The following is a 57671-nucleotide window of genomic DNA, read 5'->3' as shown; positions in this document are numbered from 1 at the left end:
CAGAGCAAGACATATGGCTGTGTTCGTCGGTGGGAGGCGATTGGGACTGGCTGAGGCGGCTACAACAACCACGATATTGGAGGCAACCACACACCCCTACTACCCACGGGAAAACACCCAACGATGGAAGACACCTCACCACACAACGCCAACCACGGGAGACCATGGATATGGAGCTAACACCGAAAATCATACGGGACCTGACGTTCGGTTACACCTCCATGGTTGAAGAGCGCAGGGTGTGCGGAGCGACAGCGACGCTGCTGACCTTCCAGTTCAACCACCTCAGCGGCTCAACATCGACCGTCAACAAGAAGATGCAGGAAACGGTGGAGAAGGTTTATTCGCAGATTTTGACACGCTGTTTTAAGAAGCCCAGGAATGTGCCGACGATCAAAATGCCGTTTTGGATTTGTACGCCCGACTATCCCATTTTTAAGCACCACAAAGACAACTTCCGCACCATCGTGAACAATGATGGGCGGCATATCCACGTTATCGCGGTAATGCCTCCCGACACACGCATGACGCAGACGCTCGACGACCATTTTCATCACGAGCAGTTTCGATATTCAGGATATCACCCTCGCCCACTTTGGTGCCTGGACTCGCAACCGATAACCCACGATCTTTCATTCGTCGTCGACTACGGTCGCAAGGGCATCAAGACCCCTCGTGTGGGGTTCGATGGGCAGTTCATTCTTCCGCGTACTCACTCGGAAATGGAGTCGGTCCAAGCCGACAAGGCCGACCGGGAATTCCTCAACGACCTCAACTTCAAGAAACAGATAGCCCGCCTGGATTGTTGGCACAATCCAGGCGGGCTTTCGTTACAATTTTGAGGCGGGTAGCCGTTCGATCCGGCACCCTTACCCACTGCATTATTCATAACTGGACTTCTCTTCGCGGACGATGCCGCGCGCCCGATCCCCCGGATGATTGGCGCGTAAAGGGCTGAAGCGAGGCGGCAACAAGCCCCTCGCGTAACCCCAACCATCCCGGAGAGAAATCATGAAAAAGGATGCCTCAGCGTCCCGGCGGAGCCATGCGCTAGCCACTCGCAACCCGGCAGACGAGGCCCGTTCAGGCAAGCGACTGGATAAGGCCGCAGTCGCGGGCACCGGCCCCAAACTGACCTCTATCGAATTGTGTGCTGGAGCGGGCGGGCAGGCCCTCGGCATAGCCCGGGCGGGTTTCGATCACCTAGCGCTCGTGGAATTCGACGCTTCCTGCTGCTCGACGTTGCGGGCGAACCGGCCGCTGTGGAATGTCTATCACCGCGACATCGCTAAGTTTGACGGGAGCCGCTACCGGAATCGGGTCGATTTGCTTGCAGCCGGCCTGCCCTGCCTGCCGTTCACCGTCGCGGGCAAGCAGGAGGGCGAACTCGACGAGCGCGACATGTTTCCTGAAGCATTGCGCCTGATCGAGGAGATACGCCCGAAGGCCATCATGATCGAGAACGTCGCGGGCTTCCTGGCGCCGCGTTTCGAGGCCTATCGCCAGCAGTTGCGGAGCCAGCTTGGCAGGCTTGGCTACGACGTAGTCTGGCGCCAGTTCAACGCGTCGGACTTCGGCATATCGCAGGCTCGCCAGAGGGTATTCGTCGTGGCGATGCTGAAGAGGTATTCAGCAGCCTTTGTGTGGCCGGAGCCCGCTGCCAACGCACCTCCTTCCGTTGGCGAAGCGTTGTACGATCTGATGGCTGAGAAGGGCTGGGCGGGTGCCAAGGCTTGGCGCTCAGCAGCAGCCGGGCTTGCCCCGACTATCGTTGGCGGCTCGAAGAAGCACGGCGGGCCGGATCTTGGCCCTACGCGCACCCGGCAAGCATGGGCGAAGCTCGGGGTTAATGGCAAGTCCGTTGCCGATGCCGCCCCGGATAAGGCGTTTGCGGGCATGCCCCGGTTAACAGTCGCCATGGTCGCTCGCCTGCAAGGCTTTCCTGATGCCTGGAAGTTCAGCGGTGGCAAGACTGCTGCCTATCGCCAAGTCGGCAACGCATTGCCACCGCAGCTGGCGCAGGCCGTGGCGAAGAGCATCCGCAAGGCACTCATGGCCAAACAACCTCTATAGCGTCCACCGGCACCGGTATTCCAATCCGGAGATTGGCCTGCTGAATGCCAATTGCAGCCTGTCCTGTTGGTATGAGCGGCCTCACTACCCGCCTTGGGTGACGGGCCTCGTCAGACAAACAACCTGACTTGAAACCAATCGAGCTTACTCGCGCCGGAACCCAGTCCCCGGCCGGTCAAACGGCTTTGCCTATCGCCTAACTAACAACCAATAGTGGAGATGATCATGATCAACCGGAAGTCAACAAATGTACGCGACATCACCGACTCAATCAAACTGCACGACTGGATCGTGGAACAAGCCGTCAAAAGCGCTGTCACGGATTATGAATTCATAGTCATCCACGAGTTTCTGGACCAAGTGATTACCGAAATTGTTGCCAGCAGTTATCTGCCCGCGCGAGCTGTGCCGGCCAACGATATAGATAATATTCTAGATCTCCTTTTGGATAGCGACGCAAGCGACTGGCTTGTGGAATTTGTTCGTGACACGCTCATAGCCATCATCTTTCTCGACAAAGGGCTGATGCTTCATCAGGTAGTTGAGCGACTCGCAAAAGCAGCTGGGCTTCAGTCCGACATCACGTTCACTGGGGCCGGGAACGAAGTCAGGATCAAGTCCTCAAGCGATCTCATTGAGACTCACGGAGTGCTGATAGACGTAGTTGTTCCTCATCAGCTACGAGTGCGTAGCGTGCTGCGACCCCGGCCCCCGAGATACCGATGGGAGTTCTTGCCGGCCGTTACAAAGCCCAAGAAGACTGCTCGTACGCCACGTCGGCCGGCAAATCCCGAACATCGAAGCTAACTGCACGACACCGGCATTGGGCTTCACAGGCGCCTTTTGGCCGGTCCTAGCAAAACCAACCCATCAACTGTGGAGCAAGATCGTGACCGTAACGAAGTCAAAGCCGACCGGAAGAAAAACGATACCAATCACAGATCCCCGCGATTTAATCTGGTGGTTGGCGGCCGCTGCGAAGGCGAGCGAACCTCAGGTAGAAATGCCCAAGGGAATGATCCGGCTCTTCGACATTGTCGTTACAGAATTCGTCGAAGAAGGCGTTTTGGAAGTGCCTTGGGACTGGAGTGAATGGTTCAGCGATCAGCTTTATTCCCTGTACGAACTTGAAACCGAGACCTGTTCGGCGCGGGTCAGCTGGTTGGCCACCAACTGCTATGCGGAACTCATCAATCGCGGCCACGCGGTCTACGCCGATTACTTCATCAAGGCGTTGGCAGCAGGCGTCCTTAGCAAAAGTTTCGGTGCCGGCGCCACCATGGAATTCACTGTTGTGGGTCCTATCACCAAGGTTCGGAGCACGAGCGCATTCCACAGCATTTATGGCTTCAAGGTCAGGGTGGACGTTGGGAATTGCGCGCCTGAAGTCAATCCGCACGGGGCCACGATCACTTCTCGGTGGTTGAAAGACCTCTAGCCAGTGGCATGGCGGCCTATGCGCACCTATGATGCCTAGATCAAAATCGGTTCTGTTCTAACGATGCGATACGATCTTCAACGACGGACATTGTAGAGATCGACGTGCGACCTAGGCGCGGTGGGAGGTCGTGAATCCGACACGCACCTCGCAGGCCGGTCGCCAGACCTCAAAACAGTCAAATTATTGATCTAATTGACAAATAACTTGACAGAGGTATTAATTCCTATTACAATCGGCGGTGTGAGGATGGCCAGTTTTGCCGTCGAAAACGCTGAAAAGGTGGGGTTTTGGCAAACTTCGAGGTAGGGCTTCGAACCCGGCTATTGCCGCTTTCGGCTTCAGGCCGACGCCACCGAACATCATCTGAACTCAGCCAAGGGCCCCATCTCGGGGCCTTTTTCTTTTAGGAGACCTGAATGACCAACGCAGCAGTTTCTACAGGCACTGTAAGCGCCATACCTGCCCTCATCGTTCTCGGACTGGACGATGGCGGCAAAGCCCACGCCTCATGGTTCGGTGAAACCGAAACTGAACTTGCCGAGAAGGCCGCGGGTATGATGGGCATGGCCGCACTTCCGGCCTCAACCGACGAGCTACGTGATCTGGCGGGCAAGCTGCCGCAGGGCAGGGTGTTTGCCAGCGGCAAGGCCTTCGTCCCCTTCGTGAAGGCAACGGTGTTCGACAAGATCGCTACGCACCTGCCGAGTTCCTACAAGTGGCCAATCAGAGCCGACAAGCCTGCGGTCGAGAAACCGAAGCCCGGCAAAAAGGCTTCCGGCACCGGCGCACAGGAGAGTGGGCCGAAGCGCCCTGAACTATCGCGGCCGACCGATTGGACGAAGATAGAGGTGGGAAGCTTGGTCCTGGCCACTGAGGGTGCTTACCAAGGTTGGTTCGAGGCGCAGGTGGTGAGGATCAGCACTGACGGGGTCTACAGCCTGCGCTGGCGCGATTGGCTCGACGTACCAGTGTTCACGCGCAAACTCATCCACATCGCGCTGCTGCATCCGGAGCATACTGACTGACGCTCTCCCGAGCTGGGCGTGTGGCCAAAGGCTGCCGCCCAACCCCTCACCAAAACTCACAGCAGGAAAAATGGTCGCGACACGGGCCAGGACGAGAAGGATTCGCACATGAGTTTGGAATGCAGCTTTGCCGAGACGTGCGCGCTTGGAAACCGGCAGCAGCGCATCGCGCAGTTGAACGATTGCTTGCGCAAGAGCGCACAGGGTGGACGGATTGTGATGACAGCTGGGATTGCGGCCCTGAGTGCTGCCGACATCGCCGACATCGTCGCGGCGGTTGCTGCCTTCGACGCCTTCAATGACGACAATGACCCCCACGGCGAACACGACTGCGCTGTGCTGGAAGCCGGTGGCAAAACGGTGATCTTCAAGATCGACTACTATGACCGGTCAATGACCTTTGGCTCGGATGATCCTGCCGACCCCGCCATCACGACCCGCGTTCTCACCGTCATGTTGGCGGAGGAATACTGATGGCCGGGGGCTTGTCTCGCCGTGCATTGCTGGTGGCTCTGCCGGTCGCGTTTGCCGCGCCTTTCTTCACTTCGCTCGCGAGTGCCGAGCCAGCGACGACCGGTGCCTTACTGGATGCGTCCACCGATGACGTGTCGGTCGCCCTGATGCAAACAATCTGCGCTCACTGCGTTGCCTATTCAGAAGTCAGGCGTCTGACCCGCGAGTTGGGCGCCAAGCTTCCATCGGCCAAGTTTGAAGCACTCGGTCACGCGCTCCAGGCCGAACGAGCCTTGCGACAGATCCTCTTCGACCTCCCCATGCGGAATGAGGCCGAGCGCTATGACAAGGCCATATATCTATCGGGCTTATTCAGGAGTGAACCCTGGTGTGATCGATGATATCGCCGGGATCCCCGCTTCGGGCGTTCGGGAACGTAGCAGCGGCATCGTTCCCTCTGGCATGTTGGCGATACTATTTGCCCGGCTTCCGTCCCGCGTTCAACGGCTTTGGCCATTCGCAACCGTGACAACTGCCGGATGGGTTCGCAAGGGCCTACGGCCCCACATGGCGCGCGGCTGACGGCAAGGTTGTGGTTGGCGCAGTAATGCACGGCAGCATTGCATTGACCGAACTGGTCACAACCTTGACCCGACTTGCCGCTTCGATAGTTGTTTTGCGGGCCGTATAGGGGTCGCCAGCGCGTGCCAGGCGGTTCGGGTGCACGAGGGGGGCGGCGCGGGGCGGTGGCCCGCCGCCGGGGGGGGCGGGGGGCGGGGCGTGCTCGCCTGAGGTGCAGGTTGGGCCTAAGCGAACGGCAGCTTTGCGCCTCATATCGGCCGTACAGACTAGCTTCGCCAATTCCTGAAAGCAGACATTGCGGGCACGAGGTGGAGTTGCGCCATGCTCGCGCCAACGGCATGTTGCGAAGATCGCGCAGCGCCGGTGTTGGAACTGAGACTCCCGTTCGGTTCGGACTTACGCCACACGATCGCTCCGGAGTAAATAAGCGGCTGAGGACCGACATCTCTCCCGCCGCCAGTCAGGCGTCAGGGAGCCAGCGCAATGAGCGGTTGTCCTTTCTCGACGATATAAGTCGCAAGCTCGCCGGGTCCGCGCTGGCATTTCTTGCGGTGTGGACAACGCCCGCAGGGACGAACAGGACGTCGCCCGCGCGCAACGTCGTCCACGGCCGCGCCATCAAGAACAAGGAGGCGCTGGCCAACCCCGAGGCGCTGGAGCTGTTCAGGAATCTGCCGCAACTGGCGGACTAGAAATGTTAACGACCCTTATCCGCTTGAGCTCAGATATCGCGTTCTACAGACGATCGTCTGCTCCCTTGAATCCGGTCGGAGAGCCTAGGGCTGCGACGGCCCGCTCAGGCCGCGGCGGCAGGCTTTACCAGGTCATTCTCGGCGCCAATCATCACCACCAGGACATGGCACTGCTCGTCGAACGGATTGCTCCAGGCGTGGATCGCACCGCACTGGATCAGCGTGTCACCCGCGTTCAGCTGGATGCTCGCGCCGTCGTCCAGCTCGCACATGCAACTGCCCTTGACGATATAGACCGTGTCTATCGTGGCGGTGCGATGCATGCTGTCCTGCGAGGCAAGTTCTGCCTTGGTCTGGGGTTCCATCAGCGTGTGCATATAGCGGAGGCCGCCGATCGGAGGGAAAAACCAGCCGACATTTGGGCGCTCGCCGGCGTCGGGAAAGTGCGGGTTTTCCGCCGCCCACACGTCATAGACGGCCCAGTCAGCCCTGTTCGGTGTCGGATTGGCCGGCAACTGTACGTCGCTGGCGATTATCGCGCGGCCATCCTTGTTGTGTGCCGTCACGACGCGTCTCATGGCCATATTGTTTCTCCAGTTCGTTGTTAGATGTTTGATGCCGGATGGCGCTTGAACGCGACGATAGAGGCGAGGGCGAGCCAACTGGCGATGACCGTTAGTTGCATCTAAACATGGCTGCACAGGCCAACAAGTAGGATGGATTATCGATGGATAGTATGGAAATGCAGACCACTGCAGGGTTGGCATCCGCGCAGGTCGAACACAAGAATCGAGACATGCGCCGCGCTCTGGCGATGATCTCCGGAAAATGGAAACTGGAGATCATGTCCATACTTGGCCAGCGCGCACACCGATTTGGCGAGTTGAAGCGTGCGGTCCCCGGCATCACGCAGCACATGCTGACGCAGCGGCTGCGTGAACTTGAGAATGATGGCTTGGTCTCGCGAACGATTTTTGCCGAGATTCCGCCACGCGTGGAATACGCGCGAACCGAGCTCGTCGTCGAGGTATGCCCCTACATGGATGGGCTTCTCGAATGGTATTTGGCGAAGGCTGCTCCCACAGCCAACGCTGATTGCCCAACTTTGCCAGTTCGCAGTGCGCCGTCAGATCAATAGGAAAGCGAGACCGCATGTTTACATTGCTGACCGTGATCCGGAAGAAACCGGGGATCACGACCGAAGAGTTCAGGCATTTCATGGAATTTGATTATGGACCGACCTACTCCGGGATGCCGGAAACTCGCGAATACGTTCAGTACCACCTGTCCGATATGATGAGCGATGGAGCCGAACCTGCGATCGATGCCATCGTTAAGATCAGCTTCGATTCCCCGGAAGAGATGGCGAAAGCGCTACAGGCCGAAAGCTACAAAAAGGCGAGCAAGCTGCGGGAAGGGTTCATGCAAGAGACGTCGGTCGGGATTCATTCAGCCGTCGTCGACAAAATAGTCAAACTGGTATGATAACGACCGACCGCACCGCGCGACCTTCGCGGCCGTTCCAAACGCAGTTCGGACAAGGCCTGGTTTTCCGGCCTAGGCTGACCGACGCATGAACCTATTGGCAGAACGGCTTCAGCCTGCCGCCGACCGCGGCCATGTTGTCGAGGTTGCCCGCGCCGGCATCACCATCCCAGTTTTTTGCCAATCTGAATGCCGTCACGCCCTTCGGCAGCAGCAGGACATAGTTCTCGCCCCAACCGTCCATGATTGGATAGTAGAATGAGCAGTCGCTTGACTTGTAATGGGCACGCCAAAACGCCTTCCGGTAGAAGGGTTTCTGATCGACGCCCGTCGGTAGGCCGACTGGATCGGTCGCCGGGTTGATGTCGGCCAGCATTTCGGCGTTGAGCAATTGCTTGTCGCCAAATTTGCCGCCGTTCTGATAAAGCCGTGCAATCTTGATGAGATCGCTAATCGTCGGATAGTAGCCGTAAGCCATGAGCGGCTGATCGCCTTTCGGATTTGGCTCGATGGTTTTGTTTGTCGGCGCGTAGTGGATGCCGATCGGCCCATAGACCTCCCTCACTATGTAGGTCCAAACATTGGCATCAGGCCCCTCTTTCTTTTTTAGGTAGTTCGTCAGCCCGACGCCGAGTAGGAAAAAGTCTTCGTCGCGATACCGCGCAACCTTTTCCGGTCCCCAGGAATAGGGTTTTGCGCTCTTGATGAGATTGCCAACCTTTTGCTTGGCGGTCGGAGCCTCGTACCAGCCATAGTAGTCGTCGGCATAAGGGTCGAACATGTTGATCGGCTCGGCCTTGTCGGTCCCGTAACCCATACCGGTTGCCATGTTCAAAGCATCGCCAAAGGTAACGTCCTGCCATCCAGCGACGCCTTTCGCCTCATCGACATAGTCGGCGATCTTGGTCGTGAAGATGTCCGGGCCGTATTTCTGTGCGATGCTCAACATCGCCACTGCGGTGGCGGCAGACTTGGTAACGGACCACACGCCGAAGCGCTGATGTTCGCAATAAGGCAGCTCACCCGCCGGCGTCGGGCACGATTTCAGGTAAAACCTGTCGTCGATCATCAAACCGTCGAGCACGATTTCGTTCGGCCGAATGGCGCTGTCGAAACCTTCGAGCTTATCTTTTCCGACCTTGGCCTCGAGGTCCGACCAAGACGCAATGGTTTCTTCGTCGGCCTGCGCCGCCTTGAATGTGTCGATCACCGCCTGCGCATTTGGAATTTTGGCCGGCGCGTACTCCGCGGTCAGGCTGCCGGCGGCAGTGAAATAATCTTCTATGTAGAACGGCGAGGTCTGCTGAAGGATCTGATACCGAATATGGCTGAGCTTCCCGGCTTTATAGACGAACGTCGCCACACCGTTGTGGGTCTCCCCTTCGATCGAGTTTACCAGCGAGAACGGAAAGGACGCTCGTGACCAGCCGTCATCACTGGGCTCCGACCATATCTTTCCCGGCTGGACGATGATGTCCCAGAAGCTATGACCGCCGGGAAGCGTACCGTTCCTGATCACATCCTGCGTTGACGGGATCAGATCGTCGCCATCGGCTACAAACGACAACGACACGGCTGGAAATATCTGCGGGTTCTTGCCAAGGACATTGTCCTTTTTGAACTTTGCCGGTTCCGTGAGCATAGGTGCTTCCGAAACCTTCAGCGTCCCCTCGAATGTCTCGTGTGCTTTTGCTGCGTCCGGCGGAGCCAGGAAGGACTTGTTGTCGACAAGCGCCGCCGAACTCACAGGATTGTCGATTTCCGCTGCTGACAGCCGGGCGCCTTGTCCCGCTGCCATCACGGTGGCGGCGCTTAGGCATACGGACGATATCAAGATTGAGAGGAGCGGCCGTGACATCGTTTACCTCGAATGTTCGTTGCGAGCATGCCAGGAGGCTAACTTAGCGCGATCCGGAAATCCATAAAACCCAAGTCGATTATCGACCACTAGACGGTCGCGGGACGATTCGGAACAACACGGGAAGATTTTGATTGGCCCACGGAAAACTCAATAGAATCAAAAAATACGTCCTCCGGGCCTGCCAACACGTATACCTGCTTCCCAAGACCATGAATCTTAGAGGCGGTGCGCCTAACCAGAACCGAATGTATTCATTTCACGGACCAATCGACGGCTTTGCGCCTCATCTCGGTCATTCCATCAGCTATCGCGGTCCACCAAAAGCCGACATCGGTCCAAGCGCTAACGGCTACTTGCGCCAATAGCGGACTTCTGCCTTTCGCTGTTGCGGACCTGTGATAGGGCGCTAGGCCTGTCAGTGCGCGTTCCGTGACCCGCTGCTTGATGGCCTTCGTCGTCCTCATCCGGTGTCCGCCAGCAAGCGTAGACCGCCTCGTTGTTGATCACGATGCGGTGGTCTACCTCATGAAGCCGGGAAAGGGTGTCAAGCTTCGTCCCCTCGTCGCCGAAACGGTCCACCGCCTCACACACCTGCCGGAGGCAGCCCCCACTCCTTAAGCGCTCGAATCGCGAAAACCAGTAGAAGAAATCAAAGTGCAATCGCTCGGCTACTGTAGCCCCGCCACGCGCAGAGCGCCAAATAGGTGGTCGAACTCCGCCCGATCACGGTACTCGATGGCGGCGTGCAGGCTAGGCTCCCACTGCTCAAGTCTGCGGCCCGGGAAGCTCGGCCTCTCGCGTTCAGCTACGGCCAAGAATTCCGCGAGCATCGCGCGCGCCTCCGGCAGATGGCCGGCCGCGGCGTAGCTTGCCGCAAGCCAACATCGAACCTCGTTGTTGGGATTGTGTACCTGCTTCAGCGTGGCTATCGCCTCCTCGTAGCGCCGCGCCGTGAACAGGGCGATGCCGCGATACCAGACGATGTAGTTGAACTCGAATGGATTGTGGCGCCTGGCAATGTCGAATTGCTCAAGCGCAGCCTCGGTCTCGCCTACGGCAGTCAGGTAGAGGCCATAGATCCCGCGAGCATCGACATCGTTCGGGTTAAGAGCGATTGCCCGGCGGAGATGAGCGCACGCCTCATCATACTCGCGACGGTAAATGTGAATGTTGCCGAGTAGCCAACGTGCTCGGCAGTCAGCTTCATCGAGAAGGACGGCACGCCGCGCCAATGTGTATGCCATGGCGAGGGCCGACGCTTGGTCTTCGATCCAACCGCAGATATAGTCCATGCAATAGGTCCATCCGAGTTGGGCATGAGCCAGGGCGCTTGTGGGGTCCAGTTCGACAGCAGTCTTCGCCCAACGCCGGGCCTCTGCATTGTCGTCCTTGGTGTAACGCAGCAGGAGCGCCTCGCTGCGAAGTACATGGTCGTAAGCCGACAGGGCGTCGGGACTCAATCGGAGGGCGCGCTCTCGCCCGGCGGTCTCGATCTGATAACCCAACGTGGTGGCGATGGCGCTGATGATCTCATCTTGCACTGCCAAAATGTCGACCGCGTCGCGGTCGTAGTGTTCGGCCCATAAGTGGCTGCCGCTCGCCGTGTCAATCAATTGCGCACTGATTCTCACACGTTCGCCAACCCGGCGAACACTCCCTTCGGCCAGGTAGCGCACTCCCAGGTCTCGCCCCACTTGGGTGACGTCTCGCTCGCCAGCCCGATACTGGAACGAAGAGTTGCGGGCGATCACGAATAGGGTCCGAAAGCGTGACAGCTCGGTGATGATGTCCTCGGTGATGCCGTCGCTGAAATACTGCTGTTCGGGATCACCACTGAGATTAAGGAACGGCAAGACGGCGATCGACGGTTTGGTGACTGGCAGCGGAAGCTCGCGAGGGATAGGGAGGGCGACCTGCTCTGGTGGGTATGAAGGCGCCTTCCTTCGTCCGCGGATGTGATCAACCAGCGCGATTGTTGCAGGTTCGGGCTGCACGCCCAGTTCGCGGTGAATACGCTCACGAAGGACCTCGTAGAGCTTGAGTGCCTGCGCCGATTGGGCCCGATCGCTATGAACCTGCATGAGGGTGCGGTACGCGGCTTCGCTGAGCGGATCCAACAACAGTAGTTTCCGGGCCGCCTTGGCCGCGCCATCCGGATCGCCGGCAGCCAGCGCCTTGGCCATCAAGTTCGCGAGCGCATGCTCGAACAGCTGGCGCAGTCGTTGACGTTCGACCAGCAGCCAATCCTCAAACGCTGGATCGTGGATTGAAATGCCGTCGAGCAGGTCCCCTCGATATAGCGCCACCGCCTGCGTGAGCGATTCAATCGTGCCCTCTTGGACTTGCTGTTCGAAGGTCAAAGCGTCCACGCTGATCGTATCTCGGTTGAGCGCGACTGATCGCCGGTCTACTCGGAGCACTTCGTCGCCGGTCCTATTGAGGCATCGGCGCAGCCGCATGAGGGTCTGCTTCAGGCTGCCACGCGCCTGGTGGTCTCCTCGCTCGCTCCATAGCAAGCCTGCAAGCCGATCGCGGGAATGTGCGTCCCCCGGCGTCAATACGAGAATTGCCAGAAGCGCGCGATCTTTCTGACCCGGCAGATCCGCCACTTCGCCGGATGCCGATCGGACTTTGAATCCGCCAAGGAGCGTCAGCTTGAGGTCGGTCATGTCCAGGGCATCAGGTCAGGCACATTCGCCGCCTCAGCGCGTGCCCGAATGCAAACACTACGAGTTCACCTGGGGAAAAACAACAGAGGCTTGCGATCGCCTCTCCGGGCCGGATTCGGGCGGATGACCGAGTGGCGATCTGCCGGTAGCGCTGAAATCACGATGTCATGACGGTAGTTAGGACGATCCAATTACCGCCCCGAGCTATGTTCTAATCTCACATCAGAGGACTGAATCATGGCTCTCCTGAAGATCGAAGATCACGCTGGTCTCAGCCTTTTTCCAAGTCTCTCAGGAGCCAGGCGATGGGTCGTTACCTTCATCGCTACTATCGTTTCGACATACGCACTGGACGCGATTGCTACGGCTACAGGCATCCTTCTCGTCACGTCGCACATCCTACAGGGTCTCGACCACGTGGTCTTGCTTCTGTTCCTAGCCTGCACCTATGTCCTATGGGGTCTAGGACTGAGGGTGAACCTCAAGGCGAACTGGATGCTGCTCGAGGAGACCGGCACCAGCACGAACGTCCTCTCGAAGGCGGCATGCGATCTCGTCAAAGCCAGAACCAGGAGCGTGGGCGCACGCAAGATCGCGGCCGCGGTCGGTTATGTCGGTACCGAACTCGCGAAGGAGGCGCCATACTATGTCGGCGCTTTCGGCGTCGTCCTTCTCACCGACTCGGTCTCCGCGAACGAAGCCATAATTTTCTTGGGGGGAGCGAACTTGGGCGCCGCCGCGTATGAGTACGGCCTTGCTCGTGTCGTGCGAGTTGTTCTGCACCGTCAGGACGGCCCCGCCTATGCCTCCTTCGATACCGACTGGGTGCCGCGTGACTACCTGAGAGACTACTATAGTGTCATCGAGCCGGACGAACATAGAACCATAGAGTTTTTCGTCGACGCGATAAAGGAAGCGGAGCCGAATGAACCGATGCTATATTTTGGCGTGGGGCCCACCCTCCACCATGTGTTCTTGGCCGCCCGCACGGCCTCCGAGATTCACCTGGGCGACTACCTGCCGGCGAACTTGCAGGAGATCGAGCGTTGGATGAATCGCGACCCCGATGCCCACGACTGGCACCCTTTCGTCCGCTATACGCTCGAGTGTGAAGGCTTGGCCTCGCCCAGGGATGATGAAATCACTCAACGCGAGGAACTTGCGCGAGCTAGGATCACCCGGCTGCTCGAGGTTGATATCCGGCGCGTAGATCCTCTTGGCGAACAGAACACGCCGCAATACGGAACTGTGATCAGTGCCTACTGCGTGGACTCGTTGACCGAAGACCGCGACACATGGGAGACCTACATGGAGCGTATCGCTGGGCTGGTGCGTCCCGGCGGGACGCTTCTAACGGCCGCCCTGCGCCGCTCTCGCGGCTATCTCGTCGGCGACAAGAAGTTCCCGAGCGCCAATGTTGACGAGCACGATATGCGCGAGGTTTTGGAGCGCTACTTTTGCCGCGAAGACCTCACGATTGAGGTTTGCGAACTGGCCGAGGTCGAATCAAAGGGCTACTCGAGCGTCGTTCTTGCGCGAGCTCACCACCGAGGCTCGCGTAGCCCCCAAATGGCTCGTACCGGCGTCATCAATTCAGCGTTAACAGGATGACCAGTGACCCATCTATCGCCAGTCGCCGTTCATTCGAATGGCGATCTTCGCGCATCGTGAAACGACCAACGAGGAGCCGGACAGGTACGCGCCTCATCACGGCCGTTGCGGTTAGTTTTGCCGCTGCCTGAAAGCCGACATTGTCGGCAACTATTTCCCCGCGAAGTCACGGAACCAGTGCGATAACCTTCCCACTTGCCCGCAGTTGTTGTACGTACTTAGCTGACGGAACGTACCTGCGATTGAAGCTGCAAACCCAGCTTGCCTTGATCGATGGTCCAGACGTGACCGTCAAAAAAGGTCGAGTTGGGTCACAACCCTCGACGACGAACGGATCGGCAGGTCGCTGCAGGCAAGCGCGGCCTCGCGCACGGCTTCCGAAGCAGGAGCTTGTTTCCGGGTCGTTTTCGAACGATCCGGAGGAGGCGCCGAGGGGATGCCAACACCACATCTAGGCAGCGTCGCATCGGCGCCGTCAGGTGGTCTGCAGCAGCGCGAACAGTGGGCGGACGACACCAGTCAGGAGCTCACGCTCTGAGTTCGTCCGCGCCAACACGCGGATGCCTAGCGTCAGCGGCGCATATGGTCCGACGCGCAAGCTCTGCAAGGCCAGGCCAAGGACAATGGCGACCGCGCCGGATGTGGCGATCAGCGTCCCGACGGGAGCGTCGAAGACGTAGGCGATGATCGAGAGGCCCGCCGCCACATAGATGATGCCCACAATAAGGTCTTGCAGGAGGCGTCCCTCGCGGGGCTTTTGTTCAAGGATGAGGAAGACGCGGACCACGCCAATCAGCGACCATGCGGCATTGATCCACCAGATCACCTTGATGATGTCGAGGAATACGCGCTCCACCTCGGAGATGTCGGCCGGGCCGACCGCATACGGGATGATCCCGTGATAGAGCAGCAGCGCCGTAAGCGCCAAAAAGAATGCCAGCTGACCGACAAGGCGCAGCGTCGGCCGACCGCGAAGCAGGATGCGCGTAACCAGTGCGCCGATCGCCGCGAGCACGCCGGTCTGGACGATGGGATCCACGACGATGTTGGATAGATGTGCGTAGGTGACCATGGGATTGGGAGCAACGTATTGTTCAACGACAAGAGGACCCGATGTGAAAGCTCCGCTGTGCGGGCCTGCCTCGAGGTCGGCGATGGCGGCTGAGACTGCCGCCCGAAGGGGATTGGACGTCATGGTGCGGGCGGCGAAGACCTGCTTGTTGAAGAAGACGGTCACATGCGGCAGCCGCCCGCGCGCGAGGTCCCGCTCAAGATGTTCAGGAATGTATACGGAGGCGACAGCCTTGCCTGAGCGCACCTCGGCCTCCGCCTCGCAAAGTTTGCGGCAGCGCATCGTTACCCTGATCCCGGGCGCCGAACAGATTGCATCGACGAAGCCGCCGGACACTGCCGATCTGTCTTGATCCACCACCTCGACGGGAAGGTCGCGCACGATTGCCCTACTGAGCATGGCGCGCAGTGCTGACGGCAGATTTGCTGGTCTTCCTGCCGCGACCACAACCGACCACATCCGGCGAGCCTTCAAGTCCTACGGTTGAGTCGGGACCCAAACGGTCATGCCGGACTGGAGCGCCGCCAGGTTGTAGACATGCCGAGGGATGGGCACGGCGACCGAACGACCTGCAGAGACGTGGCGGGGGAAGAAGCGCTGCGCAAACTGTCTTCCGGTGATCATGAAGGCCTGGCTATCGTCATGGTTCTTTCCTCTAGCGTACGAGATGGCGAGAGAGGTTGCGGTGGGTTCAACCTTCCCGACGCTAGCGCTGCCGAGAGCATCGTTTGACCATGGGTCCGTGTTCGGTGCTTGTACAAAACACTGGGCATTTGTATGAATTTAATAATCGGCTCAATTGTTAAGAACTAAGGTCGACTTTTCATGAGCAATTGAATCAATGGAAGCCTCCACGGCTACCGCTGCAATTTGCAAAGCGATAATAGCGCATCCGTTTTGAGCGACCAGCGCTACACGTCGAATGCCGCCTATGGCCTCTCTCCACAGCGTCGGTTCGGAACCGCGCTATGAATTCCGCTGGCGCTTCGTGTGGCTTTGGTTCACATTGAACCGGCGAAGCAACGCGCGGTACACACGGTTGGGCGACCAAGAGGCAACCAACGAGTGAACCGGGAGCGCGGCAGGAGGGGATTTCCGATGGAAACACCACTAGCTGATCGCATAGCGGCCGATCCGAACTATCAGTTGCTGAAATCGAAGCGCGCGCGCTTCGGATGGACGCTGACCCTGGCAATGATGATCGTCTACTATGGTTTCATCCTCCTCATTGCCTTCAGAAAGGACCTGCTGGCGATAAGGATCGGCCACGGTGTGATGACCTGGGGAATTCCCGTTGGATTCGGCGTGATCGTCTTCACGATCGTGATCACGGCGATCTACGTCCAGCGTGCCAACAGCGAATACGATGAGCTGTCCGAAAAGGTGAAGCGGGACGCGCTGAAGTGAATACCACCCACACGATACTTTGGAAGTTCGTCTGCGTCGCTACCTTCTTCGCGCTCCCGACGGTGGTCCTCGCCGCCGGCGGCGATCTCGGTCCTGCAGAGAAGCAGCCCACGAACTGGACCGCGATCTCCATGTTTGCGGCGTTCGTCGTGGGTACGCTCTTCATAACGAAATGGGCGGCGTCCCGAACGAAGTCCGCCGCAGATTTCTACACCGCCGGCGGCGGCATCACCGGCTTCCAGAACGGGCTGGCGATCGCCGGTGACTATATGTCGGCGGCATCGTTCCTCGGAATCTCGGCGGCGGTGATGGCCTCCGGTTACGACGGACTGATCTATTCGATAGGGTTCCTGGTCGGCTGGCCGGTCATCACGTTCCTGATGGCTGAGCGACTGCGCAACCTCGGCAAATTCACCTTCGCGGACGTTGCGGCGTTCCGCTTCGCGCAGACGCCTGTGCGTATCTTCGCCGCCTCAGGCACGCTCGTCGTGGTGGCCTTCTATTTGATCGCGCAGATGGTGGGCGCGGGCCAACTGATCAAGCTTCTGTTCGGACTCGACTATTGGATGGCTGTGGTTATCGTCGGCGGGCTGATGATGGTCTACGTTCTGTTCGGAGGCATGACGGCGACGACCTGGGTGCAGATCATCAAGGCATGCCTGCTGCTCGGCGGTGCGACATTCATGGCCGTCATGGTGATGCTTCGGTACGGTTTCAGTCCAGAGGGACTGTTCAGTCACGCTGTCGAGATCAAGACGCAGCTCGCGACGGAGGCAGGCGCCGCGCCAGATATCGCGGCACAAAAAGGGTTCTCGATCATGGGGCCTGGCACATTTATCAAGGATCCGATTTCGGCGATTTCCTTCGGCATGGCGCTGATGTTCGGCACGGCCGGACTGCCGCACATCCTGATGCGCTTCTTCACGGTGCCGAGTGCCAAGGAGGCGCGCAAGTCCGTCATGTGGGCCACCGGATGGATAGGCTATTTCTACCTGCTGACCTTCATCATAGGCTTCGGGGCCATTACATTCGTCCTTACGGATCCGGCGTTTGTCGACAGCACGGGCGCATTGATCGGCGGCAACAACATGGCGGCCGTTCATTTGGCAAGGGCCGTTGGCGGAAACGTGTTCCTAGGCTTCATCTCGGCTGTGGCGTTCGCGACCATTCTCGCGGTTGTCGCGGGTCTCACCCTGTCGGGCGCGTCGGCCGTCTCGCACGATATCTACTCGACGGTCATTAAACGCGGCAAGGCGGACAGCGCCTCGGAACTGCGCGTGTCGCGCATCACGACAGTGTGCCTGGGCGTGCTGGCGGTCCTTCTCGGGATAGCGTTCGAGAAGCAAAACATCGCCTTCATGGTCTCCCTCGCTTTCGCGATCGCGGCCTCGGCCAACTTCCCCGTGCTGTTCATGTCTGTGCTGTGGAAGGACTGCACCACGCGGGGCGTTGTCATCGGAGGCTTCCTCGGACTGATCTCCTCGGTCGTGCTGACAGTCCTGTCTCCGTCCGTCTGGGAAGTCACGCTCGGGAATCCAGTGGGCTCCGCGCCGTTCCCGTACGCGTCTCCGGCGCTGTTCTCGATGACGATCGCGTTCGTCGGTATCTGGCTGTTCTCGGTGCTCGACAGCAGCGCTCGGGCGCGGATCGACCGTGCCGGCTTTGCGGCGCAGCAGATCCGCTCCGAAACGGGCATCGGTGCATCTCAGGCGTCCGGGCATTGAGCGACAGGCGACCTATGCCGCAACCGGATCTGCGTGCGGAGGTCCAGGAAGCGGCGGAAAGCGTGCCCCAAAAAGTCGGCCCGTTCGAGCCAGTACGGGCCGGTCCCGAGCATCGCGAACGCCGCGAGTTCGTTTCCTTGATGGCGTCGAGAGTGGGCGACGCGTACGTGCGCAAGCCCTTCTTCGTCGAGGGCGATATGGATATCGTCACATTGTGCTGCGAGCTCTCGCGACTTGGCCTGAGCGACGCGCTGGTTCGCGACGGCGATCGCCTTGGCGTTTTCACCACGACCAATCTGAGGGACGCGCTGCTTCGGCCGGAACCGCCGGCGGAGCTAGCGGTGCGAGAGGTCGCCACGTTCGAGCCGCGGTCAGTCTCGGTCGACGACGAACTTTACGATGCAATGATCCTGATGCTGCGCCATCGCATCCATCGCGTGGTCGTGCGCCGAGGAGACGCCGTGGTCGGCGTGCTCAGCCAGCTCGACCTGATGGCCTTCGTCGCCAGCCATTCGCACCTGATCGCGCTTCAGGCGGCGCAGGCGGCAGATGTGACGGAACTGAAGGCGGCGGCGCGGCAAATCGACAGCCTGATCAAAGTGCTCCAGGACGACGGTGTGCGCGTCGATGTCATCACTGGACTCGTGGGCGAGTTGAACCGGCAGGTGTTCCTTCGCCTCTGGGAACTGGTCGCGCCGGAGCCGCTGCGCGCGAACAGCTGCCTGATCGTCATGGGCAGCGAAGGACGCGGCGAGCAGATCATCAAGACCGACCAGGACAACGCGCTGCTGCTGCGCGACGGCTTCGTGTTCGAGGGGCTGGAAGGGGTCACCGAGGCCTTCACGGCCGCTTTGATCGACTTAGGCTATCCGACCTGTCCGGGCGGTATCATGCTGAGCCGCCCGCTGTGGGGCCGGCCGCTAGCCGGGTTTCGGGACTCGCTGCAACAATGGATCCATGGTGCCGATCCGCAGGGGACAATGAACTTGGCGATATTTCTCGATGCCGCAGCGGTGGCCGGCGATGCAGCGCTGCTCGAACAGGCGCGCGACCATGTCGACTACCTCCTGTCCGACAGCGACGCTTTCTACGCGCGCTTCGCGAGCGCCGTGGACCAGTTCGGCGATGACGGCAGCTGGTGGTGGCGGCTGCCGGGCTTGCGCGGACGGGCGGCGGCCGAGATCGACCTGAAGAAGCTCGGTATCTTCCCGCTGGTGCACGGGGTGCGGACGCTGGCGCTGCAATATCGCGTGCGCGCGCTCGGCACCGCCGCCCGGCTGCGCGCGCTGGTCGCGGACGGTCGCATCGACGAGGAGCTTGCCCGCGACCTGATCGACGCGATCCACTTCCTCATAGGCCTGAAGCTCGCGAGCAATCTTCGGCAGATGGCCGACGGGCGGACGCCAGACAACAGGATCCGCCTCACCGAGCTCGGCACGCTGGAGCGACAGGCGCTGAAGGATTCGCTCGCGATCGTGCGTCGTTTCAAGCAGTGGCTGGGCCGGCACTACCAGTTCGACTCGCTGTGAGATATCGTCACGCGAATTGGACGTTTTGCCGAGGCGGCGTGCCTTGGCAACCCAAGTTGCTAGGGCCTTTCCGATGAGTGGTCGTCACGCGAGCCCGTCCGACGGTGGCAAGGATCCCCCGCGCGGGCCGCGCTCACATCAGCTGCTCGCGCTCTGGGGTGCGGGGTTGGTCCTGTTTAACTTTCCGATGCTGATCGTCTGGGACCGTGATTTGACGGTGCTTGGTCTGCCGCTGCTACCGGTGGCGCTCTTCGGGATCTGGGCGGCGCTGATCGGGGTGCTGGCCTGGGCGAGTGAGCGCCCCGACACCCCCCGAGCCGTGAACATTGATAGACGTGTGTGAAAAAGCGATGGAGCGGCCATCCACACAACCCGCAACCTTGCCGCTGCCGCGTCCAGCACGCCCAAGCTCGTCCGACTGAGCGATGATCGCCGCTCCGTTGGTTCTCGGCGTTTCCTTCGGCTATCTGTTGCTGCTGTTCGCGATTGCCGCCTTCGGCGACCGGCGCGCGGCACGCGGTCGCTCGGTGATCGGCAACGCATGGGTCTACGCGTTGTCGTTGGCCGTCTACTGCACCGCATGGACCTATTTCGGCAGCGTGGGGCGTGCGGCGGCGTCCGGGGTCTGGTTCCTGCCGATTTACCTCGGGCCGATGCTCGCGATGCTGCTGGCCTGGATCGTCGTGCGCAAGATGATCCGCATCGCTCAGACATACCGGATCACTTCGATCGCCGACTTCGTCGCCAGCCGTTACGGCAAGAGCCCGTTGCTGGCTGCGCTGGTCACGTTGATCACTGTCGTCGGCATCGTTCCCTATATCGCGCTGCAGCTGAAGGCGGTATCCGCCGGCTATCGCCTACTCACCAACGGCATGGAGCCGCCCGTGGTCCCGACCATCGCCTGGTGGCAGGACGGCACTCTCTTTGTCGCGCTGGCGCTCGCGGCGTTCACGATCATGTTCGGCACGCGCCATCTGGACAGCGCCGAGCGGCACGAAGGCATGGTCGCGGCCATTGCCTTCGAGTCGGTCGTTAAGCTCGTCGCTTTTCTCGCCGTGGGCGCCTTCGTGACCTGGGGCCTGTTCGACGGCATTGCCGATATCTGGTCGCGGGCTCAGGCATTCCCGGAGCTTCGCGCACTGTTGCGGCTCGGCGGCGAGGGTGGCGACCCCTCGTTCGGCTACGCGCAGTGGTTTGCGCTGACGCTTCTCTCGATGCTTTCGGTGCTGCTGCTGCCGCGCCAGTTCCAGATGATGGTCGTCGAATGCGTCGATGAGCAGCACCTGCGGCGGGCAGCGTGGGTCTTTCCCGCCTACCTGCTGCTTATCAACGTCTTCGTACTGCCGATCGCGATCGGCGGGCAGGTCGTCTTCGGCCCGGGGCGGATGGACGCCGAGACCTTCGTGCTTTCGCTGCCGCTCACCCAAGGTGCGCCGGCGCTGGCGCTATTCGTGTATGTTGGCGGCCTGTCCGCGGCTACGGGGATGCTTATCGTCGAGACGATCGCCGTCTCGACGATGGTCTGCAACGACCTTGTCTTGCCGTCGCTGATGCGCCTACCCGGGTTCGGCGCCGGGGCGCGCGGCGACCTGACGCGGCTGCTGCTCAACATCCGTCGTGCCGCCATTCTCACGGTGCTCATGCTCGGCTACCTGTATTTCCACGTCGCCGGCGAGGCATATGCGCTAGTCAGCATCGGCCTGATAAGCTTTGCGGCCGTAGCTCAGTTCGCGCCGGCGTTGCTGGGCGGCATGTACTGGCGGGGCGGCACGCGATTGGGTGCGCTGGCCGGACTGCTTGGTGGCTTCGCCATCTGGGTCTACACGCTGATGCTGCCTTCGGTGGCCAGATCAGGCTGGATCCCGGCCGCATTCGTCGAAGAAGGCCCTTTCGGTATCGAATTGATCGCGCCCGAACGGCTTTTCGGCCTTGTCGGGCTCGACAATCTCACCCATTCGCTGTTCTGGAGTCTTCTTATCAACGGTGCACTCTATGTGGGACTCTCCCTGTGGCGTGCGCCTGAGGCCCGTGAGGCGAGCCAGGCCCTGCTATTCTGCGATGTGTTTGAGCGCGGGCGTTCGACCGGCGAGCCGGCGCCCATCTTCTGGCGCGGTCGCGCCCGACTCGAGGACCTGATGCTTCTTGCGAGCCGTCTGCTCGGTGCAACCCGTGCCAGGCAGCTGTTCGAGGACCATGCGAGCGAGACAGGCGTGACCGAGGTGCGGAACCTGACCGCGGACGCGCGCCTCGTTGATCGCGTCGAGCGGCAGCTCGCCGGCGCCGTGGGAAGCGCATCGGCCCGCGTCATGGTCGCCTCCGTCGTGCAGGAGGAGCCGCTCGCGATCGACGACGTGATCGATATCCTCGACGAGGCGTCGCGGCTGCGCGGCTATGCACGCGCCCTCGAGGACAAGTCGCGCTCGCTCGAACTGGCGACTACCGACCTTCGCGCCGCCAACGAGCAGCTGAAGAGCCTCGACCAATTGAAGGATGATTTCATGTCCTCGGTGACCCACGAACTCCGGACGCCCCTGACCTCGATCCGCGCCCTGTCCGAGCTGATGCTGGATGCGCCCGACATGGAGGGTGGTCAGCGCGACGAGTTCCTGCGGATCGTCGTCTCGGAGAGCGAGCGCCTGAGCCGTCTCGTCAACCAGGTCCTCGACATGGCCAAGATCGAATCCGGACATGCCGAGTGGGAGAACACCGACGTCGACATGCGGACGCTCGTCGCGACCGCCGTGCGCGCCACGTCCGAGCTGTTCCGCGAGCGCGGCGCGGTGGTCGCGCTGTCCTTGCCCAGCAAAGTGCCGCTGATCCACGCGGATCCCGACCGGCTGACGCAGGTCATGCAGAACCTGCTGTCCAACGCAGCGAAGTTCGTTCCGGCCGAAGGGGGCAAGGTCGACGTCGTGCTGCGCATCGACGGGGATGGTCTGGTCGTCGAGGTCCGCGACAACGGCCCCGGAGTACCGCCGAGCGAGCAGGCGGCGGTGTTCGAGAAGTTCCGCCAGGGAGGGGATGCCGAGACCCGCCCCGCGGGGACGGGGCTTGGCCTTCCGATCAGCCGTCAGATCGTCGATCATTTCGGTGGGCGCATGTGGCTGGAATCGGAACCGGACAGGGGCGCGTGCTTTGCGTTCCGGCTGCCGCTCCAACCGACGGAGGACAAGGAAACGCCATGAGCTTGAAGGTTCTGATTGCCGACGACGAGCCGAATATCGTCATCTCGCTCGAGTTCATGATGAAGCGGGAAGGCTATGAAGTCGTCGTGGCGCGCGACGGCCGGCAGGCGCTGGAAGCGATCCGCCGCGAGCGGCCGCAACTCGTGCTGCTCGATGCGACGATGCCCGGCATGTCGGGGTTCGATGTTTGCGAGGCTGTGCGCTCCGACGAGCAGGTCCGCGATACCAGGATCCTGATGCTGACCGCGAAGGGGCGCGACACCGACTTTGCGCGCGGGTTCGGTGTGGGCGCAGATGCTTACATGACCAAACCGTTTTCGACGCGCGACCTCATGCAGAAAGTCCGGGAAATGCTCGCATGAAGGTTGACCGGCACCTCGTGCTTGCAATGCTTGCGCCGGGCGCGGCCCTGGCCGTTTGGCTGGCGCTCGGTTGCATTCTGCTCCTGGCGACGCTCGACCCCGCGCAGCGCGCGGCCGTCGACGTCGCGCTCGGCCCGCTTGTGCCGTCCCACGGCATGCTGCCGGTGCTCTGGTGGCTGATCGCGTCCACGCTGGCGGCCTGGGTCGCCCACGGGCTCCACAAGGCGCATGTTGCCACTCCGGCACGGCTCGCGGACGCGACAAGAGTGCTGATCGGCGACGCCGAGGCGCCCGATCTCATTCCGCAGGGTGGTGCTGCGATCCGCGACCTGACCGGTGCGATCAATGCGCTTTCCGGCCAGCGCCGCGGCCTGCAGGAGGATATGGCGCGCCTGGTGGCCGAGGCGAGCCGCGACGTGGCGAAGCAGCGGGACCAACTCGCCGCGCTGATGGCCGAGCTGAACCAGAGCGTAGTGGTCTGTAACCTCGACGGCCGGATCCTGCTCTACAATGGTCGCGCGCGGCTGCTGTTCCGCCGGCTCTCTCTCGCACCGCAGGGCGCCGGGGGCGCTGAGCTGATCGGGCTCGGGCGTTCGATCTACAGCGTCATCGATCGCTTGCTGATCGCGCATGCGCTAGAGACGGTAGAACGGCGCATCGCCCGGGGTAGCGACGCCGCGACGGCGTCGGCGCGCTTCGTAACCGGCACGCCCGCCGGGCACCTCCTGCGCGTGAGCATGGCGCCGGTGCGCCCGGCGGCGGCCAACGGGCTGGAGCTCACCGGCTTCGTCCTGCTGCTCGACGACATCACCGACGAATATCTGGCCCATTCGCAGCGCGACCGGGAGCTGCTCGAGCTCACAGAGGCGAGCCGGGCGTCGTTCGCCAGCATGCAAGCCGCGCTCGACATGCTCGACTACCGCGACCTCGATGCGGAGGAGCGTGATCGCTTCCACAAGGTGGTGCGCGACGAGGTATCCGCGATGAGCACTCGGCTTAACGCACTCGCCGCGAGCACGTCACAGGATCTGATAACGCGCTGGCCACTGCAGGAAATGCTCGGGGTCGACCTGCTCGCCGCCGCCGCGCGGCGGATCGAAGCGGGTACGGGCCAGCCTGTGACGTCGGACGAGATCGACGGGACCTTGTGGCTCAGCGTCGACAGCTTCGCGCTGATTCAGGCGTTGGCGTTCCTCGCGGGCCGGCTCGTCGCGGCGTTCGACCGGCCCGAGTTGCGGCTTCGTCTCACCCGCGCCGGAGGCCGCGCCCACGTCGACATCATCTGGTCGGGCCAGGACGCTCGTTCCGAGATCCTTTTGGGCTGGCAGACGGGCGCGATGGAGATCGGCGACGAGCGCTCGCCGCTGTCAGTGCGCGATGTCGTAGATCGGCACGGCGGAGAGGTCTGGTTCGAGCGTGACCGCGTGCGGGGGCTGTGCTTCTTCCGGTTCCTGCTGCCATTGGCAACAGGCGAGCCGGTGAACTCCCCCCGGGAGGGCAGCCGACCTGAATACTACGACTTCGACTTATTCGCCGCTAGCGAGGGCAGCCGGGCTCTCGACGACCGGTTGCTCGGGGAAATCGCTTACACTGTCTTCGACACCGAGACCACCGGACTTGACCCCGTGCAGGGGGACGAAATCCTGCAGATCGGAGCGACCCGCATCGTCAACGGCAAGCTGCTCCATGGCGAGTGCTTGGTCCAACTGGTCGATCCGCAACGCAGCATTCCCGAGGCATCCATCCCGGTTCACGGCATCCGGCCGGAGATGGTCCGCGGCCAGCCAACGATCGCCGAGGCGCTGCCCGCGTTTCATGCCTTCGCTTCCGACACGGTGCTCGTAGGGCACAACGTGGCCTTCGACATGCGCTTCATTAAACTCAAGGAGGCTGTGAGTGGCGTGCGTTTCGACCAGCCCGTGCTTGATACCCTTCTGTTGTCGAGTGTCGTGCATCCGAACGAGGTCTTGCATAGCCTTGAGGCGATCGCGGCACGCCTGGGAGTGTCGGTTTCCGGCCGTCATACGGCTCTCGGCGACGCGCTAGCGACGGCCGAGGTGTTCCTTAAACTGCTACCCCTCTTGCGCCAGAAGAACATTTTTACGCTGGGACAGGCACGCGAGGCGGCGCAGGAATCCTACTACGCACGGCTTCGATATTGATGCCGGCGAGCCCGAGCGCACTCTGTGGAGGCAAAACGGTAGCTCTGGGAGCCATCGACGTTGCGATGCTCATGTTGCCCGGCAGGTAGTCGAATCTCCTGACGGATCAACTGGTCCGTGATATGATGAGCTGGGAGCCGCTCGCCATGCCCGAGCGGGTTCCCCGAACGCGGTCATGTGCCGCCGCCGATGGTCGAGCACCAGATTGACGTCGTGAAATCCTTTCTCATGGAGGACATCCATGGCGGGGGTGAGTCGCATTGGGCGCTTCGGCATGGACAAGTTCGGGGAGTAGTTTCGTTGGACGGAGCCGATACGGCGCTCTCGAAGAAGGGGAGACAATGATGAACAAACGGGAAGGGTATGAAGCGGCTATGATCGGGACGGAGGTCATGTCGCAGGTACACCTGCACAAGGTCCAGCCGGCGTGGAAGAAGAACGCGCTGATCGACAACGACACCTATCTGAAATGGTACGCCGACAGCGTAAAGAATCCGGACAAGTTCTGGGGCAAGCATGGCAAGCGCATCGCCTGGTTCAAGCCCTACAGCAAGGTCAAGAACACCTCGTTCACCGGCAAGGTCTCGATCAAGTGGTTCGAGGACGGCCTCACCAACGTTTCCTACAACTGCATCGACCGGCACCTTAAGAAGCGCGGCAACCAGACCGCCATCATCTGGGAAGGCGACAACCCTTACGACGACAAGAAGATCACCTACAACGAGCTCTACGAGCATGTCTGCCGCATGGCCAATGTGCTCAAGAAGCACGGCGTCAAGAAGGGCGACCGCGTCACCATCTACATGCCGATGATCCCGGAGACCGCCTATGCGATGCTTGCCTGCACGCGCATCGGCGCGATCCATTCCATCGTCTTCGGCGGCTTTTCGCCTGATGCGCTGGCCGGCCGCATCGTCGACTGCGAATCGACGTTCGTAATCACCGCCGACGAGGGCCTGCGCGGCGGCAAGGCGATCCCGCTCAAGGAAAACACCGACAAGGCGATCGACATCGCGTCGCGCCAGCACCACAAGGTCGAGACAGTGCTGGTGGTGCGCCGCACCGGCGGCAAGATCGCCTGGGCGAACGGCCGCGATTTTTGGCATCACGACGAAATCGCGTCGGTGAAAGCCGACTGCAAGCCCGAAAGCATGAAGGCGGAGGATCCGCTCTTCATCCTCTACACGTCGGGTTCGACCGGCAAGCCGAAGGGCGTGCTGCACACCACGGCCGGCTATCTCGTCTTCGCGTCGATGACCCATGAATATGTCTTCGACTACCACGACGACGACATCTACTGGTGCACCGCCGATGTCGGCTGGGTCACCGGCCACAGCTACATCGTCTATGGGCCGCTCGCCAATGGCGCCACCACGCTGATGTTCGAGGGCGTGCCGAACTACCCTTCGCCATCGCGCTTCTGGGAGGTCGTCGACAAACACAAGGTCAACATCTTCTACACCGCGCCCACCGCGATCCGCGCGTTGATGGGCGCCGGCGACAGCCATGTGACGAAAGCATCGAGGAAATCCTTGCGCGTGCTGGGCTCGGTCGGCGAGCCGATCAATCCCGAAGCCTGGGAATGGTATTTCAACGTCGTCGGCAACAAGAAATGCCCGATCGTCGACACCTGGTGGCAGACCGAGACCGGCGGCATCCTGATCACGCCGCTGCCCGGCGCCACCGACCTCAAGGCAGGTTCGGCGACGCGACCCTTCTTCGGCGTCAAGCCCGAATTGGTCGACAATGAAGGCAAGGTGATCGAGGGCGCGGCGGACGGCAATTTGTGCATTGTCGATTCCTGGCCGGGTCAGGCGCGAACGCTCTATGGCGACCAGGAGCGCTTCATCCAGACCTATTTTTCTACCTACAAGGGCAAATATTTCACCGGCGACGGCTGCCGCCGCGACGCCGACGGCTACTACTGGATCACCGGCCGCGTCGATGACGTAATCAATGTTTCGGGACACCGCATGGGAACGGCCGAGGTGGAATCCGCTCTGGTTTCCCACGACAAGGTGTCAGAGGCTGCCGTCGTCGGCTATCCGCACGACATCAAGGGTCAGGGCATCTATTGCTATGTCACGCTGATGGCGGGTGAGTTTGGCTCGGACGAGTTGCGCAAGGAGCTCGTCGCCCATGTGCGGAAAGAAATTGGCGCCATCGCCTCGCCCGACAAGCTGCAATTCGCCCCCGGCCTGCCCAAGACGCGCTCGGGCAAGATCATGCGCCGCATTCTGAGGAAGATCGCGGAGGATGATTTTTCCGCGCTCGGCGACACCTCGACGTTGTCTGATCCGGCCGTGGTCGACGATCTGGTCGCCAACCGCCAGAACCGGAAAGGGTAAGAACATTCTGTGAGCCGTGTTGGCTCCAGGCGCCAACACGGTGGTTGTGCTATTCTTTATCCTCGTATTTGAAGGATACGCTTACTTTCGCGCGGAAGGCCTCGACCTTGCCATCCTTGATCTGGAGGTCAAGCTTCACGACCTCGGCGATGCGCAAGTCCCGCAGGCTGCTGGATGCGCGCTCCACGGCTGCCCGCGCGGCATCGTCCCATGACTCAGTGCTCGTGCCGACCAGTTCGATGATTTTGTAGACGCTGCGGGGCATGGGGGTTCCTTCCTTTCGGCCGACATCCGCCCGATGATCGGCTCCCTGATCTGAGAATGCTGCCTAAGGGGCGCATTGGCAAGAGCGAGCCCTGTCAGGGGGCGCAACGCACCAGGTCACCGCGTCCGCGCTGAGCGGCGTCGGTCAGCCTTGATCGCGGATATCCTAGAGGGAAGGGCGCTGGTCGAGAAACCATTCACCGCTGCCCGTCACCTTTTACTTTCCGTTTACAGAGTGAGCACATGCTTGCGGACCACCCGCGGACTATTGTCTATTGCGCTCCCAGTCGGAGACCAACCATTGGGACTTGCGCCGCTGCTCGTCCTCACTGATCAGGGAGCGTCCGAAACGGAGTAGGATCCTAAATGGAGACGCCCATCCTCGAGGCGAAAGGCTTCGCTGCAGCGGTAATCGACGCTCTTGCATCACACATCTGCGTCATAACCCAGGACGGTGTGATCGTAACTGTGAATCGCGCTTGGCAGATTTTCGCAGTCGAGAATCCCCCAGTTTCAAATCGCTCAGGGATAGGGTCGCACTATCTCAAGATTTGTCGAGAAGCGTCGGGGGCCGGCTCCGAGGAGGCCGGGAAATTCGCTTTGGGAGTCCAAGCGGTTCTCGAAGGCAAGACCGACTTGTTCCAGATGGAATATCCCTGCCACTCGCCCAAAGAAAACAGGTGGTTCTTGGGTCGCGTCACCCCTCTTAAGGCCGAGCAGCGGGGCGCGGTGATTTCTCACATGACCATCACCGATCGGAAGTTACTGGAGTTCGAATTGGTGAGACTAGCCGCGACCGATCCGCTGACTGGCGGACCCAATCGTCGCTCTTCTTGAAGACCGGAAACCAGGAGGTCGAGCGCGTAAGGCGGTTCGGGGCGCAACGGAGAGCCTCGTCGCCGACTGAATGCCCAAATGTATCGTTTACGGCTTTGAAGTGATCGATGTCGATCATAACCACCGATGCCGACGGCCGCCACATGGCCAAACGATTTGAGGCTGGCGTTCAACGTGTCGCCCATGCAGATGGGCGACAAACTCCTCGGCCTGCGCATTGTCAGGATCCTCGACGCGGAGGGTTTGCCACCCAATCGGTTGGAGATCGAGATCACCGAGAGTGCGGTTGTGCGCGAACTCGCCGCCGCGACGCAGATCATCTCCGACCTGAGGAGTGCCGGCATCCAGGTGGCATTGGATGATTTTGGCACGGGCTTTTCGAGCCTGTCGCAACTGGGCAATTTCTCGTTCGATCGAATCAAGGTGGACCGCAGCTTCGTCGCAGAGTGCGAGCGGGATCCAAAGCGGCTCAAGATCATCAAGGCGATCCTGAACCTTGGAAAGGGCCTTGGAATTCACACGACAGCCGAAGGCATCGAAACGGCGGCGCAATTTGACCTGATGAAAGGCATGGGTTGCGAGAACGGCCAGGGATACCTGTTTAGTCCAGCCATCCCGGCAAGCGAACTGGTGCAATTCATCGAGCGCGAGTCTGTGCGACTCCGCGCATAGAACCTCTGAAGGTTCCCAATCCTCACTTCTGCGAACACAGGCTCGATGCCCCGTAGCGGCGGCGAAAGCCGACCAGCGCCGAATCCACAACCTGTCAGAGGAGGGACGGGACCTAATGCGCGATGCGGGCTAACGGTGTGCCGTATTTCGGGCTCGGCGACGCGGGCGGCCGGGCTTATCTAGTCTGAAGCACTCTGGTAGACTTTGGATGGGTGGACACGTACATGGAGTTCCAATGGAACGGACCGAATTGCAGGCCATTGGCGACACGCTCATGAGGATTGTGACGCCTGACATGACGCCTAAGCAGCTCATGAAGGCGGCGAGGAAAGAACACCCGAAGGCCTCGAAAAAGGACATCGCCCGCGCCGCTTTCTTCTCGATCATTGCACATGCCGACGAAGACCTGGGCAAATCGAAAAATCTGCAGGCCTTCGCGCTGGCGGAAAGAACGCAGGGTTCTGAATAGGCCATTGTCACAGCACAGTGACAGCTAGGTGCAGCCAATCGTCACGATTTGAGTGGAGTGGGCTTTTTCGCCCATCCCATTCTTCGGGCCAGGGTTCGAACACCGTATGCCAGATAAACAGAGCCCAAGCCGATCAAAGCGCCATAGCTCAATGGCATCTCACCGAAGTAAAGGCGAAATGCAGTATATACGCCCCAAGTGAGCAGAATTGCGAAGGCTGCCCATGCGAGAGTCGATATCCAAAACTGGGTTTGAGTCAATTGAACGTCCTCTATCATCTGCAGGTGCGGACAATCTTAGGAGACATATCTCTGTCGTCAACGCTGGATGGCCGGAATGCTTCTCGAAGGCGGTGTTATCACCGGCAGAAGGGCTGTCAACGCGATCCGCGACCTGTTCGCACAGCAGCTGGTCGGCACCGACATCTGGATCCCCTTGCTTGGTGCGTCGGCATCCTCATAGTCGCGTACATCTTCGCTATGTTCACTGACCACCGCAGGATTCTCCTAGTAGCGTCGAACGCGGGTGCTGGCGCTGGGCGTGCGCCGCAGGCGTGCCTGAGTCCATTGAATGGGGCTTTTCCGTCACCGACTGACCGGCAAGTCTGGAGCAATCTGACTTCGGGTCGCAAGAAGAACGGCAGTTTTTCGTGAATCTGGCCCGATTGCGGCCAGTCCGCTTTCGGCCCGTTGCGGTCATTGAAGTGCGCTTAACGGACCGCCCAACTAGCGCAAAATCGAACATAGTTTCCGAACACAATCTGATGTCAGGGTAACGGTCGATTGCCGGACATAGCGGTGTAGCGTACGGGCCATCGCGAAAACTTCGCCCTTAACCCTTCAAACGACGACTTTTGCGCCTCGGTTCGGTCGCTGAAATGTACCTTGGTGCAGACGCGTTGCGACGAGCATGTGTGCAACACCCTACCCTCCAAGCACTTTCTTTAATAACGGGCAGCTCTTCGACAACTGTCCGCTTGTAAACAAGCAGGGAGAAGGTGGCCGGCGCCCAAGGGCGGGGTTGGGGTGCCTGGGGTGGGTAGGCGCCGGCCAGGCGGAAATAAGGTCCGCCGCCCGAACAACCTAGCGGACGGGCCGCAGTTGCCTATGGTGCGATCGCGGAAGCTATGCCTGCCCACAGTCACCGGTGCACTAACCGCGCGGTCTGGTTTTGGGTCCTGGCGAACTTTCCCCCGGGTGTGCGGACAATCTGGCGGATCGCCGATCTTTCAGCCAAAGGGACTTCATTTTTCTTGCCAGTAGCTCAGCTCGATCGCCATCCGCGCCATGCGTCGCAGCAATCGCGTAGTCGGCTCTATTCGTTCGATAGTCTTCTTTTTGCACAGACATCGTTTCCTCCCAGTCCGCGCGGGCATTTCCCTCCTTTGGCCCGGCGGAAGCACTAGCTGCCGGTGCATCGTAGGAGTCTACCAATTGGGGATTGCATTGGGATGAGACACGCCGCAGCCGGGTTACATCTCGTTGTTTTCGATGATGCCGGCCTCGCGGTCTTGAAATTTGGGTGGCAGATGCAGGTGACTTCTTGAGCCTTACGCCGGCGCCGCCTCCGATCTCAGGGATGAACTCGACTTCCGGGCCGAACAGGGCGCGCTCGGACCTACCCCTAGACCTTCGCCTTCCGCTTAGCCGGCGCCTTCTGGACGGGAGCAGCCTTGCGGCCAAGCCCGGATGCCTTCGCCAGGGCCGAGCGCTGTGCAGCGTAGTTGGCGCGACCATGGGGTAGTCGCGCGGCAAGCCCCATTTTTCGCGGTATTCGTCAGGGGTGAGCCCGAAGTCCGTGTTGAGGTGTCGCCTCAGCGACTTGAACTTTTTTCCGTCCTCCAGGCAGATGATGTAGTCTAGAAAAACCGACTTCTTCGGATTGACGGCCGGCGCCTTCGGTTCGATAGGGGCGACCGGTGGTTGGCTGACCCCGGAGAGAGATGAATGGACAGACGTTATTAGTTCCGGCAGTCCAGCGACTGGCACCGAATTATTGCTGACAAACGCCGCCACGATATCGGTGGTGAGATTTATAAGTGCAGCGGCATGATCGTCGGCTTCGGTCATGAATCATCCTGATTGTGAGGTTGCAAGGCCGCGGCCAATATACCGATCAAAGTCACTGCGGCAATCGATAGATGGGTGACGGTCACGCGCTCCCGACGGCGCGCGCCACCAGCCTCGCAGCTCGCACTTCAGGGTATGCCCTGAAGTGACGTAACACGGTCCGCCGGGCACCGCGTAACATCGGAGTTGACACCGACTATTTGTGACAATGTAGCCTCGGGCCTAAACCTTGAGGTGACACCGCATGAGCCGGATAGGCTACGCCCGCGTCAGCACCGTTGACCAAGATCTCGACATGCAAATCGCCAAGCTGAAGGCCGAAGGCTGCGCCATCATTCGATCGGAAAAGGTCTCTGGGGCCAGCCGTGACGGTCGAGCAGAACTTGCAACCATCATCGATTTTCTTCGGCCGGGGGATGAACTGGTCGTCACACGCCTCGATCGGCTCGGCCGTGACACGCGTGACGTTCTAAATTTGATCCATGAATGTGAACAACGAGGGGCCTTCGTTACCGTCCTCGACCCGCATGTCTCAACGCGCGGCGACATGGGGCACATAGTGTTGACCGTGCTTGGAATGGTTGCCCAAATGGAACGGCGTTTCATCAAGGAACGCCAACGCGAAGGTATCGAGAAGGCAAAGTCTGTAGGTTCATATCGCGGCGGTAAACGACGCTTGGACTATGACTCCATTAAGTCGCGGTATTCTTTAGGAGAAACGCCAACAGCCATTGCGTCGTCGCTTGGGTGTTCCAGGATGCAGGTCTATCGCGTCCTGAGAGATTCGACGCTGTCGAGTGCCTAGCATTGACCGACGTTAATCGTTAATATGTCCGAGCTGTTTCCAGGCCCCTCGTGCCAGTGCAGGACGTGTGGCACTTGGAGCGATCCAGATCAGGCCAACGGCAACATTTACTTACTGCCCAACGCCTTGTTCAGCACGGCGGCCAGTCGCAGACCACCGATCGCAAGTTGCTGGTCAAGCGTTCCTTGAACCGACTGCTGATATTTGGCGTCAAGCGCTATCGGGCCGCCAGCGCCGACAACGGATTCCCAACCGGCCGGCAACATGGCGTAGGCCCGCCTGCCGACTTGGTGACATTCCTTGGCCCAATCAAAGATATGATCATATCGCTGATCAGAGACTGCGAGGTTTGGTATAACTGTAGTCTCGATCTCCTCTAGGTATGCGCCCCAACTGAATGCGTGCGCTTCTATTAGGATGTCGTCCCAGAGTTTGTGAAGATTCCCAGAGAATTTTGCCTCTTTGCCGTCAGGATACTTGCCAACGAAGTCGACCTTTACCCCATTTCCGCCACCGTCACCTGCGTGCTCGGAACAATGAAATGGTTGCGAAAGATCACCCATTAGGTGGACGACGAAACGCAGTGAATTTTGTCTCGCAAGGGGGGGAAGCGCAGGGTCAGCAAGGCGCGCTACCTCCCTATTAAGCGCAAGAATTAAGCAGTCGCCCTCACTTTCCAGTTTGCACGCCTCAGCAGTACTCGGATTTTCCTCGGCGATATCGAAATCTACGAAGTGCCAGCGCTTGGTTTTCGAACCAACTGACGTGAACTTGTAATCGTCGGCCCAGCTTGAGATTGAAGCCAGCGATGCATGGCCAATCAAATTTTCGACATTCGCGGCGGCAGAGGCACTAAGGCGCCTCTGGGCGATTTCCGCAATGATGGAATGGCCGGACGCTCCCCATGCCAAAGCCGCCTCTGGAAACGCTAGCGTGATCAATATTGCTGTTGTTGCTGTTACCCTCATGAAATCCCCCGAACTTTCGCTCGCAGACGTAGCCCACTCGACCTGATGCAACGAAACTCTCAAAAACGCCTTGATTCTCTCTGGAGGCATGCGAGCTGCGTGCACCCAAACGCGTTTCCGACGATGTGACTAAGGTCGCCAATGCCTCCTAAGGACAGGAATTCTTGCAGGTTCCCTTGCAGCATACCTGGTCTGCTGTGCAGGCGCTGGAACTGCAGGTCTCTGGGGAACTCGTTTGGAGGGGGGCGAACTTGCCGTCGTCACGCTTCCACGTGTAGATGACGTAGTCGAGGCGGGTGATGTCGCCCTTCGCGTCATAGGCGATGTCGCCGATCACAGTTGGCCATGGGCCACCCGATTTGATCTCTGCTGCAACCCTCTGCGCGTCGTCGGACGAGCCGACCTTCGCGGCGGCGGCGGCGACGATCTGCAAGGCGGCGTAGGAGTACAGCGTGTAGCCCTCAGGCTCGAAACCGGCTGCACGGAACTTCTCGACGAGTTCCTTTGCGGTTCTGCGTCGATCAGGTGCGAAAGTCATCAGCGTGCCTTCGACGGCGTCGCCGGCGATGGAGGCCAGTTCGTTCGACCCGATGCCATCGCCCGACATGAACTGGGCCGTGAGGCCCTGGTCGGCGAGCTGACGCATGATCATGGCGGCTTCGGTGTCCAAGCCGCCGTAGTAGACGACGGAGACGCCGGCGTCCTTCATCTTGGCGATGAGGGCTGAGAAGTCCTTGTCGCCGACATTGATGCCTTCATACATGGCTTCGGTGACGCCGTCGGCGTTGAGCGCCTTCTTGGTGTCGTCGGCGAGCCGCTGGCCATACGGCGTCTTGTCGTGGACGACAGCGATCTTGGCGTCCTTGAAGTGCGAAGCGAGATAATCGCCGGCAACCTTGCCCTGTTGGTCGTCGCGTCCGCAGGTGCGAAACGTGTTCCACAGGCCGCGCTCGGTAAGCTGCGGGTTGGTCGCCGAAGGCGTGATGACGAGAATGCCGTTCTCGGCATAGACGTCCGACGCCGGGATGGTGACGCCCGAGTTGAAGTGGCCGACGACAAACTTGACACCGTCCGCGACGAACTTGTTGGCGACCGAGATGCCCTGCTTCGGATCCGACACGTCGTCACCGATCTCAAGCTTGATCTGCTGGCCGTTGATGCCGCCCGCAGCGTTGATGTCGGCGGCAGCCTGCTCGGCGCCCTTCTGCAACTGCGCGCCGAAGGCGGCGTTCGGGCCGGTGATCGGGCCGGCGACGCCCACTATGATATCTGCGACAGCAAGCGTCGGACTAACAATCGCGAAAAGGCAGACAACACCAACAAAGCCAATTCTCGCGAAACTTACCATTTACCCCCCCAACTTCTTGATTCTCTATTGGTTCTCTGGTCGCACGCGGGGCAATAGAAAACACGCTCCGTTCGCGACTAATCAAGTCGGAACATCGCGATTATCTCGTGCAATAAAAAGGCAGCACGTAAACGAATTTATTGCTATAAATCTAGCGCTAATTTAGAAATGATGCAATCATTCAAGACGGTACAATTCGAGAACAAATGCTTGTTTTAGGCAGCAATCACATAGACGCCCTTTCTCACATGCGAATATATGAGGGGACTGAGCGATGGCTTCATGTCGGACCGACAACGCAAAGCAACTGCATCCTGCCATATCGAACTTTGCAGCCGAGGCGCTCGCTGGACAAATGGACAGACGCGAGTTCCTTGCCCTTGCGACAGCACTCGGGGCAACCACAGTTGCCGCGTATGGATTGCTCGGGCTCGTCCTGCCGGTCGCTCGCGCACAGCAATCGGAAGGAACAATACGCTGCTCAATGTCCATAAAGGAAATCAGCGACCCGCGCCTTTTCGACTGGGTAGAACAGGGCAATGTTGCTCGAGCCTTTATCGAACCGCTGGTTCTATATACTCGCGACTTCACATTTCGGCCTTGGCTGCTTGAGAGTTGGGACGTGAATGATGATGCAACCGAGTACACTCTGCATGTCCGGCAGGACGTCAAATGGACCAACGGGGATGATTTCCAAGCAGATGACGTAATCTTCAATCTTAGGCGCTGGTCCGACACGTCAGTAGAGCGCAACTCGATGGCTTCGCGAATGAAGGGCCTAATAGACCCAAATACCGGAAAAGCGGCCGACGACGCCATCGAAAAGATTGACGATCACACAATCCGGATCAAGCTGCACTATCCAGACATTGCGATAATTCCAAGCTTCTCTGACTACCCGGCTTTGATTGTTCATCGCTCCTTTGACAAGGCGGGAGCCAATCTTTTGAACGGATCGAGGGTTGGGACCGGACCTTTCGAGCTTGTCTCATACGATGTCGGCCAAAGCGCACTGCTGAAGCGCCGGGAGAGCGGCTGGTGGGGCGGCAGAGCCAGTCTCGAACAGATAAAATATATTGACTTTGGGAGCGATCCTTCAGTCATCGTTGCCGCTTTCGAAGCTGGCGAGATCGAGATGAACGACGTTAGCACCAGTCAAGTTGTCCGCGCGCTCGAGGGCGCGCAGGGCATGGTTCTGTCCGAAGCGAAGACCGCGGCAACGATTGTCTGCCGCACAAATGTGAATAGCAAGCCGTACGATGACCCGCGTGTGCGTAAGGCCCTGCAGTTGGCGGTCGACAATGCGACCATTCTGAAGAATGGCTACAACGGTCTGGGCTCCGTAGGCGAAAATCATCACGTCTGCCCTATCCATCCAGAGTACTTCGAGTTGGATAAGGTCTCCCGCGATCTTGAAAGGGCCAAAGCGCTGATGATCGAGGCCGGTCAGATGGACTTCGAGTTCGAACTCATTTCCGAGGATTCGGAAGATTCAAACAAACACAGTGACGCGGTTGCGGAGCAGTGTCGAGAAGCAGGCTTCAAGATCAAGCGCAAGAGCATCCCGTCATCGAGCTTTTGGCTCGAGTGGACGAAATATCCTTGGTCGACCACGGACTGGAGCATGCGTCCACTCGGCGTCCAGGTGCTGACCCTCGCCTACCGCACCGGCGAGCCGTGGAACGAAACCGGATTTTCGAATCCGGACTTCGACGCCAAGCTTAAAACTGCTCTGTCGATTGCCGATGCGGATAAACGACGGGAACTGATGAAGGATATCCAGAAGATGCTGCAGGACGCCGGGATTATCATTCAACCATGCTGGCGGTCGATATTTCGCCATCACAGGAGCAGCCTGTTTGGAGTAGAGATGCATCCAACAATGGAACATCATCATCACATTTGGTCCACCAGTGCTCCCGAGACATGCACTGCCAATGCTCTTGCTTGTGGCGCGGAGCAGCAATGCTGCAGCGGAATCTGCAAGCCAACGTGCAACTGAGAGTCACCTTGCAACGGAGGGCGCAGCATGAATTTCCTGGGTGATCAACGTTGGCTTATCTACGTTTTGCCGGGTTTTATTGCCCTGTTCGTGGCGAGCTTCATCAGCGATTTCCCACAAATCAGAGATTCACAACTGCCAATTGTATACATCGCCTTGACGGCGATGAGCGTCGCAATACCTCTCCTTGCTGTTCACATTTATGGAAAATTGCGCGGCATCCCTTTCGAGTTCGATTCAACAATCCGTTCGCCGATGGTGCTGTCAGCGATATTTTTTTCGTCCGTGGTTTTGGGTTTTGTTTTTGGTGTGGCTCACACTACAGATTATGTTTCCAGAGGTCTTCGTGGAGTATTTGGAAAAGATATCGTTTTAACTTCGAGCCACTCTGAGTTAATTAAAGTACTATTCAAAAACGCGTACAACGAGAAATTTACAGACGGCCAACCTCATCTGGACAGCAAGTATAAAAGGAACCATACTAATAGATATGCCATATTCACTTTCGCTGGGGATCGCAAGAGTTATGAAGGAGTCGTAGCTGAGTTTTTCGGAACCAACGACAAACCGCAGGTCTATCTGTCTCCAGCATGCTCAATCGAGAAAGGCGATCCGATTGTAGTGAGAGGACCTGGCGTTTGGTTAAATCTTGAAGGGCTCGAAGATATACAGTTCGTCTATAGCGTTTGCTCGAAATGTGCTTCGGAGCTCGAACTCGCGGCAGGGAACGAACCGAGTAAGAAATGCCCCTTCTACAACGCATCTGCCAAGCTGCCGAATTGAGTAAAAGACCCTGCCGACAGTCAATCGCGCTGTTACCCTTCAACCGACGAACTGCCTAGTCGATCCTACCCACCAGTCCCGGTGATCGAAAACTAAGAACGCATCCATCGCAACGCTCTAGTCAATGGCCATCCAGTCAGCCTGGTATGCATTGCCGTCGATCCTGCTCGGGTCGGGCCGGTCATAGACAATCAGGTGGCCGGGCTTGCCGTTTCGCCCCAGAAAGCACAACCCTTCTGGCTTTTCGCTGCCGGCCGGCCAAGTATAGAGCTTTTCGGGGTGCTGGATCAGCGGGGTCACTTCCGGCTCCCAGCGGTAGAGGCAAAACGGCCCCATGGCATCGCCCATTGGGCCGGCGATGATAAAGATAGCACTTCCGTTCGGGCTAAGATCACGGATCGCCAGGCTGCCGAGATCGAGAAAGGACAGCCTGTAGCTCTTTACCTCTAGGTCTTTGTTGAGCCTGAGGTGAACGACGACGGCGCTGTTGTCGAGCCGCGGACCGCGAAGCCCCAGAAGCACCTCATCTTTGGTCACCACCATGCCTTCGATATCGAGGCCGTTTTCCTTGCTCGGCAGATCGAGAAACGGTTGGAGATAGGGATCGCTGGTCAGAATGCCTCGAATGGAACATGGCCCCTTTCTCGGGGCGGTTTTCACCTTGCCTAAAGACGGCGCATCGTTCTTGAGGGCGATGCGCGCTAACAGATGCCGGCTTGGCCGATGGCGGATTTCCGCGCGGAGCTGGTCCCTGTCGTCGTCTTCGGAGGCCAGGCGGACATGGCAGTGCGAGCCGCAAAGCCAGAGCGCCCCTTGCGCGACATCAACCGCTTCCAGGTCGAGTTCCGCGCCGCCCTTTCCCGCCCCGGCACCGGGCCAACTCGCGATCAGCTCGTCGATGCGATATTGGCGGGCCAGCGTATAGCCGCCTTCTCGCGCTTCCAGGCACTCGAATGTCCGACCTTCGTCCGAAACCGTCCAGAGCAAACCGCCCCCCGCCGCCACTCCGGACAGATTGTGCAACACGTCCTCCGTCGCGGCCTCCGCATAGTCGAGCCGCACCCGCTCTGCCGGTTTCTTCGTCATCACGCCCCGTCAGCTCTGGAACGGAATGGTGTGGTCTGGCTGCTGGGCCTGTTCCTTCGTATAGGAAACGCCATGAACCTTGCTTCCCCTCTCGCCGAGCAGGGTGATGATGCCACCCCTATTCGACAGCGCCACGGGCGCGACGATCTCGACGACCTGCTTCGCGCCTGCCTCGACCGTGCCTCCCAGCGTCAACCGAGACGGTTGATGGTCGGGCGACCCTTGAGCACGACGTAAGGCATCGGCATCAAACATCCTTCTTAACTAGGTCGAGATGTCTTCCAGCTCTCGGATTGGCCAATACGGTCCTGCACCGCCCGCCACGAGTGCTTCATGCGCTCCGGCTACTGAACGCCGCGGCCTTGGTCGGGCGCGAAGCGGGTCAGTTTCGCGAAGGAACTGACCGGGAGCCCCCACGAAAGTCAGGCCCGTCAACCGCTCAATCTCGGATACGGTCGTCTGGAAGTGCATAAACTCACCGAAGGGAGCAACTTCTATGCCGAACTGGGCAATGACGTCCGTTTGGCTGGCGATGTAGGCGGTGGCCGCAGGTTGCTTTTTCTCGTCAAGTGCGACGACGACCTTCCAAAACTGCACAGGGTACTGGATTTTCTTGTACTCAGGATCCCCGTCGTCGAGCACCGGACCGGTGATCACCTGTGCCCGAATCTCCCGTGCCGTATCAAATATGGTCGACTCGAGAATATAGCGCTCAATGCCCTGCCAGATCTCTTTGTTCTGGTTGAATTTTGCATGTTGCGGCGTGCAGTTTGTCCAATGGCAGGTGTCTGCAGCCGAAGCCAGTGCATCCAAACGGGTAGCACCGTATTCCGCATCTTCGCGGCGCGTGAGGTGCCCACGGTCAAAATTGTTGGAAGCGTAGTACCAGTTCTCGAGCTGGTGCTCTGGCTTGATCCTCGGATCGCGCCGCCATGTGTCCGGAGGGCGTGGAAGGTCGTAGCGGTTTGCGAAATCGACGTTGGCCGCGCTGTAAATTGCCAATCGCCTCCGTGCATGCATCACGACGCTATAGTTGGAATAGTGCAAAACGTGGTTATTCTTGCCCTGCGGCGTTACCAGCGTTGCAACTTCTGCCATCAGACCCGGGCTTATCTCAGGAAATCCGACAGGCGCACCTTTGTCGAGAAAGTCCTCACGATAGCCTTTACGTTTACTGTAGTTGGGTTCGAATGGAGCTTCGAACGCAGCCGTCCTTGACTTTTGAGGGCGCGCTTCCCCGGCCTCAAAAGTCGCTTCCGCACCCACCGAAGAGCCGAGGATGGAGGCGTTGCCGTCGGCATCGATCCTGAGCCGCACGTCGATCGGGAAATTTGGACGGTCCGGCATGGTGAGGTTCTCCTGTGATTTTGATATTCGATAGGGAGTGAGCGATGCGACTGCCAAAGAGTGCGGCCGCTCGGAAATTCGGGCAGACTGCGGCGTTGCTTCAAAGAGCGGTCGCAGCATCGGATGACCTGGGAGCTCTCGCCTCAGCGCCTTGACGATACGGCTAGCGCGGATGCCTTCGTTGGCAATCCACTTTATCTGCGTCTCGTCCATGTCGGTTGGGTCGATATCTCGACCATCAATCGACTGAATCCTGTCGTTTACCCGTTCAGGGATACCGCTGTGATGGAGCGCTACGATGTACCAATCGTTGTTGAAGACCGGGGAACCAGATGACCCACCCATCGTGTCTGTTGCGTACCAAAGAACTTGCTCGGCGCGCTTGATTAGCCGGTTCTCCCGAACGCAGACTTGTTTCCGCTCCCCGTTAGGATGCTGAATAATCGTCAGCCATTCACCTTCAAACGCCTTTCCTTCCTCCTCGACAAGAGGAAGAAAGCCGTATGATTCAAGCCTTTGAGGATGCGTAGTTGACTCCGGCCTGACAGCCACGACGGTGAAATCAAGGTCGGTTGACGTATAGAAGAGTCTGTCGGGATCAAATTCGAAGCTCACAGGACCGGTGGGCTGATCCGCAAGATCGAGCTCGAATTCAAATTCAGCCAAAGATCTTCTGGCAGTCGACATGTCTTGTAAGACATGGTTGTTCGTGATCAGGACGCTTGGACTGATCATAAAACCTGTGGCCCATCCCGAGCCCGCCACCGACCGGATTGCGATCCGAGCAACGGCGCGCGCAGCAATTGCGCCCCGCTCAAAATAGCTGATCGGTTGCAACTCATTGCCGAACAGGATTCGTTCGAGTGTTTCTGCCGCTTTCGAGGGGTCCGGCAGAGTCGCGGTGAGGAACGCTAACCTTTTCTCCGCGACATCGCCTACAACGACGTCGTACGGTACCGTGCTACTAGGCAAGGCTACCGCTGCCGCCACGTCGGGACCGAAGCGTGCCTCTGCTTTCGCAATCTGGGTTTCTATGACCCCCATGAAACCTACCCTCGGCGGTCACGTCCGCAGTGCGGACCGCCTTCCTCTCTGCCTACAGAGAAGTATAGTGCACGCTTCAATCAAACGATTCCGCCGCCTTTGTGGGCAAATTGTTGCGGCTAGAGCGTCCGCGAGCGCTCGAGTTGTTAACTATCCATGAATTTTTCCTGATTGACAAGAGAACGATTATTTTACGAGAAAATAATGCCAAGTCTTTCACTGCTTTTCGGCTGAGGCCTTTGTTTGCCAGCATACTATCTCGTTTTCATACCTTTGAGCCTTTGGAATAGGCGAAGGTCAACAATGGCCGACAACTTCGAGCGGGACGGTTCGAACGCCGCAGTGCTACGGGAGTTGCCGCAAACCAACGCATGTCAGCCGGCCCACGAAATCGATGAAGAAGTTGAGACGGAAGGGAGCGCGTAGAATTCGACTGACCTACCTGAGCAGGACGCGCGAACCGCGTGACGAAACGCCTCCCTGCTCGGGAAAGGTGGTCATCACCGTAGCCAGTGCGGTTCGTTTAGTGTCACCTCACGGTTTAGGCTCAAGGCTAGACTGTCACAAATGGGGCGACGCCAATCACGATGTTACATCGTCTAGGGTGAATGGTGTTACGTCACGCGGGGGTATACCCTAATATGACATGTTCTCGTCTTTCGTGGTCGACTTGCGCATATGGGCGGTGCTGGCCGAACAGCGTCCGTTCGTTGAAGCGGCGTTCAGTCACCTATGGCCTGCCAAACCTTCTCAATCTAATGAATAGTGTAGGGATCTCCGCAGTGCTTCGAGCAGGGGTTCAGACGCGCTCTTATCAATGCTCGCCGAACCCTGTCTGGTAAGGATGAGGGTGTTAATCGGTGAGCCCTCAATCTGAACTCTTATTTTGTCGTTCGTATATGAAGCGCCATTCGTCAATTTATCAGCAGCGAGACGAACGTCATTGGCACCCTTTAAAATCGCGGTTGCCATAACACCTTCAGTGAGCTTGATATCTCGCATCTGGCAGCTAACTATTTTTATTTCCCTGTTTGTTTCCTTCGAGAAACGCTCGCACCATCTAATAACATCTACCTTAATTTCGCTGACAGACACTTCGAAATTGCAAGCTTCCCCAAGGCGCGACAAAAATAAACTCATGCTCCTAGGCGGATTTATGATTTCGAGGTCCGAATATGATGGATTAACCGCGAAGCCAATGTCCCGAAACTCGGTTCTTTCATAAACAATTTTCTCTCCTAAGGGACTCTCCACAATCTGACTGATATCTTGGCGCTCGATAAACCGCCCCTCCAAAGAGTTGGGCCGCACCCGATCCAGAATGAAGCCGTTTTGTGTTGAAGCCGTGAAAGGTATTGCTCTCAGCCTCTCCCCCAATGTTCTCATATCGAAAGGCCAGCGGACACGGAGCCATCTACGCCGGGTCATGCCGCTGTCACTCTTTCAGCGGGTTCTTGAACGGGAGCTCCTGAAGCAATAATCTCGTCGAGTGCGTTTGCCGATGTGCGCTCCACCAGACTCCAAAGCGCAGGCTGCCTATTTGGGTCAAGGGGTTTGAAGTCGGAAGTGGTAGTTCCGTCAGTCAGTCGCCGAGCGATCCTGACCCCAAATTTGAAACCTTTGCCTTGGCGAGGCTCGTCAAATGAAACGTCGAACTGCATGAGATCATTAGGCCTCTCCGTTTGAAGCGCCCTCCAAGTTACCGCTGTGATGAAAAACCCATTCTTTTTGAGCGACTGATATTCCTCAGACTGCAAGAGGTTCATACCACTTAGAGCGACGCTGTTTATTTTGCCGACGATTTCGCTCTCGACCGCGCGCTCCTTCTCTTCGATATCCATCTCAAGGTCTTCGCCGACGTCATCATCGCCCGATGCGCACTTTATGCTAACGACCGTCTGCAACTGGTATCCTGGAATATTTCGAAGCATACTCATAAAAAAAGTAGTCCGTTGATCCGCCGTCAATCCATCCAGTGACAAATCCCTAGGTGTAAGAGACTGAAGCTTAAGTTGACTAATTTTTTTAATCAATCGATCAACGACACCTCTCGCTTTTTCCGTTGCAGGCATCCTTATCGTAGTTCGGTCGCTCTCCAAGATAAACTCGATGTTGGCGTCTCTCCGTTGTCTCTGTATTAATCTCGTCTTAGAATAGTCTATTTCATCGTATGCGACATTCAGCTGGACTTCTCTCAATCTCCGTTGCTGAGTAGTCAACTCATCCTCGCCTTCAAACTCATCCTTATAACTTCGCACGACTTCACTAATCTCGTCATGGGTGAGAGACACAGGCACGTCCACGTAAGCCCTCTTCTCGTTTCTATTCTGATATTCCCGTCTCTCGATCAGTTTGGTCAACGAGGCAAAATCATGAGGCAGGATGGAAATATCACTGGCAAGCCGCTCTCGGTCAGTTTTGGGAGAATAGATAATTCCACGGGTTAGCGCGATTCCACGTAGCACACCTTCGCTCATCCTCCCTTTAGATGACATGAGCAAAGTCGAATATATCTTTGTCTGTAGCTGCCAAAAAAGGCAATTTATCCGTCATATGACATTCCAATCTGGATCTCGGAAAATGTCGATATTACATTGTTTATTAGCTCGAATCTTATGTTATTTAAGACGTCCAATAGACTATTCTTCCCTTCATCAGTCGCGCCCATAGCTTCTATATAATGAAGCCGTGCCTTTTGAAAATTTTGTAGCGACGTGCCCGCTTTGTCTATGGAGCGAATGAATATTTGACGCTCAAGGTCAAACAATCCATGCTGGCGCATATAATCCAATAGGTAGAGGAATTCATCAACCGTTTCACCGGGTGATCTGTAAAACACTACCAACCCCGCTTTTCTCTCGCTGTTTCCGTCATATTGCAAAATAATCCACGGGCCGGTAAGCATTTCCAACGACGCGGCGCATCGCTGTTTTCCGCGGAGCTGTGCACGGCGCACCGTCTGCGGGTAAAAGAAAGAGCAAGCTCCTCGATCTGGTAGTCGCGCTGCCCCTGATCTCCCTCTCATACGTAGTATTTCTTGGCTGACATTATTGAGCCAATGAATCTCGGCGGGACCAAGAACGACCAATTTTCCATTCTTGGGAGTGTGTAGGTCGTCAAAGTCCAATTTCTCAAGGTTATCACCAAATGTCCGATCGTACCCTCCGTCATGATTGTAGATGAATAGGAGACCTGAGACTGAGAAGTCCTTGTGCTTGTGCACATATCGTTCTTGCCACTCGGCGCTTATCTCTGCGCAGGCGACCTGAGCGGAAAGGCTAACAATGGCCTTCTCGATTTGTGACCGCCCGATCGAAGCCGCAGCGTAGCTTTTGAGATCGCATTGAACATAGGTTGTAACGTCGTCGTAAGGCTCATCGTAATAAAAGACGACATCGGTTGGATGCGTAGCTACCTTGTGGCTCTCGTAATTGTCGCATTTGAAGTCAACGTTGACTGGTCCAATTTTTGTCCAGAGAAACTCGGAAAAAATCTGGTCGGAAATTATCTCTGCAATTTGCGCTATACCCGCAGTCTCACCCATGCCTATCCTGCTCCCACATGCGAATCTCCGTTGTGTAGCACTCTCCGAGCCAATATTACAGGTTTCCTGCTTTGTTGGGTGTGGTCGTTAAAGAGCACCCGTCAATCGAAGGAGAGGGCCTCTTTGACTACTTGGTCGAAGTGCTGAGCCGGGTCGTAATCGCTGGTATGCCGAATGTCGGAACACTATTGGCCCTCTACTATCGACCGACCCCTGCAGGTTGAAAAGATTGTTATCATTTGCCGCTGTTTATGGCGACGGGATATTCATTTCATCTGCTTGGTACTGCTCCACAATCTTGCCAACGTCATTTAGTTTTGTCTCTGGCGGTACCATGTCGAGGACCCGCATCATTGTTTCAATCGGGTCGGTATGACTAATTTTCATAGTTGTTTGCGAGCTTGAGAACTCCCACCATTGCCCGCGTCCGTTCCTCAGTTCTGCAAACAGCTCCTCAACCGTTCCGGCGGGCTTATAGATGGTTGTGGCATCAGATCCTCCGGGACCAAACAGGCACCAGACAAAGCTTCTACCATCATCGGTTTTCGCTATCGGTGTGAACACCATATTTGTTGGACGTTCGCCGTACTTGATGCGCCGGACGCCGAAGACCTCCTTCTCCTCACCATTCTCAAGGAGTTTCGAGCCTTCGACAAATTCTTCCCTGACAGAGGCTGCCATTCCGTACCCGGCGAGGCTGCTTCGCCCTCGGAGATGGTAGTATCGATTTACGCAGGCGTTCAGGATCATCGATGGTGTGATGCCCTTAAGGTCGCGAATCTGCAGGGCATAGTCGATGTAGTCGATTCCTAGAAATCTGACCGCATCAACGTTGTCCGCCATATAGAGGTCATCTCGTGTCGGTTTGAGAAGCTTCGGCAATTCGGCGGTAGACACATACAAATGGTCGGCAATGGCTATAAACCGCGAAATTGCCAAGACAGCAGCGGTATACGCCTCTGAGACGTTGTCAGCAGTGTATGAAGACCCGCTCAGGGCGAGATACGGAGCGTGGAAACCAAGCAAGGCGTCACGTGCGATCGAACGATCCGGAAGCTGGTCCGGAATAGGTCCATCCTCGGGGGCTGGTGTCGGATCCGTTGCCCGCTGAGTGCCGCCAAGGAACGCCAGCGCACAGGCGGAAAAACAATGGTCTCCAGATCTGACAACTGTCGCCAGCCCTAACCTGCGGAAGAGCAGCGCTAAGTCGAGCCCAGACTGATAAGATCCACCCGAGCTGTTGAGTTCGACGACAATTCTTGGCCAAACCTCGCCATCATTTGAGATCCCAACGTTCGCCAATGCGACCTTGACGCTAGCGGAGTCAGTATCATTGATCTCGCCTTCAAGTCGAAAACCTACCGCCTCACTTCCTTTGTGCTCGACCTTCCCGACAAACCTCACCTCGGCAGCTTGCACCATCCCGGCCAGACCGAGAAAGATGCCGAGCGAAAGCGACACGCGAAGCCTCCAACGCATGTTATTTCGCAATTCCGGGGCAGAGGTGCTGGAAAATGCCGAGTTCGACCCAGTATCCCGAAGCGGTTGTGCCGTCGAGAATCTCGCCCGTTTTGACGCGCTTTATAGCGTAATCGGCGATCATTTCGTCTGACTTCTTGGCGGGGCCGAGGAACGCGAACTTTTCGTTCCATAGATCCAACCAAGTCCGTTTGACGCAATTACCGGTCACATAATCGTCGATTTTGACCAAAGCCATTGTCTGCTTGACGCAAGCCATCGAGTAGTCCGAGTTATATTGGACACAGAAGGCCTTGGCATCCTTTGGCGTGTGCCGTACGTGAATTTTGGCGTTTGCCGTGCCGATGCCTTCCGTCGATACGGTGGTAAGCTGCATACCGGCGCGACTTCCGTAGTAGATGGGATCGTGGTCATCGGCCCATCCTGCTGAAGCGGAGATAGCGATGGCCAAGACTGCGTTTGCGTACCTGAAAAACTTCATAGTCGTCCCCAATGATGCTCAAAGTACTCTAATCACTCGCAGCGGCCCCAATCGGCCAGACGGCCGGTTCAGTCTGTAGAGTAATTGAAAGTGCCGCAGAGGTTTGGGCTATTGATGTCGTGCGGAGTGGATTTCGATCCAAAGACCGCCATCCCAAGCAGCAGAGAACCTCCAAACGACGATTTTTCAAGAAACACGACGTATCTGGCCGGGTCAGTTTTCGGATCGCCGCAAAGCGTGTTGCCATTTCTAAGAGCACCCGGATCCCGCGACAATTTGAAAACTTCCGCGGTCGCTTTTTTATCGCCCGTTTCGTCCCATTGACGCCAAGATGCGCCCACCGAGGTTAGACCAACTTTTTTGCCGTTTCCGAATGTGATCGCCAGCTTGCTGCCCGGGATGGCGAAATCTGGATTTCCCGAGAGCCGTATCGTGCCGGTGATTGACTCTGCAGTGCGGCTATATGGCTCGAATTTACGCTTATCTTGCCAGACGTGATGCTCGGTTGCTGACTGGGCCAACACCGGACCGCAAACGACGCAGGCCGCGATTGTAGAGGCAAACGGATATCTCAGCTGCAAGTTTATCACCTCAAATCCGAGCTACATCCATTTTCGCGCCCACGTTGCCAGTTCGGCTTGAGCCTTGTCCGGCCATTCATCTAGAGGCGGCCGGACTTCTATCTTCTTTTGATCCGGTTTCCACGCCGCGTAGATGCGATGTTCTTTTGCGGACACGAAAACCAATGCCTCCTGAAGGCCGCACATATGTGGGGTGCAAGCCGTGCCGACATAGTCGTCGCCGACGAATTTCCCGGAGCCCGTCCCATCAAGCGTTTCCCGGTAGGCACCGAGGTCGGGGCCAAGGAGGTCGCTGATGGCACTGCTAATTTCCCCGTAGCTGAAAAGGTCAGACGGGTGTTTGACAGTGCGCTCTCGCAAGGTCGCGAAGCCCTTAGTCAAATCGGGCTGCATTTCAACGGACGCCTGCTCAGCAAGGCCAGCGGAGGGCGTCCAGACCCATATCTTGCCGACCCTTCCGGCACTTGGAGCTGTGGAAAAAGTAATCGCAGTGTCTTCAACCTTGCGGGTTACCAACGCGCAGTCGGCTCCTTCGATCGGCCCGTCAATGTGAGGCTGGCCGCTAGGGGGGAACGAAACAATGAAGGGTGATCCTTCGCAAGCGTTGCCGCCGGACAGGCTGTTGCCGACCAATGTTGGAATTCCGTTCACAGTTGTGATTTCGTCGATTGTGAGTCTACCGTCTGTAATGGTCGGCTTTCCATCAAGATGCATCGTCTCCTCGGTCTCGCCGTAAATTTCGACTGAATGACCGAACAGAATGGCATTAAAGTCATCTGCGATTGACGCTGTCGTGAAGCTGAGGATGACAATTAGCGCGAGAAAGTTTCTCAAGTAGCTTCGCATCGGACGGCCTTAGCTTTTGAATCGGGTTTCGTGAAAGTCCCGATGCACATCGGTGTTATATTATTGAAATGCCGCGATGTGAGAGCTTTTCGCGAGGCTGCTGGATGAAAAGAAGCCGCCACACTTATTGCGTAGGGAGCAGCCGCTGCACTCATCGGCGTATTCATTTTTCCAATCGCTGATCGAGCGTTTTGCGTACTGATGGATGGAGCCATCAAGAAGACAGAGCTGGTGATTGTAGACTGAAACATTGATCCTAGCCGCAGCCAGATATTGCACAGCCGCCCGCAACTCACTTCGATAGTCGTACGGATCCATCCAGAGCTTATCCATATTTGCCCTTGTGAAGCCAGTGATCTCCAGCCCCATGAACGTCACGTGGTCTACGAAAGTGAGGTTTCTAAAAATGAAATCTGACAGGTCGGCGAGACCTTCATAGGTCTGCTTGTGAACGACAACTCGTATCTCAACCTCAGCCCCGACGGACTTCAGGTTCATGATCCCGCGGATGGTCTCATCGAAAGCGCCTTTGGATTGAACGACATAGTCGTGCACTTCCGGGTCCGCGGAATAGATCGGTATGCCTACCGACAGGCGGCGGTGTCCAATAGCTTGATATCGCTCGGCGAACGCCTTGTCCTTAAACGTCCGGCCGTTGGAGAGAACGTGAACGGGTGTCGAAGGGAGATGGTCACGAGCCGAAGCCAAAATGTCAAAAAAGTCCTCGCCAACAAGCGTTGGCTCACCGCCGGTGATCCCGAGAAACGGTGTCGTGGCAGGCAGTAGGGGCAGCACATCCAGGATTTCCCGCGCCAACCAGCGATCGTCAACGTCCTTGGGTGGCTGCGAGCACATCAAGCACAGATGATTGCATCGTTCGGTCACAAGGAAATAGTTCGCGCTGGCTCCGCTTCGAAACAGGACGCGCACCGCCTTGCGGTCGGGCACAAAGCGGATGACGTCGCCTTCGCTGAGGTAGCAAAAATAGTCGGGCAAAACGATCAGTCGTTGGCTCGAAAACAGTCGCGCAGCTTCCGCCTGATGCTCTTCAAAGGTAACAACCCACCGGCATTCAGGATGGGCATTCTCGCCCGTGAAAAGATACGCATCATGCTCCGGGTTAGGCGCTTGTTCAGCTTGGCCCGTCACGAGCCTAAGTGCCACTCGCCGTGAGAAATCACCGACGCTTGCTGACGCAGCGAAGCCACTCAGTCGCAACATCCTAATTCGCCCAACTTAGAAAGAGTTCTCGGGCGGTAACGTCCCTCTCCATAAGGTCGATCAGCCTCTTGAAGATCGACATGTTACGATTGCAGAATCCCGACCGCGTTTTGAGGCCAACAAAGTCGCCCTGCGTTGCGGTATGGAACACTGGATCGGAGCCACAGAACGGTTCGTAAGCGCAGTCGGCGCACATCGGTACGGAGCCTGCAAAAGACTGCTCGATAGGATCGAGGAGAGCGTCGGACCCGAAAATCTCAGCGTAGGTGTTTTCGTGGACATCCCCGAGCAGAAATGTCTTGTCGCCCATTTCGGCCAGCATTCGCGCTTCGTCGGACGCATAGACGCTGGCGTCATAGTTGTAGACAACGGCGGAGATACCGATGCCTGCCGGGCTCATCAGGTCCACATATCCCGGCTCGAACGGCGTCAGCATCTTTGTAAGGATGGTGGCCGCGTAAAACTCCTTGAACGGAATGCCGTTCCGATTCAGTTCCAGGATGTAATTAAGCCCGTCGAAATAGAAGTCGAGCCAGCGGTCCACGTCATAGGCGGCGTACGATTTCGTCTTGACCGCGAAGCCGTAAGGGGAAAGCGGCCGAAGGAATATTCCGGGGAAATCTAGCCGCACATATTCGTCAATGATCTCGCGGACAAGTGGAAGGCTGGCCTTCGTGGTCGTCATAAGTGCGCTGACGCGCTCATGGCCAAGAGCTTGTCTGGCTCTCTGGATGCCTGCCACGGCCAACTCGTAGCTGTTCTTTCCCGGGCGCGGTCGATTGGCGTTGTGGAGAGTAGCCGGACCATCAAGCGATGTGGAGATCAGGATGCTGTGTTGGCGACAAAATTCTAGGATTTCATCCGTAACGACAGCGAGGTTCGTCGTGATAACGAACTGCAATGATCGCGCGGCGACCTTGTTGGTCGCTTCAGCCCGATGCACGACGTGTTGGATCAACGGGAAATTCAGAAGCGGCTCGCCGCCTTGGAACTCGATCTTGATAGCCGGACTTGGAGACTGGAAAATGAGCGCCAAGGCCTTCTCGGCAGTCTCCTCTGACATATCGAAGGCTGAGCGATCTTCGCTTTGACGGGATACCTGACAGTAGGGGCAGGAGTGCTCGCAACGCAGAGACACGACCATAATGTGAAGCGAGGTGAAATTCTCGAGCCTCTTTGCCTTGGTGCGGACCTTCAACGCCAGCAATTCTCGGCCGATATTGGAGGATGCATCAAAGAGGAACTGCCTGCTACGCAGGCGGGAGTAAGCGGGGTGTGTGCTGGGAAGCTCGTGCTTGACAAACGAAGCCAGCACAGCGCGCGGCAACACCAAATATTCGCCCGCTTGGTTGGTCAGCACATACCGCTCGTTGTCCAACTGGGAAAAACGGAAGTACGCAAGCTGGTATGTGTCGTCCAACGGTCGTTGGAACTCAGTTGCCGGAGCAAACTTAGTCATCGGACTGCAGGCCCGATCTGGAAAACGCCAGCGCCAGTATCGCGTTTCTAACCGTGGCGGTTTCGACGGCGATGCTGCTACGCAGGTCCTGATCCAAGACCTCTAGCCGCAGCCTCTCTATCGCTGCGTCAGCCGAAGCTCGCACGGCCGCCTGACTGAAGTTGATCGTGCATACTGCGAAGCCCCCTTCGATCGTGATCTCAACCGCAGCGTTCCCGGTTACTCGATACGCTGCGCGCTTCACACAGTCGAGGCTGAAGACTGACAGATCAAACTTGACTTGGGCTGTCTGGACGAGCTCGCTATCGCGAGGGGTGTCCGACATCAACAATAGCTGTAGCCAGAGCAGTGTGACCCGTGACTAGCATGGCTCGAATGGCTGGTGTGATACGCCATGATAACGTCCGTACCATTTGAGCGGTCGAGTACCTCACCGTAGCCGAGGTCTGCCGGAACAGTGCCAGCTTCAGCGAGCTTGGCTGAAGGCTGATTTGCCGATTCAACAAGGACTGCAGCCTGAACTTGGCCGCCGAGAATCATCGTGGCCGACAAGGCCATTGGTGACAGAAAATTGCGCTTCGACATTATCCAGACCCCCCGGTTGTACGAACTCATTAGCAAAACGGGCCAAGCCGGGCAAGTGCCGATTGTGGAGAAGTGCTTAAGAGATCAATAAATGTTCCAACCAAATACTGTATTGTCGCGTTTACAGCTTCCGTCTTCTGAGCACAATTTGTCGTTATTTTCGCCTTAAATGCGGGAATTCACCTCCGATGACCTGCGTAACATAAGCTATCGTGCCATGTTTTTTGATGGTTGCGGCGTCGCAGCTATCGCAGCAAGCGGTGTGGTGGGTTCTCGGCGCAGGTGTTCCAAAAACCCATTCTAGGATCCGCTCTGCAAGGCTCAGTTTGTGCCGTTTCTCGCTATCGCCGAAATAGTTGCGGATCGACTTACGAAAACAAGAAGTCGAGCGGAGCATTCCGGCCACTTGATCGATGTTCCGGGTCCGCTGTTCCAGCATGACCGCCCTTTGGTTTTCATCCCCCGGTGCGTTCGAAACAGTCATCTCGGCCATGAATTTGAGGCGTCCCGTATCACCTCGACTCGTACCGTCGTGAAACATGACCGAGATCGACGGCTTCCCATCTCTTCCAGCGCGGCCAAACTCCTGCAACAGGTCTTCAACAGATGCTGATTGTTGCCAGTGCACCACCAACCGCACGTTAGGAACGTCGAGGCCCATGCCAAAGGCGTTGGTGCAGACAATCTGATCGACCACTGGGCGGCTCTGTCCCAAGAAGCGCTTCACGAGTTCCTGCCGCTCCCATGCAGTACCCAGCTTGGAATGATAGAATGGGATGTCCAATCCCATCGCCGACAGAGCAGTTCGCAGCTCGTCACCCACTTTTACCGTAGGGACGAAGACCATCGCCTTCTGCCCCTTCAACTGGGGCAGCGCCAACATGGATGCTATTTCCAGCGCCCGCTGTTCAGATCGACAATGCCGTCGCAACATCGCGATGTTTGGCCTATCCACATCGCGGACGAACACCTTTGCATCCGGAATGCCAAGCGACGCGAGGATCCGATCCTGCATCTCCTTTCCGGCGGTCGCCGTGAATGCCAAGACTGGTGGGGCACCTAGCTTTTCTCGAACTTCACGCAACCGGCCATACTCCGGTCGAAAGTCCTCTCCCCAGCGGTCAACGCAATGGGCCTCGTCTATGATAAGAAAGGACGGCTCGCTCCGCTTGAGTTGGCTGCGCTCCGCATCGCTGCGAACGAAGAAGCGCTCCGGCGCCACGTAGAGGAGCTTGATGGCCTTCAGGCCAAGCAGAGAAAAGCGGGTCTCCTTCTCGTCGCGGCTGAGATCACTGTTGATGAACGTTGCCGGTATTTTCTTGGCCAGAAGGTCGGACACTTGTTCGGACATCAGCGCCTTCAAGGGAGAAACAACAAGGGCGACCCCACGCCTCAGCACCGCGGGAAGCTGAAAGCATAGGGTTTTGCCGGAACCTGTAGGACTGACGACTAACACGGATTTTCCGGAAAGCGCCGCCAATATGATTGGCAACTGACCGTAACGAAATCGCTGCAGCCCAAACAGGCGTAGAGCAGGTCCAAAGTTACCTGTGGCTTCGGTCAGCAATCCTTCTCGGTCCAGCCATCTCGCGAGCCTCACGGCCCATCTCTCAATCGCCCGTCTTGCCAGACCACCAGCCAAGTTTGGGTGATGGCGCGCGTGACAGCCGTCGCAGAGCGTGACTAAGTTCGACATTTCGTCGGTACCGCCCATCGAGCGAGGGAGCAAATGGTGGACGTCTGCATCCGCCGACTTGAGCCTGATGCCGCAAGAGACACAGCAATAGCCGTCACGGTGCAAAACCTGCTGCCGGATCATGGACCAGCTACTGGATGGCACGTTCAGATCAAAATTCCCCGATTGCATTTAGCAGGTGGCAAGGTAGTCCCCGCGAAAGCATCGCGAGTTACGCGGAATAGTGAGAGGTCTCAGTTAAAACCGAGTGTAGGAAGCTCTTGACAGGCCTAGTCTCCGGAGGCATTGCCTTGCCGATAAGGGGATTTGGGCAGCATGATGAAACTGATTTCAGTGTTGTTCGCCGCCATTTTCCTCGCCGTCTCACCGGCAGCGGCCGAGCCCAAATTCGGTGACTATCCCACAAAAATGTATCTCAAAGGGAAGTCAGCCCTGCCAAAATTTGTGGGCTCCATTGCCCAATTCAAGACGAGGATTCGGAACGGTATGAAGTCGGGTCCGAATTACGGCGGACACTTCTCTTTGATCGAGATCGGCTGTGGCACCTCGTGCATTTTCGCATTCCTGATCGATGGTCGTGATGGGAGGGTGGCCGATTTCCCGCTCGGCGGCGAGGACAACTACCAGCTTCAGCTCCGATACGGCATTGACAGCACTCTCCTGCAGGCTGACTGGATGGACACGAGCAACGGCAAATATGACACGTGCGTCCGGCGCTTCTACGATGTGGGATCCGGGAATCTGACCAAGATCTCCGAGACCACGTATAGGATCAAACCATCCTCGTTTTGCAGCCAGTGAGCGCGGTGGGGGCGTGGTAGACAAAATGGTCTACTGCATTGCGCGATGAGCCTCGGACCGCCAATCTTTCTCGGTTTTAATGGGTCTCAGGGCGAGCTGCCGTGGAGAGCTCGTTCAACAGCGTCCTGAGTTGCGAAACCGACAGCCAAGGTTTGCGACGGTGGATCATCCGATGGCAGTTTGCGCAGACAAGCGCGAGGTCCGTTAAAGCCGTTTTGTCGCCCTCTCTGAGTGAATGGAGCGGTCGAACGTGATGCACCTCGATGAAGCCGTCGCCATGCGGGCCATACCGGTCCCCGAAAGACAGGTCGCAGGCTTCGCAACGAAGCTCGTGCGTCTCTTCCAGAGCTTTCTGCTTACGGGCTTCCACCAGCTTTCTGTTACGTTCTCTTCGTTGGTGTAGGACCGTTAGCAGGCGGCCTTCTTCCGCTTCTTCTATGTAGTCGAGGTTAGGCTGGGCAGTGTGCAGCGTTTCCGCGACGATGGCGGCCCGGATCGCGGTCGCGACGGCGCGCAATAGGTCGGGAGCTTGGGAGAATTCCATCCAGACAAGCTCTTCCTCTCGTCCACCATGGCTCAAGCCAGCTTTACCTACGGCAGCGAACGTAGGATCAAAACGCCGAAAGTTCATCACCTTCATGTAGACGCCGTTTGGGTTGCGGAATTGCCCATCACCTGAAACGCCGAGGATCACGGCCAGTTTGTTCAGGTCTTCCGACAGCTTGGCGATCTTGCTGCTGGTCTTGCCCGGTGGAGAGGCTGGGTTCTCCAAATAGAGATCGAGCGCTAGGATTAGCTCATCACGGTTCCAAGTCGGATTGCGGGGCTTTGGTTGTGTGGAGCGCACGACAAAGCCGAGATTGTCCAGCACGTGCGCAACTGTGTTCTCCCCACCTGAGAAATCGATTGAGCGCAGCGGCATAGATTGGCCGGGAAGGTAACCATGTGCTGCCCCCGCGATGGCCTTCGAGTGATATTCACGATTTCCAATGACCAGAAAGTACTTTCGAGCCTTGGCGAAGCCATACTTTTCCAAAAAGCGCTCGGGACCGATCTCGTCATACTCGGCGATGGCCAACTCGACGGCTGACCGCGTCAGATCAGATAGGCTCATGTGCGCCCCCCAAAAGATTGCCGAGCAAATCCGTATGTCAGGGACACTCGCCCGGCTCGGCGGAGGGTGACCGGGTTTGCCCTCAATTTCAAGATATCATGGCTGGACGGGCGAAGTTGGCGAGCAACAGTTGGTCCGCTATTCTCCTCTGGGGGGAGGCTGCACATCGCGTCCATCAACTGCCAAGCTGGACGTCATGGGCGTCAACTTGTCCGAGGCTGGGCATCAAGGACCTCAAGCGAATAGCGGGGCAATTTCGCAATTTCCGTCGCCATAGTTTTGAGTGTGACCTCACCGTAAGTGTCGGCAACCGTTCTAGCTGCCTGACCCTCGATTGCATCTAGTATGCGGGGAGGGATTCCGGCTTCCATGCCAATGGTTTTGAATCGGTGTCTCCAGCCGTGGTTGGGAGCCACTTTCGGATCTGGCACGAAGGTCCGCCCGAACTCAGCAAGCCGGTTTTTCAAGCCGCGTAGAGCCCCCCGAACGTTTTCTGACGGATCGACATTTAAGAAGAGGTGACCACTGGCAGCCTCCTGCACAAAGGCGGGAAAACCAAGGTCGACTACCTGCTGATGGAGTGGAACCTCTCGGGCTTCGTTGGTTTTGACCGTTCCAGCGTCGGGCGTGATGCGAATGACCCAGACGTCGCCGCGCAAGGATACGTCCTGTTTTCGCAACTGGGCCAATTCGCCTACGCGAGCTCCTGTGAACGCGCACAGCCATGGTATCCAACGCTTCGCCGCAAATGTCTTCGGATTTTCTTGCCCTCGCTGATGAGATAGCGCGCCAGATAGGATAGTTTTGGCCTCCTCATCTGAAAAGCCCTTCGATCTATGGCGAGCAGGTTTTCCGACCTTTAAGGTAACACCGGTAGCCGGATTATCAGCGACGATTCCGTTCGCGACGCCCCAATCGAATACGACTCTCAACGCCGACAGATTGCTGTCCTTAAATGTCTTTGCCGAAATCACCCTGCCGGTCTTCGGCGAAGGTGTGCTCAGTCGATGGTCCTTGAACGCGATCACGTCCTTGGTCGTGACCTTCGATGCATCGTTGTGTTTGAGAAATCGCACAAGGTAGGCAAAAGCGTCTCTGTAGCTTTCATAGGTGCTCGGCTTTCTGCCTGCTGCTTTGCTCTCCTTCCACCAACCGTTCACGAGCCCAGTCAAAGTCGCTGCGTCGGTGCTCCCTTTTGCAGCCGCCGTCTTCGGCGACCGACCGTCATTTCGCTGGGTATTTGCCGGACGATGAAGCCACGCGGACTCCTCTTCTGGTTCAAACTCCCCGCGTTCAAGCCTTTGCAGCGTCAAGCTGGCTCGCTGCAGAGCGGCCCCGACTGCACGTGCAGTCTTGTGTACGCTCCACGGATCGTCACTGTAGCCATTGTCGGCGAGGATGGCCTCAGCCCTGCTAATGCATCCGGCCCGCATCGACTTCCAAAAGACGTTTTCGATTGGCATCGTCCCCGGGATAGGATCAGCGACGCCCTCCACTCCTGAAACGGCATCGGTTGAAGGCAAAGGGTACCTTTTCCACATGCCGCCATACAGTTCCGTGTGCCAGTGAAGCTGTTCGCTGGGATTCTCCTGGAATTTTGCGATCCATTCGTCGTGCACGGCCGTGGCAAGACGGTGCGCCTCACGGTCTGTAATGAGGCGCGGTGTGAGCGCATCTTCACCAGCAGCGGCAAGACTACCCAAGCTGCTTCCATTGAACGAGCGATTTCCGAGCCGAAGCAACGCCCATTCGTGCTCAAACGCCGCAAGAACCTCTGCGTATTTCCGCTTTGCCTCTTCGGGGTCCTTCGTTCCGAGCGTCTTGTTGACTTCCTTGCGGCCGGTCAACGCGGCAATGTCAGCCGGTACGCGCTTGCGGAACCAGTACACGCCAGTCTTACGGTGTTTCGTTGGACGGCTCATAGCTAGGACCATGTGTAACACCTGTGTGTAGCACTCGGGTAGACCTAAGCATTTAATTTTGTTGGCTTTTCAGCTTTATCAACACCTTAGGAAGGTGATGGTGCCCAGAGGCGGATTCGAACCACCGACACGCGGATTTTCAGTCCGCTGCTCTACCAACTGAGCTATCTGGGCCTGTTCCGGCAAACGAAATCTCGCACACCGGATTTCACGAAAGCGCCGCAGGCGCCCCTTGAAAGCGCGTGGGTTATAGCACGGGAATCCGGCCTGTCCAGCGCTTAGACGTTGATTTCAGGCAGGAAAGATCAGTGACTCGATGGGCCAACTTCGTCTGCCGAAGCCATGGCAGCAAAGTCGTCTCGAACAGCCTCATTTGGGCACGTCAGGGTCCGTTTCTTCCTCGTCATCGCGGGCGGTGATGACGTAGGCGCCCTTGAGCCAGCGGTTGAGGTCGACGTCCTTGCAGCGCGTCGAGCAGAATGGGTAGGTTTCGCGCGCCGATTGCTTGCCGCATTCGGGACAGGGGCGCCTGGGGCGCAGCGGCGTGACCTTGGCGTCGGAACTCAT

The 57671-nt window shown here is 58.0% G+C and carries 51 protein-coding genes, 1 tRNA gene and 2 pseudogenes; 26 read left to right on the top strand and 28 right to left on the bottom strand.

Translation table 11 applies throughout. From position 1 onward, the window contains the following. The first annotated feature begins 164 nt into the window (after positions 1–164). The 7 genes from LHFGNBLO_RS03800 (at position 165) to LHFGNBLO_RS03770 (ending at position 5393) form a co-directional block, all read left to right on the top strand. Positions 165–842, top strand: coding sequence for a hypothetical protein (locus LHFGNBLO_RS03800; protein ID WP_258604496.1), 678 nt, complete (start codon positions 165–167; stop codon positions 840–842). Between the two features lie 169 nt (positions 843–1011). After that, positions 1012–2073: a DNA cytosine methyltransferase gene (locus LHFGNBLO_RS03795; RefSeq protein ID WP_258604494.1), complete on the top strand. Its 1062-nt coding sequence runs from the start codon at positions 1012–1014 to the stop codon at positions 2071–2073. 225 nt (positions 2074–2298) lie between these two features. Next, entirely contained in the window at positions 2299–2880 is a 582-nt protein-coding gene (locus LHFGNBLO_RS03790) for a hypothetical protein (protein ID WP_258604493.1), read from the top strand. A gap of 82 nt (positions 2881–2962) precedes the next feature. Next, complete coding sequence (locus LHFGNBLO_RS03785) at positions 2963–3511, top strand: hypothetical protein (RefSeq protein ID WP_258604491.1); 549 nt, start codon at positions 2963–2965, stop codon at positions 3509–3511. 419 nt (positions 3512–3930) lie between these two features. Further along, positions 3931–4539 (top strand): hypothetical protein, encoded by a 609-nt coding sequence (locus LHFGNBLO_RS03780; RefSeq protein WP_258604490.1) that lies wholly within the window; start codon positions 3931–3933, stop codon positions 4537–4539. Positions 4540–4557: 18 nt separating this feature from the next. Then, positions 4558–5013 carry a DUF3768 domain-containing protein gene (locus LHFGNBLO_RS03775; RefSeq protein WP_319944205.1) on the top strand — a complete coding sequence of 152 codons (456 nt, stop codon included), beginning with the start codon at positions 4558–4560 and terminating at the stop codon, positions 5011–5013. Beyond that, complete coding sequence (locus LHFGNBLO_RS03770; RefSeq protein WP_258604489.1) at positions 5013–5393, top strand: hypothetical protein; 381 nt, start codon at positions 5013–5015, stop codon at positions 5391–5393. The genes LHFGNBLO_RS03775 and LHFGNBLO_RS03770 overlap by 1 nt, the downstream gene beginning before the upstream one ends. 641 nt (positions 5394–6034) lie before the next feature. Here the strand turns inward: LHFGNBLO_RS03770 and LHFGNBLO_RS03765 are convergent. Further along, on the bottom strand, positions 6035–6193 hold the full coding sequence (locus LHFGNBLO_RS03765; RefSeq protein ID WP_319944204.1) for a cupin domain-containing protein: 159 nt from the start codon (positions 6191–6193) through the stop codon (positions 6035–6037). 177 nt (positions 6194–6370) lie between these two features. Continuing rightward, positions 6371–6850 (bottom strand): hypothetical protein, encoded by a 480-nt coding sequence (locus LHFGNBLO_RS03760; protein ID WP_258604488.1) that lies wholly within the window; start codon positions 6848–6850, stop codon positions 6371–6373. Positions 6851–7002: 152 nt separating this feature from the next. Between LHFGNBLO_RS03760 and LHFGNBLO_RS03755 the strand changes: the two genes are divergently transcribed. Together LHFGNBLO_RS03755 and LHFGNBLO_RS03750 are read left to right on the top strand one after the other, a co-directional pair. Then, on the top strand, positions 7003–7404 hold the full coding sequence (locus tag LHFGNBLO_RS03755; RefSeq protein WP_258610030.1) for a winged helix-turn-helix transcriptional regulator: 402 nt from the start codon (positions 7003–7005) through the stop codon (positions 7402–7404). Positions 7405–7418: 14 nt separating this feature from the next. Further along, entirely contained in the window at positions 7419–7751 is a 333-nt protein-coding gene (locus LHFGNBLO_RS03750; protein WP_258604487.1) for an EthD domain-containing protein, read from the top strand. A 94-nt stretch (positions 7752–7845) separates the two neighbouring features. Here the strand turns inward: LHFGNBLO_RS03750 and LHFGNBLO_RS03745 are convergent, their stop codons facing one another. Together LHFGNBLO_RS03745 and LHFGNBLO_RS03740 are read right to left on the bottom strand one after the other, a co-directional pair. Then, positions 7846–9609 carry a hypothetical protein gene (locus LHFGNBLO_RS03745; protein ID WP_258604485.1) on the bottom strand — a complete coding sequence of 588 codons (1764 nt, stop codon included), beginning with the start codon at positions 9607–9609 and terminating at the stop codon, positions 7846–7848. A gap of 671 nt (positions 9610–10280) precedes the next feature. Beyond that, the gene (locus LHFGNBLO_RS03740; RefSeq protein WP_258604484.1) at positions 10281–12281 is read right to left on the bottom strand and encodes a BTAD domain-containing putative transcriptional regulator; all 2001 of its coding nucleotides are present in this window, start codon (positions 12279–12281) and stop codon (positions 10281–10283) included. Positions 12282–12518: 237 nt separating this feature from the next. Here LHFGNBLO_RS03740 and gntF point away from each other — a divergent pair, with 237 nt between their 5' ends. Next, positions 12519–13892 carry a guanitoxin biosynthesis pre-guanitoxin forming N-methyltransferase GntF gene (gntF, locus tag LHFGNBLO_RS03735; protein WP_258604482.1) on the top strand — a complete coding sequence of 458 codons (1374 nt, stop codon included), beginning with the start codon at positions 12519–12521 and terminating at the stop codon, positions 13890–13892. A gap of 475 nt (positions 13893–14367) precedes the next feature. On the opposite strand, the gene LHFGNBLO_RS33615 is transcribed toward gntF, so the two are convergent. Next, complete coding sequence (locus LHFGNBLO_RS33615) at positions 14368–15363, bottom strand: ABC transporter permease (RefSeq protein ID WP_413774662.1); 996 nt, start codon at positions 15361–15363, stop codon at positions 14368–14370. Positions 15364–16029: 666 nt separating this feature from the next. Here LHFGNBLO_RS33615 and LHFGNBLO_RS03725 point away from each other — a divergent pair. The 8 genes from LHFGNBLO_RS03725 to acs all read left to right on the top strand — a co-directional run bounded on the left by LHFGNBLO_RS03725 (position 16030) and on the right by acs (position 27681). Continuing rightward, a complete protein-coding gene (locus LHFGNBLO_RS03725) occupies positions 16030–16371 on the top strand; it encodes a DUF485 domain-containing protein (protein ID WP_258604480.1) in 342 nt (113 codons plus the stop codon). Between the two features lie 14 nt (positions 16372–16385). Then, the gene (locus LHFGNBLO_RS03720; RefSeq protein WP_258610028.1) at positions 16386–18095 is read left to right on the top strand and encodes a cation acetate symporter; all 1710 of its coding nucleotides are present in this window, start codon (positions 16386–16388) and stop codon (positions 18093–18095) included. A gap of 14 nt (positions 18096–18109) precedes the next feature. Beyond that, positions 18110–19624 (top strand): putative nucleotidyltransferase substrate binding domain-containing protein, encoded by a 1515-nt coding sequence (locus LHFGNBLO_RS03715; RefSeq protein WP_258604478.1) that lies wholly within the window; start codon positions 18110–18112, stop codon positions 19622–19624. A gap of 166 nt (positions 19625–19790) precedes the next feature. Further along, positions 19791–19967, top strand: coding sequence for a hypothetical protein (locus tag LHFGNBLO_RS03710; RefSeq protein ID WP_258604477.1), 177 nt, complete (start codon positions 19791–19793; stop codon positions 19965–19967). A gap of 82 nt (positions 19968–20049) precedes the next feature. After that, on the top strand, positions 20050–22809 hold the full coding sequence (locus tag LHFGNBLO_RS03705; protein WP_258604474.1) for a sensor histidine kinase: 2760 nt from the start codon (positions 20050–20052) through the stop codon (positions 22807–22809). Continuing rightward, positions 22806–23171, top strand: coding sequence for a response regulator transcription factor (locus tag LHFGNBLO_RS03700; RefSeq protein WP_258604473.1), 366 nt, complete (start codon positions 22806–22808; stop codon positions 23169–23171). The genes LHFGNBLO_RS03705 and LHFGNBLO_RS03700 overlap by 4 nt, the downstream gene beginning before the upstream one ends. Beyond that, on the top strand, positions 23168–25333 hold the full coding sequence (locus LHFGNBLO_RS03695; protein WP_258604471.1) for an exonuclease domain-containing protein: 2166 nt from the start codon (positions 23168–23170) through the stop codon (positions 25331–25333). The genes LHFGNBLO_RS03700 and LHFGNBLO_RS03695 overlap by 4 nt, the downstream gene beginning before the upstream one ends. Before the next feature lie 392 nt (positions 25334–25725). Next, positions 25726–27681 (top strand): acetate--CoA ligase, encoded by a 1956-nt coding sequence (gene acs, locus LHFGNBLO_RS03690; RefSeq protein WP_258604470.1) that lies wholly within the window; start codon positions 25726–25728, stop codon positions 27679–27681. Between the two features lie 49 nt (positions 27682–27730). On the opposite strand, the gene LHFGNBLO_RS03685 is transcribed toward acs, so the two are convergent. Next, a complete protein-coding gene (locus LHFGNBLO_RS03685) occupies positions 27731–27946 on the bottom strand; it encodes a dodecin family protein (RefSeq protein ID WP_258604469.1) in 216 nt (71 codons plus the stop codon). A gap of 365 nt (positions 27947–28311) precedes the next feature. Between LHFGNBLO_RS03685 and LHFGNBLO_RS03680 the strand changes: the two genes are divergently transcribed. After that, positions 28312–28782, top strand: a complete 471-nt coding sequence (locus LHFGNBLO_RS03680; RefSeq protein WP_258604468.1) for a PAS domain-containing protein — start codon at positions 28312–28314, stop codon at positions 28780–28782. Here LHFGNBLO_RS03680 and LHFGNBLO_RS03675 read toward each other — a convergent pair. Next, complete coding sequence (locus LHFGNBLO_RS03675; protein ID WP_258604467.1) at positions 28694–28927, bottom strand: diguanylate cyclase; 234 nt, start codon at positions 28925–28927, stop codon at positions 28694–28696. The genes LHFGNBLO_RS03680 and LHFGNBLO_RS03675 overlap by 89 nt on opposite strands. Between LHFGNBLO_RS03675 and LHFGNBLO_RS03670 the strand changes: the two genes are divergently transcribed. The 3 genes from LHFGNBLO_RS03670 to LHFGNBLO_RS03660 all read left to right on the top strand — a co-directional run bounded on the left by LHFGNBLO_RS03670 (position 28909) and on the right by LHFGNBLO_RS03660 (position 30385). Continuing rightward, entirely contained in the window at positions 28909–29454 is a 546-nt protein-coding gene (locus LHFGNBLO_RS03670; RefSeq protein WP_319944203.1) for an EAL domain-containing protein, read from the top strand. The two genes, LHFGNBLO_RS03675 and LHFGNBLO_RS03670, sit on opposite strands and share 19 nt — an antisense overlap. 235 nt (positions 29455–29689) lie before the next feature. Then, on the top strand, positions 29690–29923 hold the full coding sequence (locus LHFGNBLO_RS03665) for a hypothetical protein (RefSeq protein WP_258604463.1): 234 nt from the start codon (positions 29690–29692) through the stop codon (positions 29921–29923). 336 nt (positions 29924–30259) lie between these two features. Further along, the gene (locus LHFGNBLO_RS03660; protein WP_258604462.1) at positions 30260–30385 is read left to right on the top strand and encodes a hypothetical protein; all 126 of its coding nucleotides are present in this window, start codon (positions 30260–30262) and stop codon (positions 30383–30385) included. 1161 nt (positions 30386–31546) lie between these two features. Here LHFGNBLO_RS03660 and LHFGNBLO_RS03655 read toward each other — a convergent pair. Continuing rightward, positions 31547–31992: pseudogene (locus LHFGNBLO_RS03655) on the bottom strand (MucR family transcriptional regulator). A 244-nt stretch (positions 31993–32236) separates the two neighbouring features. On the opposite strand from LHFGNBLO_RS03655, the gene LHFGNBLO_RS03650 reads away from it, so the two are divergent. Continuing rightward, positions 32237–32797, top strand: a complete 561-nt coding sequence (locus tag LHFGNBLO_RS03650; protein ID WP_258604460.1) for a recombinase family protein — start codon at positions 32237–32239, stop codon at positions 32795–32797. 107 nt (positions 32798–32904) lie between these two features. Here LHFGNBLO_RS03650 and LHFGNBLO_RS03645 read toward each other — a convergent pair whose 3' ends face one another. Both LHFGNBLO_RS03645 and LHFGNBLO_RS03640 read right to left on the bottom strand, forming a co-directional pair. After that, entirely contained in the window at positions 32905–33765 is an 861-nt protein-coding gene (locus tag LHFGNBLO_RS03645; protein ID WP_258604459.1) for a S1/P1 nuclease, read from the bottom strand. 229 nt (positions 33766–33994) lie between these two features. Further along, a pseudogene (locus tag LHFGNBLO_RS03640) lies at positions 33995–35113 on the bottom strand (branched-chain amino acid ABC transporter substrate-binding protein); the annotation flags it as partial. Positions 35114–35387: 274 nt separating this feature from the next. Between LHFGNBLO_RS03640 and LHFGNBLO_RS03635 the strand changes: the two are divergent. Beyond that, entirely contained in the window at positions 35388–37115 is a 1728-nt protein-coding gene (locus LHFGNBLO_RS03635) for an ABC transporter substrate-binding protein (RefSeq protein ID WP_258604458.1), read from the top strand. Positions 37116–37142: 27 nt separating this feature from the next. Then, positions 37143–37898 carry a hypothetical protein gene (locus tag LHFGNBLO_RS03630; RefSeq protein ID WP_258604457.1) on the top strand — a complete coding sequence of 252 codons (756 nt, stop codon included), beginning with the start codon at positions 37143–37145 and terminating at the stop codon, positions 37896–37898. A 117-nt stretch (positions 37899–38015) separates the two neighbouring features. On the opposite strand, the gene LHFGNBLO_RS03625 is transcribed toward LHFGNBLO_RS03630, so the two are convergent. The 14 genes from LHFGNBLO_RS03625 to LHFGNBLO_RS03560 all read right to left on the bottom strand — a co-directional run bounded on the left by LHFGNBLO_RS03625 (position 38016) and on the right by LHFGNBLO_RS03560 (position 53390). After that, positions 38016–38960, bottom strand: coding sequence for a DUF3616 domain-containing protein (locus LHFGNBLO_RS03625; RefSeq protein WP_258604456.1), 945 nt, complete (start codon positions 38958–38960; stop codon positions 38016–38018). A gap of 33 nt (positions 38961–38993) precedes the next feature. Further along, positions 38994–39239, bottom strand: coding sequence for a hypothetical protein (locus tag LHFGNBLO_RS03620; RefSeq protein WP_258604455.1), 246 nt, complete (start codon positions 39237–39239; stop codon positions 38994–38996). A gap of 9 nt (positions 39240–39248) precedes the next feature. Further along, a complete protein-coding gene (locus tag LHFGNBLO_RS03615) occupies positions 39249–41375 on the bottom strand; it encodes a DNA/RNA non-specific endonuclease (protein WP_258604454.1) in 2127 nt (708 codons plus the stop codon). A gap of 750 nt (positions 41376–42125) precedes the next feature. Further along, positions 42126–42803 (bottom strand): hypothetical protein, encoded by a 678-nt coding sequence (locus tag LHFGNBLO_RS03610; protein ID WP_258604452.1) that lies wholly within the window; start codon positions 42801–42803, stop codon positions 42126–42128. Then, complete coding sequence (locus LHFGNBLO_RS03605) at positions 42800–43852, bottom strand: hypothetical protein (RefSeq protein ID WP_258604451.1); 1053 nt, start codon at positions 43850–43852, stop codon at positions 42800–42802. Before LHFGNBLO_RS03605 ends, LHFGNBLO_RS03610 begins: the two co-directional genes overlap by 4 nt. Positions 43853–43917: 65 nt before the next feature. Continuing rightward, the gene (locus tag LHFGNBLO_RS03600; protein ID WP_258604449.1) at positions 43918–44919 is read right to left on the bottom strand and encodes a hypothetical protein; all 1002 of its coding nucleotides are present in this window, start codon (positions 44917–44919) and stop codon (positions 43918–43920) included. 249 nt (positions 44920–45168) lie between these two features. Continuing rightward, positions 45169–46380, bottom strand: a complete 1212-nt coding sequence (locus LHFGNBLO_RS03595; protein WP_258604448.1) for a hypothetical protein — start codon at positions 46378–46380, stop codon at positions 45169–45171. A gap of 19 nt (positions 46381–46399) precedes the next feature. Beyond that, entirely contained in the window at positions 46400–46849 is a 450-nt protein-coding gene (locus LHFGNBLO_RS03590) for a hypothetical protein (protein ID WP_258604447.1), read from the bottom strand. A gap of 98 nt (positions 46850–46947) precedes the next feature. Continuing rightward, positions 46948–47460, bottom strand: a complete 513-nt coding sequence (locus LHFGNBLO_RS03585; RefSeq protein ID WP_258604445.1) for a hypothetical protein — start codon at positions 47458–47460, stop codon at positions 46948–46950. A 21-nt stretch (positions 47461–47481) separates the two neighbouring features. Continuing rightward, entirely contained in the window at positions 47482–48294 is an 813-nt protein-coding gene (locus LHFGNBLO_RS03580; RefSeq protein ID WP_258604443.1) for a hypothetical protein, read from the bottom strand. Between the two features lie 72 nt (positions 48295–48366). Then, positions 48367–49527: a His-Xaa-Ser system radical SAM maturase HxsC gene (gene hxsC, locus LHFGNBLO_RS03575; protein ID WP_258604441.1), complete on the bottom strand. Its 1161-nt coding sequence runs from the start codon at positions 49525–49527 to the stop codon at positions 48367–48369. Between the two features lies 1 nt (position 49528). Next, positions 49529–50947, bottom strand: a complete 1419-nt coding sequence (hxsB, locus tag LHFGNBLO_RS03570) for a His-Xaa-Ser system radical SAM maturase HxsB (protein WP_258604439.1) — start codon at positions 50945–50947, stop codon at positions 49529–49531. A gap of 363 nt (positions 50948–51310) precedes the next feature. Continuing rightward, positions 51311–51571: a hypothetical protein gene (locus tag LHFGNBLO_RS03565; RefSeq protein WP_127218519.1), complete on the bottom strand. Its 261-nt coding sequence runs from the start codon at positions 51569–51571 to the stop codon at positions 51311–51313. A 154-nt stretch (positions 51572–51725) separates the two neighbouring features. Beyond that, on the bottom strand, positions 51726–53390 hold the full coding sequence (locus tag LHFGNBLO_RS03560; protein WP_258604435.1) for a RecQ family ATP-dependent DNA helicase: 1665 nt from the start codon (positions 53388–53390) through the stop codon (positions 51726–51728). Positions 53391–53582: 192 nt separating this feature from the next. Between LHFGNBLO_RS03560 and LHFGNBLO_RS03555 the strand changes: the two genes are divergently transcribed. Then, positions 53583–54068: a hypothetical protein gene (locus LHFGNBLO_RS03555; protein ID WP_258604433.1), complete on the top strand. Its 486-nt coding sequence runs from the start codon at positions 53583–53585 to the stop codon at positions 54066–54068. Between the two features lie 76 nt (positions 54069–54144). Here the strand turns inward: LHFGNBLO_RS03555 and LHFGNBLO_RS03550 are convergent, their stop codons facing one another. From LHFGNBLO_RS03550 to yacG, 4 genes are all read right to left on the bottom strand, one after another. Beyond that, positions 54145–55182 (bottom strand): HNH endonuclease, encoded by a 1038-nt coding sequence (locus LHFGNBLO_RS03550; RefSeq protein WP_258604428.1) that lies wholly within the window; start codon positions 55180–55182, stop codon positions 54145–54147. A gap of 203 nt (positions 55183–55385) precedes the next feature. Further along, complete coding sequence (locus tag LHFGNBLO_RS03545; RefSeq protein ID WP_319944202.1) at positions 55386–57104, bottom strand: DUF6538 domain-containing protein; 1719 nt, start codon at positions 57102–57104, stop codon at positions 55386–55388. 98 nt (positions 57105–57202) lie between these two features. After that, positions 57203–57278: transfer RNA gene (locus LHFGNBLO_RS03540), tRNA-Phe, on the bottom strand. A gap of 195 nt (positions 57279–57473) precedes the next feature. After that, on the bottom strand, positions 57474–57671 hold the full coding sequence (gene yacG / locus LHFGNBLO_RS03535; RefSeq protein ID WP_258604420.1) for a DNA gyrase inhibitor YacG: 198 nt from the start codon (positions 57669–57671) through the stop codon (positions 57474–57476).

It is taken from the genome of Mesorhizobium sp. AR10, assembly GCF_024746795.1.
Lineage (GTDB): Bacteria > Pseudomonadota > Alphaproteobacteria > Rhizobiales > Rhizobiaceae > Mesorhizobium.
The sequence above is the reverse complement of the archived record's forward strand: the minus strand, read 5'-3'. Positions and strand labels throughout refer to the sequence as shown.

Excerpts from the sequence above, each read along its gene's own strand:
- LHFGNBLO_RS03600 (WP_258604449.1), bottom strand. The coding sequence starts at position 44,919 with ATGGGTGAGACTGCGGGTATAGCGCAAATTGCAGAGATAATTTCCGAC.
- acs (WP_258604470.1), top strand. The coding sequence starts at position 25,726 with ATGTCGCAGGTACACCTGCACAAGGTCCAGCCGGCGTGGAAGAAGAAC.
- LHFGNBLO_RS03700 (WP_258604473.1), top strand. The coding sequence starts at position 22,806 with ATGAGCTTGAAGGTTCTGATTGCCGACGACGAGCCGAATATCGTCATC.
- LHFGNBLO_RS03755 (WP_258610030.1), top strand. The coding sequence starts at position 7,003 with ATGGAAATGCAGACCACTGCAGGGTTGGCATCCGCGCAGGTCGAACAC.
- LHFGNBLO_RS03615 (WP_258604454.1), bottom strand. The coding sequence starts at position 41,375 with ATGGGGGTCATAGAAACCCAGATTGCGAAAGCAGAGGCACGCTTCGGT.
- LHFGNBLO_RS03650 (WP_258604460.1), top strand. The coding sequence starts at position 32,237 with ATGAGCCGGATAGGCTACGCCCGCGTCAGCACCGTTGACCAAGATCTC.
- LHFGNBLO_RS33615 (WP_413774662.1), bottom strand. The coding sequence starts at position 15,363 with ATGCTCAGTAGGGCAATCGTGCGCGACCTTCCCGTCGAGGTGGTGGAT.
- LHFGNBLO_RS03760 (WP_258604488.1), bottom strand. The coding sequence starts at position 6,850 with ATGGCCATGAGACGCGTCGTGACGGCACACAACAAGGATGGCCGCGCG.
- LHFGNBLO_RS03645 (WP_258604459.1), bottom strand. The coding sequence starts at position 33,765 with ATGAGGGTAACAGCAACAACAGCAATATTGATCACGCTAGCGTTTCCA.
- LHFGNBLO_RS03770 (WP_258604489.1), top strand. The coding sequence starts at position 5,013 with ATGGCCGGGGGCTTGTCTCGCCGTGCATTGCTGGTGGCTCTGCCGGTC.
- LHFGNBLO_RS03765 (WP_319944204.1), bottom strand. The coding sequence starts at position 6,193 with ATGGCGCGGCCGTGGACGACGTTGCGCGCGGGCGACGTCCTGTTCGTC.
- LHFGNBLO_RS03630 (WP_258604457.1), top strand. The coding sequence starts at position 37,143 with ATGAATTTCCTGGGTGATCAACGTTGGCTTATCTACGTTTTGCCGGGT.
- gntF (WP_258604482.1), top strand. The coding sequence starts at position 12,519 with ATGGCTCTCCTGAAGATCGAAGATCACGCTGGTCTCAGCCTTTTTCCA.
- LHFGNBLO_RS03675 (WP_258604467.1), bottom strand. The coding sequence starts at position 28,927 with ATGTGGCGGCCGTCGGCATCGGTGGTTATGATCGACATCGATCACTTC.
- LHFGNBLO_RS03790 (WP_258604493.1), top strand. The coding sequence starts at position 2,299 with ATGATCAACCGGAAGTCAACAAATGTACGCGACATCACCGACTCAATC.
- LHFGNBLO_RS03740 (WP_258604484.1), bottom strand. The coding sequence starts at position 12,281 with ATGACCGACCTCAAGCTGACGCTCCTTGGCGGATTCAAAGTCCGATCG.
- LHFGNBLO_RS03560 (WP_258604435.1), bottom strand. The coding sequence starts at position 53,390 with ATGATCCGGCAGCAGGTTTTGCACCGTGACGGCTATTGCTGTGTCTCT.
- hxsC (WP_258604441.1), bottom strand. The coding sequence starts at position 49,527 with ATGTTGCGACTGAGTGGCTTCGCTGCGTCAGCAAGCGTCGGTGATTTC.
- LHFGNBLO_RS03715 (WP_258604478.1), top strand. The coding sequence starts at position 18,110 with ATGCCGCAACCGGATCTGCGTGCGGAGGTCCAGGAAGCGGCGGAAAGC.
- LHFGNBLO_RS03665 (WP_258604463.1), top strand. The coding sequence starts at position 29,690 with ATGGAACGGACCGAATTGCAGGCCATTGGCGACACGCTCATGAGGATT.
- yacG (WP_258604420.1), bottom strand. The coding sequence starts at position 57,671 with ATGAGTTCCGACGCCAAGGTCACGCCGCTGCGCCCCAGGCGCCCCTGT.
- LHFGNBLO_RS03780 (WP_258604490.1), top strand. The coding sequence starts at position 3,931 with ATGACCAACGCAGCAGTTTCTACAGGCACTGTAAGCGCCATACCTGCC.
- LHFGNBLO_RS03555 (WP_258604433.1), top strand. The coding sequence starts at position 53,583 with ATGATGAAACTGATTTCAGTGTTGTTCGCCGCCATTTTCCTCGCCGTC.
- LHFGNBLO_RS03545 (WP_319944202.1), bottom strand. The coding sequence starts at position 57,104 with ATGAGCCGTCCAACGAAACACCGTAAGACTGGCGTGTACTGGTTCCGC.
- LHFGNBLO_RS03635 (WP_258604458.1), top strand. The coding sequence starts at position 35,388 with ATGGCTTCATGTCGGACCGACAACGCAAAGCAACTGCATCCTGCCATA.
- LHFGNBLO_RS03685 (WP_258604469.1), bottom strand. The coding sequence starts at position 27,946 with ATGCCCCGCAGCGTCTACAAAATCATCGAACTGGTCGGCACGAGCACT.
- LHFGNBLO_RS03795 (WP_258604494.1), top strand. The coding sequence starts at position 1,012 with ATGAAAAAGGATGCCTCAGCGTCCCGGCGGAGCCATGCGCTAGCCACT.
- LHFGNBLO_RS03610 (WP_258604452.1), bottom strand. The coding sequence starts at position 42,803 with ATGACCCGGCGTAGATGGCTCCGTGTCCGCTGGCCTTTCGATATGAGA.
- LHFGNBLO_RS03745 (WP_258604485.1), bottom strand. The coding sequence starts at position 9,609 with ATGTCACGGCCGCTCCTCTCAATCTTGATATCGTCCGTATGCCTAAGC.
- LHFGNBLO_RS03660 (WP_258604462.1), top strand. The coding sequence starts at position 30,260 with ATGCTTCTCGAAGGCGGTGTTATCACCGGCAGAAGGGCTGTCAACGCG.
- LHFGNBLO_RS03565 (WP_127218519.1), bottom strand. The coding sequence starts at position 51,571 with ATGTCGAAGCGCAATTTTCTGTCACCAATGGCCTTGTCGGCCACGATG.
- LHFGNBLO_RS03800 (WP_258604496.1), top strand. The coding sequence starts at position 165 with ATGGATATGGAGCTAACACCGAAAATCATACGGGACCTGACGTTCGGT.
- LHFGNBLO_RS03670 (WP_319944203.1), top strand. The coding sequence starts at position 28,909 with ATGCCGACGGCCGCCACATGGCCAAACGATTTGAGGCTGGCGTTCAAC.
- LHFGNBLO_RS03705 (WP_258604474.1), top strand. The coding sequence starts at position 20,050 with ATGATCGCCGCTCCGTTGGTTCTCGGCGTTTCCTTCGGCTATCTGTTG.
- LHFGNBLO_RS03750 (WP_258604487.1), top strand. The coding sequence starts at position 7,419 with ATGTTTACATTGCTGACCGTGATCCGGAAGAAACCGGGGATCACGACC.
- LHFGNBLO_RS03620 (WP_258604455.1), bottom strand. The coding sequence starts at position 39,239 with ATGTTTGATGCCGATGCCTTACGTCGTGCTCAAGGGTCGCCCGACCAT.
- LHFGNBLO_RS03605 (WP_258604451.1), bottom strand. The coding sequence starts at position 43,852 with ATGAGCGAAGGTGTGCTACGTGGAATCGCGCTAACCCGTGGAATTATC.
- LHFGNBLO_RS03550 (WP_258604428.1), bottom strand. The coding sequence starts at position 55,182 with ATGAGCCTATCTGATCTGACGCGGTCAGCCGTCGAGTTGGCCATCGCC.
- LHFGNBLO_RS03695 (WP_258604471.1), top strand. The coding sequence starts at position 23,168 with ATGAAGGTTGACCGGCACCTCGTGCTTGCAATGCTTGCGCCGGGCGCG.
- LHFGNBLO_RS03680 (WP_258604468.1), top strand. The coding sequence starts at position 28,312 with ATGGAGACGCCCATCCTCGAGGCGAAAGGCTTCGCTGCAGCGGTAATC.